This window comes from Flavobacterium sp. LK-23, from assembly GCF_058135255.1.
On the sequence record NZ_JBYUVT010000009.1, the window covers coordinates 1 to 57,671 of the forward strand.

At 32.4% G+C, this 57,671-nt stretch carries 56 protein-coding genes and 1 tRNA gene; 27 read left to right on the top strand and 30 right to left on the bottom strand.

Going from position 1 to position 57,671, the window contains the following annotated elements; translation table 11 throughout:
- Positions 1 to 477: 477 nt before the first annotated feature.
- The 3 genes from AC3Y25_RS14320 (at position 478) to AC3Y25_RS14330 (ending at position 2,514) form a co-directional block, all read left to right on the top strand.
- Positions 478 to 1,041 (top strand): Crp/Fnr family transcriptional regulator, encoded by a 564-nt coding sequence (locus AC3Y25_RS14320; protein ID WP_428238754.1) that lies wholly within the window; start codon positions 478 to 480, stop codon positions 1,039 to 1,041.
- Between the two features lie 63 nt (positions 1,042 to 1,104).
- Positions 1,105 to 1,878: an acyl-ACP--UDP-N-acetylglucosamine O-acyltransferase gene (lpxA, locus tag AC3Y25_RS14325; protein ID WP_489903193.1), complete on the top strand. Its 774-nt coding sequence runs from the start codon at positions 1,105 to 1,107 to the stop codon at positions 1,876 to 1,878.
- A gap of 42 nt (positions 1,879 to 1,920) precedes the next feature.
- Positions 1,921 to 2,514, top strand: a complete 594-nt coding sequence (locus AC3Y25_RS14330) for a YdeI/OmpD-associated family protein (protein WP_489903194.1) — start codon at positions 1,921 to 1,923, stop codon at positions 2,512 to 2,514.
- Positions 2,515 to 2,572: 58 nt separating this feature from the next.
- On the opposite strand, the gene AC3Y25_RS14335 is transcribed toward AC3Y25_RS14330, so the two are convergent.
- Entirely contained in the window at positions 2,573 to 3,463 is an 891-nt protein-coding gene (locus AC3Y25_RS14335; protein WP_489903195.1) for a DMT family transporter, read from the bottom strand.
- A 343-nt stretch (positions 3,464 to 3,806) separates the two neighbouring features.
- Between AC3Y25_RS14335 and AC3Y25_RS14340 the strand changes: the two genes are divergently transcribed.
- From AC3Y25_RS14340 to AC3Y25_RS14360, 5 genes are all read left to right on the top strand, one after another.
- Entirely contained in the window at positions 3,807 to 4,889 is a 1,083-nt protein-coding gene (locus AC3Y25_RS14340) for an acyltransferase family protein (RefSeq protein ID WP_489903196.1), read from the top strand.
- A 120-nt stretch (positions 4,890 to 5,009) separates the two neighbouring features.
- Positions 5,010 to 5,642, top strand: a complete 633-nt coding sequence (locus AC3Y25_RS14345) for an SMI1/KNR4 family protein (protein WP_427875312.1) — start codon at positions 5,010 to 5,012, stop codon at positions 5,640 to 5,642.
- 120 nt (positions 5,643 to 5,762) lie between these two features.
- Positions 5,763 to 6,302 (top strand): hypothetical protein, encoded by a 540-nt coding sequence (locus AC3Y25_RS14350; protein ID WP_489903197.1) that lies wholly within the window; start codon positions 5,763 to 5,765, stop codon positions 6,300 to 6,302.
- A 61-nt stretch (positions 6,303 to 6,363) separates the two neighbouring features.
- Positions 6,364 to 7,746: a hypothetical protein gene (locus tag AC3Y25_RS14355; protein WP_489903198.1), complete on the top strand. Its 1,383-nt coding sequence runs from the start codon at positions 6,364 to 6,366 to the stop codon at positions 7,744 to 7,746.
- Complete coding sequence (locus AC3Y25_RS14360; protein WP_489903199.1) at positions 7,730 to 9,292, top strand: serine hydrolase; 1,563 nt, start codon at positions 7,730 to 7,732, stop codon at positions 9,290 to 9,292. Before AC3Y25_RS14355 ends, AC3Y25_RS14360 begins: the two co-directional genes overlap by 17 nt.
- A gap of 92 nt (positions 9,293 to 9,384) precedes the next feature.
- On the opposite strand, the gene AC3Y25_RS14365 is transcribed toward AC3Y25_RS14360, so the two are convergent.
- Positions 9,385 to 9,948 carry an adenylate kinase family protein gene (locus tag AC3Y25_RS14365; RefSeq protein ID WP_250837520.1) on the bottom strand — a complete coding sequence of 188 codons (564 nt, stop codon included), beginning with the start codon at positions 9,946 to 9,948 and terminating at the stop codon, positions 9,385 to 9,387.
- A gap of 267 nt (positions 9,949 to 10,215) precedes the next feature.
- Between AC3Y25_RS14365 and AC3Y25_RS14370 the strand changes: the two genes are divergently transcribed.
- The gene (locus AC3Y25_RS14370) at positions 10,216 to 11,271 is read left to right on the top strand and encodes a hypothetical protein (protein WP_489903200.1); all 1,056 of its coding nucleotides are present in this window, start codon (positions 10,216 to 10,218) and stop codon (positions 11,269 to 11,271) included.
- Between the two features lie 73 nt (positions 11,272 to 11,344).
- Here the strand turns inward: AC3Y25_RS14370 and AC3Y25_RS14375 are convergent, their stop codons facing one another.
- Entirely contained in the window at positions 11,345 to 12,361 is a 1,017-nt protein-coding gene (locus AC3Y25_RS14375; RefSeq protein WP_489903201.1) for a serine hydrolase domain-containing protein, read from the bottom strand.
- 221 nt (positions 12,362 to 12,582) lie between these two features.
- On the opposite strand from AC3Y25_RS14375, the gene AC3Y25_RS14380 reads away from it, so the two are divergent.
- A complete protein-coding gene (locus AC3Y25_RS14380) occupies positions 12,583 to 12,939 on the top strand; it encodes a MerR family transcriptional regulator (RefSeq protein ID WP_250837517.1) in 357 nt (118 codons plus the stop codon).
- Positions 12,940 to 13,311: 372 nt separating this feature from the next.
- Complete coding sequence (locus AC3Y25_RS14385; RefSeq protein ID WP_489903202.1) at positions 13,312 to 14,019, top strand: DUF6090 family protein; 708 nt, start codon at positions 13,312 to 13,314, stop codon at positions 14,017 to 14,019.
- Positions 14,020 to 14,084: 65 nt separating this feature from the next.
- Here the strand turns inward: AC3Y25_RS14385 and AC3Y25_RS14390 are convergent, their stop codons facing one another.
- Entirely contained in the window at positions 14,085 to 14,501 is a 417-nt protein-coding gene (locus AC3Y25_RS14390) for a helix-turn-helix domain-containing protein (protein ID WP_489903203.1), read from the bottom strand.
- A 346-nt stretch (positions 14,502 to 14,847) separates the two neighbouring features.
- On the opposite strand from AC3Y25_RS14390, the gene AC3Y25_RS14395 reads away from it, so the two are divergent.
- Entirely contained in the window at positions 14,848 to 15,636 is a 789-nt protein-coding gene (locus AC3Y25_RS14395) for a hypothetical protein (protein ID WP_489903204.1), read from the top strand.
- A 74-nt stretch (positions 15,637 to 15,710) separates the two neighbouring features.
- Here AC3Y25_RS14395 and AC3Y25_RS14400 read toward each other — a convergent pair.
- Positions 15,711 to 15,788: transfer RNA gene (locus AC3Y25_RS14400), tRNA-Val, on the bottom strand.
- Positions 15,789 to 15,966: 178 nt separating this feature from the next.
- Positions 15,967 to 17,193, bottom strand: coding sequence for a bifunctional folylpolyglutamate synthase/dihydrofolate synthase (locus tag AC3Y25_RS14405; protein WP_489903205.1), 1,227 nt, complete (start codon positions 17,191 to 17,193; stop codon positions 15,967 to 15,969).
- 130 nt (positions 17,194 to 17,323) lie between these two features.
- Here AC3Y25_RS14405 and AC3Y25_RS14410 point away from each other — a divergent pair, with 130 nt between their 5' ends.
- Positions 17,324 to 18,019, top strand: coding sequence for a MotA/TolQ/ExbB proton channel family protein (locus AC3Y25_RS14410; protein WP_427875303.1), 696 nt, complete (start codon positions 17,324 to 17,326; stop codon positions 18,017 to 18,019).
- Between the two features lie 3 nt (positions 18,020 to 18,022).
- A complete protein-coding gene (locus AC3Y25_RS14415) occupies positions 18,023 to 18,418 on the top strand; it encodes an ExbD/TolR family protein (RefSeq protein WP_008464192.1) in 396 nt (131 codons plus the stop codon).
- Between the two features lie 392 nt (positions 18,419 to 18,810).
- On the opposite strand, the gene AC3Y25_RS14420 is transcribed toward AC3Y25_RS14415, so the two are convergent.
- The 3 genes from AC3Y25_RS14420 to AC3Y25_RS14430 form a co-directional block, all read right to left on the bottom strand.
- Entirely contained in the window at positions 18,811 to 19,716 is a 906-nt protein-coding gene (locus AC3Y25_RS14420) for an energy transducer TonB (RefSeq protein ID WP_379798898.1), read from the bottom strand.
- Positions 19,717 to 20,076: 360 nt separating this feature from the next.
- Positions 20,077 to 21,303 (bottom strand): Glu/Leu/Phe/Val dehydrogenase dimerization domain-containing protein, encoded by a 1,227-nt coding sequence (locus AC3Y25_RS14425; RefSeq protein WP_489903206.1) that lies wholly within the window; start codon positions 21,301 to 21,303, stop codon positions 20,077 to 20,079.
- Between the two features lie 142 nt (positions 21,304 to 21,445).
- Positions 21,446 to 22,021 carry a chalcone isomerase family protein gene (locus AC3Y25_RS14430; protein WP_489903207.1) on the bottom strand — a complete coding sequence of 192 codons (576 nt, stop codon included), beginning with the start codon at positions 22,019 to 22,021 and terminating at the stop codon, positions 21,446 to 21,448.
- 492 nt (positions 22,022 to 22,513) lie between these two features.
- Here AC3Y25_RS14430 and AC3Y25_RS14435 point away from each other — a divergent pair, with 492 nt between their 5' ends.
- The 4 genes from AC3Y25_RS14435 (at position 22,514) to AC3Y25_RS14450 (ending at position 26,153) form a co-directional block, all read left to right on the top strand.
- Positions 22,514 to 23,656, top strand: coding sequence for an acyl-CoA dehydrogenase (locus tag AC3Y25_RS14435; protein WP_250837507.1), 1,143 nt, complete (start codon positions 22,514 to 22,516; stop codon positions 23,654 to 23,656).
- Between the two features lie 133 nt (positions 23,657 to 23,789).
- Complete coding sequence (locus AC3Y25_RS14440) at positions 23,790 to 24,767, top strand: M20/M25/M40 family metallo-hydrolase (RefSeq protein ID WP_489903208.1); 978 nt, start codon at positions 23,790 to 23,792, stop codon at positions 24,765 to 24,767.
- A gap of 35 nt (positions 24,768 to 24,802) precedes the next feature.
- On the top strand, positions 24,803 to 25,480 hold the full coding sequence (locus AC3Y25_RS14445) for an SDR family NAD(P)-dependent oxidoreductase (protein ID WP_095931811.1): 678 nt from the start codon (positions 24,803 to 24,805) through the stop codon (positions 25,478 to 25,480).
- A gap of 76 nt (positions 25,481 to 25,556) precedes the next feature.
- Positions 25,557 to 26,153, top strand: coding sequence for a SprT-like domain-containing protein (locus AC3Y25_RS14450; protein ID WP_379798888.1), 597 nt, complete (start codon positions 25,557 to 25,559; stop codon positions 26,151 to 26,153).
- Between the two features lie 89 nt (positions 26,154 to 26,242).
- Here the strand turns inward: AC3Y25_RS14450 and AC3Y25_RS14455 are convergent, their stop codons facing one another.
- From AC3Y25_RS14455 to gcvP, 6 genes are all read right to left on the bottom strand, one after another.
- Positions 26,243 to 27,004, bottom strand: a complete 762-nt coding sequence (locus AC3Y25_RS14455; protein WP_250837502.1) for an ABC transporter ATP-binding protein — start codon at positions 27,002 to 27,004, stop codon at positions 26,243 to 26,245.
- Positions 27,004 to 27,750, bottom strand: coding sequence for an MlaE family ABC transporter permease (locus AC3Y25_RS14460; RefSeq protein WP_250837501.1), 747 nt, complete (start codon positions 27,748 to 27,750; stop codon positions 27,004 to 27,006). The genes AC3Y25_RS14455 and AC3Y25_RS14460 overlap by 1 nt, the downstream gene beginning before the upstream one ends.
- A gap of 79 nt (positions 27,751 to 27,829) precedes the next feature.
- Complete coding sequence (locus tag AC3Y25_RS14465; RefSeq protein ID WP_489903209.1) at positions 27,830 to 28,678, bottom strand: glycosyltransferase family 2 protein; 849 nt, start codon at positions 28,676 to 28,678, stop codon at positions 27,830 to 27,832.
- 128 nt (positions 28,679 to 28,806) lie between these two features.
- Positions 28,807 to 29,334, bottom strand: a complete 528-nt coding sequence (locus tag AC3Y25_RS14470) for a methyltransferase (RefSeq protein ID WP_095931815.1) — start codon at positions 29,332 to 29,334, stop codon at positions 28,807 to 28,809.
- A gap of 283 nt (positions 29,335 to 29,617) precedes the next feature.
- On the bottom strand, positions 29,618 to 30,676 hold the full coding sequence (locus AC3Y25_RS14475) for a 3-oxoacyl-ACP synthase III family protein (RefSeq protein WP_379798881.1): 1,059 nt from the start codon (positions 30,674 to 30,676) through the stop codon (positions 29,618 to 29,620).
- Positions 30,677 to 31,079: 403 nt separating this feature from the next.
- Positions 31,080 to 33,929 (bottom strand): aminomethyl-transferring glycine dehydrogenase, encoded by a 2,850-nt coding sequence (gene gcvP / locus AC3Y25_RS14480; RefSeq protein WP_489903210.1) that lies wholly within the window; start codon positions 33,927 to 33,929, stop codon positions 31,080 to 31,082.
- A gap of 198 nt (positions 33,930 to 34,127) precedes the next feature.
- Between gcvP and AC3Y25_RS14485 the strand changes: the two genes are divergently transcribed.
- Complete coding sequence (locus tag AC3Y25_RS14485) at positions 34,128 to 34,940, top strand: UbiA prenyltransferase family protein (RefSeq protein ID WP_250837498.1); 813 nt, start codon at positions 34,128 to 34,130, stop codon at positions 34,938 to 34,940.
- Positions 34,941 to 35,382: 442 nt separating this feature from the next.
- Here AC3Y25_RS14485 and AC3Y25_RS14490 read toward each other — a convergent pair whose 3' ends face one another.
- The 6 genes from AC3Y25_RS14490 to AC3Y25_RS14515 all read right to left on the bottom strand — a co-directional run bounded on the left by AC3Y25_RS14490 (position 35,383) and on the right by AC3Y25_RS14515 (position 39,573).
- Positions 35,383 to 35,778 carry a DUF1090 family protein gene (locus AC3Y25_RS14490; RefSeq protein WP_489903211.1) on the bottom strand — a complete coding sequence of 132 codons (396 nt, stop codon included), beginning with the start codon at positions 35,776 to 35,778 and terminating at the stop codon, positions 35,383 to 35,385.
- Positions 35,779 to 35,845: 67 nt separating this feature from the next.
- On the bottom strand, positions 35,846 to 36,301 hold the full coding sequence (locus tag AC3Y25_RS14495) for an SRPBCC family protein (protein ID WP_489903212.1): 456 nt from the start codon (positions 36,299 to 36,301) through the stop codon (positions 35,846 to 35,848).
- A 142-nt stretch (positions 36,302 to 36,443) separates the two neighbouring features.
- On the bottom strand, positions 36,444 to 37,352 hold the full coding sequence (locus tag AC3Y25_RS14500; protein ID WP_489903213.1) for a TIGR01777 family oxidoreductase: 909 nt from the start codon (positions 37,350 to 37,352) through the stop codon (positions 36,444 to 36,446).
- A 69-nt stretch (positions 37,353 to 37,421) separates the two neighbouring features.
- On the bottom strand, positions 37,422 to 38,240 hold the full coding sequence (locus tag AC3Y25_RS14505) for a thiol-disulfide oxidoreductase DCC family protein (protein WP_489903214.1): 819 nt from the start codon (positions 38,238 to 38,240) through the stop codon (positions 37,422 to 37,424).
- A 27-nt stretch (positions 38,241 to 38,267) separates the two neighbouring features.
- Positions 38,268 to 39,008, bottom strand: a complete 741-nt coding sequence (locus tag AC3Y25_RS14510; protein WP_489903215.1) for a YqjF family protein — start codon at positions 39,006 to 39,008, stop codon at positions 38,268 to 38,270.
- Between the two features lie 61 nt (positions 39,009 to 39,069).
- Positions 39,070 to 39,573, bottom strand: a complete 504-nt coding sequence (locus AC3Y25_RS14515) for a GbsR/MarR family transcriptional regulator (protein ID WP_427875288.1) — start codon at positions 39,571 to 39,573, stop codon at positions 39,070 to 39,072.
- Positions 39,574 to 39,710: 137 nt separating this feature from the next.
- On the opposite strand from AC3Y25_RS14515, the gene AC3Y25_RS14520 reads away from it, so the two are divergent.
- The 3 genes from AC3Y25_RS14520 (at position 39,711) to AC3Y25_RS14530 (ending at position 41,794) form a co-directional block, all read left to right on the top strand.
- Positions 39,711 to 40,973 carry a cation:proton antiporter gene (locus AC3Y25_RS14520; protein WP_427875287.1) on the top strand — a complete coding sequence of 421 codons (1,263 nt, stop codon included), beginning with the start codon at positions 39,711 to 39,713 and terminating at the stop codon, positions 40,971 to 40,973.
- A gap of 226 nt (positions 40,974 to 41,199) precedes the next feature.
- Positions 41,200 to 41,442 carry a type II toxin-antitoxin system HicA family toxin gene (locus AC3Y25_RS14525; protein ID WP_489903216.1) on the top strand — a complete coding sequence of 81 codons (243 nt, stop codon included), beginning with the start codon at positions 41,200 to 41,202 and terminating at the stop codon, positions 41,440 to 41,442.
- A gap of 1 nt (position 41,443) precedes the next feature.
- A complete protein-coding gene (locus AC3Y25_RS14530) occupies positions 41,444 to 41,794 on the top strand; it encodes a type II toxin-antitoxin system HicB family antitoxin (RefSeq protein WP_379798865.1) in 351 nt (116 codons plus the stop codon).
- Between the two features lie 31 nt (positions 41,795 to 41,825).
- Here AC3Y25_RS14530 and AC3Y25_RS14535 read toward each other — a convergent pair whose 3' ends face one another.
- Complete coding sequence (locus AC3Y25_RS14535; protein ID WP_095931521.1) at positions 41,826 to 42,485, bottom strand: SanA/YdcF family protein; 660 nt, start codon at positions 42,483 to 42,485, stop codon at positions 41,826 to 41,828.
- 144 nt (positions 42,486 to 42,629) lie between these two features.
- Positions 42,630 to 44,657, bottom strand: a complete 2,028-nt coding sequence (locus AC3Y25_RS14540) for a M3 family metallopeptidase (protein ID WP_489903217.1) — start codon at positions 44,655 to 44,657, stop codon at positions 42,630 to 42,632.
- A 222-nt stretch (positions 44,658 to 44,879) separates the two neighbouring features.
- Here AC3Y25_RS14540 and AC3Y25_RS14545 point away from each other — a divergent pair, with 222 nt between their 5' ends.
- A complete protein-coding gene (locus tag AC3Y25_RS14545; RefSeq protein ID WP_489903218.1) occupies positions 44,880 to 45,548 on the top strand; it encodes a hypothetical protein in 669 nt (222 codons plus the stop codon).
- Between the two features lie 115 nt (positions 45,549 to 45,663).
- Here AC3Y25_RS14545 and purE read toward each other — a convergent pair whose 3' ends face one another.
- The 7 genes from purE to AC3Y25_RS14580 all read right to left on the bottom strand — a co-directional run bounded on the left by purE (position 45,664) and on the right by AC3Y25_RS14580 (position 53,697).
- Entirely contained in the window at positions 45,664 to 46,149 is a 486-nt protein-coding gene (purE, locus tag AC3Y25_RS14550; RefSeq protein WP_489903219.1) for a 5-(carboxyamino)imidazole ribonucleotide mutase, read from the bottom strand.
- A 70-nt stretch (positions 46,150 to 46,219) separates the two neighbouring features.
- Positions 46,220 to 46,798, bottom strand: coding sequence for a hypothetical protein (locus tag AC3Y25_RS14555; RefSeq protein WP_489903220.1), 579 nt, complete (start codon positions 46,796 to 46,798; stop codon positions 46,220 to 46,222).
- A 2-nt stretch (positions 46,799 to 46,800) separates the two neighbouring features.
- Entirely contained in the window at positions 46,801 to 48,081 is a 1,281-nt protein-coding gene (locus AC3Y25_RS14560; RefSeq protein WP_489903221.1) for an AAA family ATPase, read from the bottom strand.
- A gap of 68 nt (positions 48,082 to 48,149) precedes the next feature.
- Positions 48,150 to 49,298: a 5-(carboxyamino)imidazole ribonucleotide synthase gene (locus tag AC3Y25_RS14565; RefSeq protein WP_489903222.1), complete on the bottom strand. Its 1,149-nt coding sequence runs from the start codon at positions 49,296 to 49,298 to the stop codon at positions 48,150 to 48,152.
- Positions 49,299 to 49,475: 177 nt separating this feature from the next.
- The gene (locus AC3Y25_RS14570; protein ID WP_427875282.1) at positions 49,476 to 50,027 is read right to left on the bottom strand and encodes a HEAT-like fold family protein; all 552 of its coding nucleotides are present in this window, start codon (positions 50,025 to 50,027) and stop codon (positions 49,476 to 49,478) included.
- 23 nt (positions 50,028 to 50,050) lie between these two features.
- Positions 50,051 to 52,153, bottom strand: a complete 2,103-nt coding sequence (locus AC3Y25_RS14575; protein ID WP_489903223.1) for a TonB-dependent receptor — start codon at positions 52,151 to 52,153, stop codon at positions 50,051 to 50,053.
- 269 nt (positions 52,154 to 52,422) lie between these two features.
- A complete protein-coding gene (locus AC3Y25_RS14580) occupies positions 52,423 to 53,697 on the bottom strand; it encodes a PQQ-dependent sugar dehydrogenase (RefSeq protein ID WP_489903224.1) in 1,275 nt (424 codons plus the stop codon).
- Between the two features lie 185 nt (positions 53,698 to 53,882).
- On the opposite strand from AC3Y25_RS14580, the gene hpt reads away from it, so the two are divergent.
- From hpt to obgE, 4 genes are all read left to right on the top strand, one after another.
- Positions 53,883 to 54,413 (top strand): hypoxanthine phosphoribosyltransferase, encoded by a 531-nt coding sequence (gene hpt, locus AC3Y25_RS14585; protein ID WP_244165420.1) that lies wholly within the window; start codon positions 53,883 to 53,885, stop codon positions 54,411 to 54,413.
- A gap of 66 nt (positions 54,414 to 54,479) precedes the next feature.
- Positions 54,480 to 55,052, top strand: a complete 573-nt coding sequence (locus tag AC3Y25_RS14590) for an adenylate kinase (RefSeq protein ID WP_427875278.1) — start codon at positions 54,480 to 54,482, stop codon at positions 55,050 to 55,052.
- Positions 55,053 to 55,253: 201 nt separating this feature from the next.
- Positions 55,254 to 56,528, top strand: coding sequence for a hemolysin family protein (locus AC3Y25_RS14595; RefSeq protein WP_489903225.1), 1,275 nt, complete (start codon positions 55,254 to 55,256; stop codon positions 56,526 to 56,528).
- Positions 56,529 to 56,630: 102 nt separating this feature from the next.
- On the top strand, positions 56,631 to 57,632 hold the full coding sequence (obgE, locus tag AC3Y25_RS14600; RefSeq protein WP_248728288.1) for a GTPase ObgE: 1,002 nt from the start codon (positions 56,631 to 56,633) through the stop codon (positions 57,630 to 57,632).
- Positions 57,633 to 57,671: the final 39 nt, after the last annotated feature.

Below are 57,671 nucleotides of genomic sequence, written 5' to 3' on the forward strand. Positions count from 1 at the left end.
ACAGAGAAGTTAAGCCCGCCTGCGCAGATGGTACTGCAGTTTTGTGGGAGAGTATGTCGTCGCCTTTCTTTTGAAAAACCCTATCCAAATCGGATGGGGTTTTCTGATTTTTGGAAGTTTTGATCTGACCGAACCTGATGGGATAATGGCTTCAGATTAACCACGTGCCGCGTTAGTGATGGGAGCGGCATCCTTTTGCGGGGAACGCAGGGCTTCTTTTTCCCATAAACATCCATCCGCAAAAGATACAGCGGACAGCACGGCCCGAAGGGAAACGCCATAAAAATATCATTGTTTGTTGTTGAAGTTATTCTTTGTGTTTTAATTCGGTTAATATTTATTCTTAAAGGCGCTACCTCAAATTATTATTGTTAGATCTTTAAAGTTCTTAAAATCTATTAAAAACAACGGTTTGTTATTAGGTTTAGCTTTTCTCTTAAATTCGCTTTAAATTTGGTTATTATGAAATAAAAATGGATGGAAAAGCTAATTGAGATTATAAATAGTTTTGAGAAATTAGATTCGGAGACAGAGTTTGCTATTAAGGAAAGTTTTTTCGAAGAAACTTTCAAAAAAGGAGAGTTTATTGTTGAAGAGGGTAAAGTTTGCAATAAAATCTATTTTATTAAATCGGGTGCGATTAGAAGATTTTGTATTGAAGACGGGATAGAAGTTACGAAGTGGATTTATACCGATAATCAATTTGTAACTTCAATGAGTAGTTTTTTTGAACAGAAACCTTCATTTGAAAATTTTCAGACCTGTGAAGAAACATTAGTATATTCATTATCTTATTCGGATGAACAGACTTTATTGGAATATCCCATATTTATAAAATTTCATATTAAGCAACTTCGATACTACCTTTCAAATATAAATGAGTTTAATCATTTATTCCGTTTAATGACTGCAGAGAAAAAATATTTGTTTCTTTTAGAGTCATTTCCGCAAATTATTAAAAAAGCCAAATTGAAACACATTGCGTCATTAATTGGCGTAAGTCAGGAAACTTTGAGCAGAATTCGTGCATCAATTATTTGATATTACATCAATAAAAAATATTTAAACTTTTTTAATTTTTGTGACTAATTAATGATATAAAAATTGAAAGATACTTTTATTAACAAAAATGCTGTTTTAGGTAATAACATTTGCATAGGAAATGGTGTAACTATTGAAGGGGATGTTGTAATTGGCGATAATACTCGAATAGGAAATCATGTAACAATTTTAAGCGGATCAAGAATTGGAGAAAATTGTGAAATTCATTCTAATGCAGTTCTAGGTGGTGTTCCTCAAGATTTGAAGTACAATGGAGAATATACTCTTTTGGAAATTGGCGATAACAATATAATCAGGGAATTTGTAACAATTAATAAAGGGACAATTTCTAAAGGAAAAACATGTATTGGTAATTCTAATTTAATTATGTCCAATGCACATATTGGTCATGATTGCATTATTGGAAATAATTGCATTATAGGTTTTAGTGTTGGAATGGCTGGTGAAGTAACTGTTGAAGATTGGGTAAATATTAGCGGCCTAACAGCTATACATCAATTTTCAGTTATTGGCGAACATGCTATGATTAGTGGTTTAAGCCGAGTTGTTAAAGATGTTCCTCCTTATGTGGTTGTTGCTCATGAACCTTTAAGATTTGCAGGATTAAATACGGTTGGTCTAAAAAGAAGAGGATTTAATTCTCGGAAAATTGATGAACTTCGGTCAATTTATAGAATTATATTTCAAGAAAAGAGAAATAAAAAATTTGCTCTGGATATAATCAATGAAGAATTTGAGCAAACAGTTGAACGAGATAAAATTCTAAATTTCGTTCGTCAATCTAAAAGAGGAATTATTAAGGGTTTTGAAATTTAAATATATAAAAATGCTAAATTTATATTTATAAATTAACTCGTCATGACCAAACATAGTACAAACTCTAAAGTTGATTTTTATTTCGAAAAAGCTGAAAAATGGAAAGCCGAAATCGAACAAATGAGGGAAATTGTTTTAGACTGTCATTTGTCTGAAGAATTGAAATGGGGATCTCCTTGTTATACTTTCAAAAAAGCAAATATTGTATTAATTCATTATTTTAAAGAATATTGTGCTTTTTTGTTTTTCAAAGGTGCTTTAATGAAAGATCCTGATAATATCTTGATCCAACAATCAGATAATGTACAGGCGGCTCGTCAAGTTCGATTTACTAATGTTGAAGATATTTTAGCTAAAAAAGAAATTCTGAAAAAGTATATTTTTGAAGCGGCCGAAATTGAGAAATCGGGACAAAAAGTAGAACTGAAAAAAGTTTCTGATTTTGAAATTGCAGAAGAGCTTCAGCATAAATTTGATTCAGATGCTGATTTTAAAAAGGCTTTTTACGCTTTAACTCCTGGAAGGCAGCGAGCCTATTTACTCCATTTTTCTCAACCTAAACAATCTAAAACTAGAGAAGCTAGAGTAGAAAAAAATATTGGGCGAATTCTAGACGGAAAAGGATTGAATGATTAAAAAAATAAATAAAAAGAAAAACTCCTTTTATGCAAAGGAGTTTTTTGTTTTTATTATTCTAAGAGATTTGCTCTGTGATGGTGTTTTTCTTTCGAATAGAAATTAAAGATTGGAAAAGAACGGAAGTCATAACTAAACTTATTCCTATGTAAAAAGAGAAATTGACCGACTGGCCTTCATTAAAAAACAAAAAGGCTAATATTATCGAATAAATTGGCTCTAAGTTGAATGTTAGATTTATGGTAAACGCAGGGATTTTTTTAAGGAATTCTGCAAACATTACATAAAGAGCAACTGTACAGCATGAAGCTAAAATTAATAAATAGAAAATGTCTTTTAAGTTTGGAATAAAAACCTGTTCTGGAAAATTGTAAAAATAAAACGGAAGAGCAAGCCCTAAAACTAAAGTTCCTCCGAGCATTTGATAAAAATTAATGAGCTTGCTGTCATAAAATTGTACTAGTCTTTCGTTGTAAATAGTGTACAAGGCAGCAAATGCAGAAGAAATTACTCCGAGTAAAATTCCAAGCTGATAAGAAGAATCAAAATGAAAAATCAAGCTTATTCCTAATAAGGTTAACATGCTTAATAAAACCTGAGTTAGATTGAATCTTTTTTTATTGAGAAAAGGTTCAAAGAAAGCTGTAAAAAAACTGGTAAGACAATAGCAAACAACTCCAATTGATATATTAGAATATTTAATGCTGGCATAAAAGAAAATCCAATGAATGGTAATCAAGACTCCAGCTTTAGAAATTTTTACTGCTTCAGAAAATGACTTTAGCATTTTAAGATTGTAAATTTTTAAAATGAAAAAGAGAATAATAGAAGCAAATAATACTCTATACCAAACTAAAGTAATTTCGTTAAGAGAAATAAGTTTTCCGAAAACGCCAGTAAAACCAGCAAGTAAAACTGCAGAATGCAGTATCAAATAAGATTTTTTCATAAGAAGTTGTCTATCCTTTTTTGGAGGATATATTTTGAATATTAATAATGTGATTGAGGTAAAGACACAACTAATCGGACTGAAGATTCAGTCAAGTGTCAATACTAAAGAAGCATTATTAATTTACTGGAGGAGGAAGACAACCTTTAAAACTCATGATAAAATTTAATTTTCGGTAAAATTAAGAAAAAAGCATTCCCAGAAAAAGTGTAAAAAGTTATTTAAATGTGAAACTTCAAAAATTTAACAACTGAATTAAATTAATCTGATTTTGATTTGAATATTTATTTGTAGAACTTGCAACGATACCAAATTACCTAAATTATAAGTTTATTACAATCTAATGAGTACAAGCCAGTCAACTACAGCAGTTCTTGAAACCAAACAGCATTTTGAAATTTTAGATGGATTAAGAGGCATTGCAGCTTTTGCTGTTGTTGTTTTTCATTTTATGGAATGGATTTTTACCGATCCAAGTCAGAATTTTATAGGACACGGATTTTTGGCTGTCGATTTTTTCTTTTGCCTTTCGGGATTTGTTATAGGATATGCTTACGATGATCGTATCGCAAAAATGGGACTTCGTAACTTTTTTATCTCAAGAATAATAAGGTTGCATCCGTTGGTTATTGCTGGGTCCATATTAGGATTGTTGGCTTTCTTGTTTGATCCGTTTGGTGGACATTTGGAATTATATAGTACTGGAAAAATTATTTTGACATTTATTTGTTCTCTGTTTCTTATTCCGTTTCCAGTTATTGAAGATCGCGGATTTAATTTATTTAGTTTTAATGCTCCCGCATGGTCTCTTTTTTGGGAATATATTGCTAATATCGTTTATGCACTTGTACTTTATAAAATTCGCAAAAACTTTTTAGTTGTTCTTACTTTAATTTCTGCATTTGCAATTTGTTATGTTGGATATAGTTCTGGAAATTTAATAGGCGGATGGAGTGGACCAACTTTTTGGGACGGCTGCGCCAGAATATCGTACTCTTTTTTGGCCGGATTGCTTATTTACCGATCCAATTGGATTATCAAAAATAAATTGGGATTTGCCGGATTGACTATCTTATTGCTTTTGGCTTTTGTAATGCCTTTTTCAGGGTGGAATTGGCTGACTGAACCTTTTGTGGTTTTATTTTACTTTCCGTTATTAATTTCTTTGGGTGCTGGCGCTCATTTAAAACCTTGTTTGAAAAAGATATGCACATTTTCGGGTAACATTTCATATCCGTTATATATGACACATTATGCTGTACTATGGATGTTCGGAAATTACTTTGTCAATTATAAACCAAACACAATGCAGCTTACATGTATCGTAACAGCGAGTGTAATACTTTTAGTTGGTTTTGCTTATTTCGTAATGAATGTTTATGATAAACCATTCAGAAAATATTTGACAGACAGGAGAAAAAAATGATTGTTAAAAGGATAATCTTTCAATATCATAAAATTTAAGATGAAAAAATATTACTTAATTTTAATACTTACATTGTTTTTTAATTATTCAAAAGCACAAATCAAAAAAAATCAATCTAAAATGAAAACAGAAGTAACAGTTAGTTTAATTAATGTTTGTAAAAGTAAGCTTGATATTTTTGATCGTTTTATGAATAAAGGAGCAACCGATGTTGAAATACAGGAACTGGAAAAATTTACAGGTCAAAAATTGCCTGCATCTTATATTCAATTATTGAAAACTTATAACGGAGAAAAAAGAAGTTTGGGTTTCTTGGGAGGATTTGGATATTTAGGTATTGAAGAAGTTAAAAGAGAATGGCTATTTTTTAAAAATGCTCCCGATACAAAACCTGAAGCTATTAATCAGGTTAAAAAAATTACCGATATTTTGTATTCCACTAAAAGAATTCCATTTGCCCATGATGGCTCGGGAAATTTTCTTTGTATAGATTTTATTCCAAATACAGACGGTATTTTAGGCCAGATTATCTATCTTCCATGCGGAGATCCTGAACCAGTTTCGGTAATCGCAGACAACTTTGAAGATTTTCTAAATTTGATAATTGAAAAAATTAAGTCTAAAAAATTGAAACTAGTTGATGAAAGAGAAGATTGGGACGCAAAAGATTGGGAGAAGGCAGATATTTATTTTGAGACTACATGGAATGATGATTGGAGTGATATTGCAGAAGAATATAATACAAAAAAATAATTTCGTTGTTCAAAATACAGAACCAATTCGGAGATGTTGGAGCCGAGAAAAAGATGTCTAAAAAAAGGATTAGTGAAATTTTAGGAACGGCATCATTTAAAAACAACAAAATAAAAGGAAATGGGCTTTAACCGATTAGAAATTCAAAAACCTGATGAATCGGGCTATTATGTTTTAGATGAAGAATATCTTCTTTCCTATATTTACTCAGATGGCTGGACAGAACGTCTCTTAAGATTTGAAATTTTCGTTGATATTTATTATGAATGCAGGGGAGAAATTGGCTTTTATACAAGAGAAAAAGATAGTAAAGAAATTGAAAGTTTATTGGGGTTTGAATTGTCTACTGAAATCAAAAAACTAATAGATCTTTTAATGAATCAGAAAGAATTGCAATTAAAAAAGTACTATTCCGATTTTTTTATGGAAGATTCCAGCAGACTTCATTTTGTTATAAATCGTGACGGAATTTCGCATAATTCAGGAATTGGAATTATGTTGAAAAAACTCGAAAATCCAAACGAATCAGAAAAGTTACTTTTTCTTTTGAAAGAAGAATTTGAAAAACTTCGCGAAGGTTTTTACAACAAAATGCTTTTAGAACGAGGTTTGATTAAAGAAGTTGTAACATCTAAAAAGAAACGAAACAGGCGCTTGTAAAATATCTTATATTTATAAAATGTTATTCGAAATCTAAACTTTTACCGCTAATAGAAATTGCATGAAAAATACACTTTTGCTGATTTTTTTATTATTAAGTTCACTTTCATTTGGGCAAAATGCCTCTTTCAAAATTAAATATTCGGAGCAGCTGGCAGTTTTTGTTTTTTTAGAAAATCTATCCGAATATTATCCAGACAATGTTTTTAAAACAGAGTTTCAAAAATCAAAATACAATATTGAGAAGTATAAAAGTTTAATCTCAAAATTTGAGCAGTTGTCTATTTCTTATAGTTTCCGATTTGAAGATTTTCCGTACGGATCAAAGAAAACAATGCAAACGCAAGATATTTTGAAAAAGAGTTTGATTGAAACCGATAATTTAAATGATTTCAAAATTCGTTCTGCAGGAATGATTCCCAATAAAACGCTGAGTGATTTAGGAGAATGTATTTCAGAATTTGCTCCTATTTATAATGAATTGATCTATAATCCGAACAAAGAAAAGTTTGAAAAACAGTTAGATGAAATTCAAAAATATTCTAATGATCACAAGATTGAAAATTATTTTAAAACTGGATTAGTATTTTATAATTCCAGTTGGGATAATTCAATCCCTTTTGTGGCGGCTTTTTATCCTTTGCCTAATTCAAAAGGATTTACTGCTTCTGCATTTTGCAACAATTTCGTTAGTGCTATTCAAACTGATTTAAAATCACATAAAGATTTATTTAGTGTGATGATGCATGAGACCTATCATATCATTTACGACGAACAATCCCTTGAAGTAAAAAAAGAAATTGACACTTATTTCAAAACGAATAAATCAACGTGCAGTAATTACGCTTATCAATTATTGAATGAAGTTCTGGCGACGGTATTGGGTAATGGTTATGTTTATGCAGAATTAGAGGGTAAAGTAGATTCGGGAGATTGGTATAGTAATAAATACATCAATTTGATGGCAAAGCAGATTTATCCGTTAGCTAAAGAATATATCGATCAAAAGAAACCTATTGATAAGAATTTTATAGATAGTTATATTCAGCTTTACGAAACCAATTTTCCAGATTGGATAAATGAATTAAATAATATCATGACATATCGTTATGTGATTACAGAAAATGAAAAAGATTTTAAGGTTATAAATAAAATGTTTCGTTATCGTTCCAGAACAGAATATGAAGATCAAATTACGGAGAGCAGTATTGAAAAAATGAAGCATACACCGCTGACTAAAATGGTGATTATTTCAAAAGACAGTAAGGAAAAAATTAAACTCCTAAAGAATAAGTTTAAAGAATTGAAGAACTGGAAAGCAAATCCTGATAAAGAATTTGTAGAGAAAATTCTTTTAGACGATAAAAGTCAATTGATAATTGTGAACCAGAAAAAAACGGAATTGGAAACATTAATTAAATCTATAAATGAAAAAAGTAAATAGTTATTTAGTATTAGTTATTTGTATCTGTTTTTCGTCAGCAACCGCCTTTAGTCAAATAACATCACAAAATATTGATGTATTGATGGAATCTGCCTTGGCGAAATTTAAAGTAGCAGGAGCATCAATTGCAGTTGTTAAAGATGGAAAAATAATTCATTTAAAAGGTTACGGAGTTAGTTCTATAGAAACCAAAAAAGCTGTAAATGAAAATACTAATTTTCAAATTGCCTCAAATAGCAAAGCATTTACAACGGCAGCGCTTTCTATTTTGGAGGATGAAGGAAAATTAAAATGGACCGATAAGGTAAAAGATTATGCTCCTGAATTTAAAATGTATAATGATTATGTGACGGAGAATTTTAATATGCAAGATTTGCTGACTCATCGTAGCGGATTAGGATTGGGAGCAGGTGACTTGATGTTTTTTCCTGACGGTACTAATTTTACCATTAAAGATGTCTTGACAAGTTTTCAGCATTTTAAGCCTGTTTCAGCTTTTCGAACGAAATGGGATTATGATAATTTGCTTTATATCGTAGCTGGCGAAATAATTGCAAGAGTAAGCGGTATGAGTTATGAGGAATTTGTGCAAAAAAGAATCATTGCTCCTTTGCAAATGAACAATACTTTTGTTGGAAGTAGTTTAATAAAAGATACATCTAATTTTGCAGTTTCACATTCGTCTGAATCTGGAACGATAAAGAAAATTGAAGGGTTTAATGATCAAATTAATGCCGCTGCGGGTGGCATGTTTTCTAATGCTCAAGATATGGCGAAATGGATGATAGTTCGTTTGAATAAAGGTCAGTACGGACCAGATTTGAAAACGACGCTTTTTTCCTTAAAGAACCACAATGAAATGTGGAGAATACATACTGTTCAAGAAACAGATCAAAATCCCAGATATAATTCTCATTTTAATGGTTATGGTTTAGGTTGGCAATTATCAGACGAAAAAGGATATTTAAAAGTATCACATACTGGAGGTTTGCCTGGAATGCTTTCTATTGTAACCATGTATCCAGATTTGAATTTGGGGATTGTAATTTTAACTAATACTGAAAATGGAGGTGGAGGACTTTTTACAGCAGTTAGCAATACCATTTCTGATAGTTATTTAGGTTTAGATGATTTTGGATGGACTGATAAATTGGTACAATGGATGGGTGAAGACAGAAATTCGGGTGATGATGTAACCAAAAAAGTATGGGAAAAAGTAAAGCTGGCAAAAAATGTAAAAATAAAAAATGAAGATTTTATTGGTGTTTATGCTGATAAATGGTTTGGTGAAATTGAAGTATTTGAAAAAAATAAAAAGTTATGGTTTAAATCGTACCGTTCGCCAAAATTAAATGGTCCAATGGCTTTTTATAATGCTAATACATTTGCCATAAAATGGGAATATCAAGCGATGAATTGTGATGCAATGGCCATGTTTTCTCTGGATGAAAATGGCAAAGCTCAATCTATTAAAATGAAAGGCATCTCTCCAAACATTGATTTTAGTTTTGATTTTCAGGACTTAGATTTAGTAAGAGTAAAATAACAATTAGTATAATAAAAAAAACTCCATTAGAAATAATGGAGTTTTTTTATTGGATTTAATAAGGTTGTAATTCAATGAGCTATTGCATTGTTTTACAAATTGTCTTTAATACGCTTTGTTATTTCTTCGATTGTACCCATTCCGTCAAAAGTCAAGACTTTAATTTTAGACTTCATATATTCGATTGCTGGTCTGGTTGAGCTTTCAAAAACCTCGATTCTTTTAGTATGAATGTTGGCATCTTTATCGTCTTTTCTGTTAGAAGTTTCGGCTCTTTTTTGTGCTCTTTTTAAAAGTTCTTCCTTTGGAACATCAATATTAATTACTTTTCCAATTTCCAGATTTTTAGATTTAACAAGTTCTAATAAATCATTTACTTGTGGTTCGGTTCTCGGGTAGCCGTCTAAGATAATTCCGTTAGCATTTCTATTTTCATCCAATATTTTACTGAAAAGATCTTTCATTATAGAATCAGGAACCAAATCTCCTTTTTCTTCATATTGAGACATTATTTTTCCAATTTCCGTTTCATTTTGTTTCTCCAAGCGGCATCTGTCTCCAGTTGAAATATGCTCAAATTTAAGTTCGTCTTTTAAAATTTCGCATTGCGTACCTTTTCCAGAATAAGGAGGGCCAGTAATTATTAATATTTCCATTTTAAGTTGTGAAGTTTTTATTTTTTTGATTCTTTAAAGGTACGAATGATTTATTCTGGCCTAACAAGGAATCTTTATTTATAAGGAAAAAACATCTTCTTTGTAAAATCAGCTAAAAATTTCACTAACAGAGATATTGATAAACAAATCGTAAAAGAATGATACAATTCATCTTCTGGAAACGACAATTCGGTCAATAAAAATTGAATCTTCTGCCGAATAAAAATATTTTTACATCAAAATCAAAAACAACCATAATCCATAACCATGAAGAAAGTTTTAAAATTTATCAAAATTACGTTTATCAGCCTTTTGAGTATTATTTTACTTTTTATTGCCTATTTGTATATCAGCAATACATTATTTTTAGAATCTAAAAATGATGATAATATAAGTTATTTGTCAAAAAATAAAGTTCAGATTGGGACTTCTATCGATGAAAAGTTGTTTGATGATGAGTTTTTTAAATCACATGTTTTCTTACTAGGAGAAATTCATGGTTATGCTGACAATCAGAAGATAGATCAGGAAATGCTTTTTTTCTTGAATAAAAAAGTGGGAATCAAATATTATATTGCTGAAATGGATAGTTTGACGGCTAAAAAATTGAATGCCTTTTTGTTTGAAAAGCAAAAGAACAAAGCGATTTTAAAAGAAGTTGTTGAATCTGTGAAGAAACGAATTCCGCAACAAGCTAGCCAAGAATTATTTGATAAATGGAATGCTATTTATGATTACAATCAAAAACTAGCAGATTCTCTAAAAATTACCGTGATCGGAATCGATAAAAACTTTGATGACGAATCAAAAGGTTCAAGAGATGAAGCAATGGTGGTGAATTTTGAAAATTCAATTAAAAAAAGGCATCTTGAAAATGAAAAATTCTATGGACTTTTTGGATATTTTCATACACTGCAAAAGAAAACAGAATCGGGCAGAGCAACTTTTGCTGCAGGATTAAAAGATTCGGGAGTAAAAGTGACAAGTTTGGTAAGCTATACAATTGACAGTGAAATGTATCTTCCTAAAAACCCGCAGTTTCCAACTCCTGAAAATGAAAAAGTAGATTGGCTAAATGCTGACGGCCCATTAATGCTCGTAAAAGGAATTAACGATCTAAAAGAATTGAGCAAACCAGAATCAATCACTCTTTTTAAACTTAACACGAAAAATTCACCTTACTTGAAGTCGCAAAATTTGATAACAGTTAAATCTAGAGTTTTTGGAGAAAATATTGTGCCTCTAGAAGATGCTTCTGCCACTGATTATTTTCAATATGTGTTTTTGCTGAGAAATTCTACAGCATTGACAAAATTGAAATAAAGACTTTAGTATGATTTTTATCAAAAAGCTCCATTAGAAATAATGGAGCTTTTTTATTATTGAGAGAGGAATGCTATTTATTTAGTATGGATTCTATTGAATTACTAATTTCCTCCAAATTATTTTGTTTATTATTGGTCGTCAGAATAATCGTCCAATTAGGATTACTGATTAATAAAGCCTGATAATTAAAAGCGGCACCATCGTGTATGTGACTCGTTACTTTTCCGTTTTCGATAGTTCCACTCCCAAGACCTGTTTGATTGTCTTTAGAAAAAGGTTCAAAAAGTTCATGTGTAGATTGCTTGTTAATAATTTTAAAAGAATTAATAGCTTCAGACCATTTGTAAAAATCCGTTAGATTTAAAGCAGTCCAACCCGAAATGTTATATTTAAGAAGATCTTGTTTGCCTTCTTTATTAAAAGATTTTGCAAAAAGAGGTTCTTTGTCGTCAGGATCTACAACTGCATTTTTAATTCCGATAGGTTTTAAGATTTTCTTCATCACAAAAGAATTAAAACTCATGTTGGTAATTTTTTCAATAATACGTCTTTGTAAAAACACATTATTGTTGTTGTAATCGTATTGAGTTCCCGGTTCAAAATCTAAATTTAAGGTCTTTTGCAGAAAAGCCATATTATCTGAATCTTGATTGACTTCATTCCACTTTATTTGAGGAAGTCCGCTGGTGTACTGAAGCAAATGGATAATCTTAATTCTATTAGCCCAAGATGGAAGTTCAGGAAGAAATTTAGAAATCGAGTCGTTTAGTTTTAATTTCCCTTGCTCTTTTAGCATCATAATTCCAACAGCGTTGAACTCTTTAGCAATTGAACCAATATGAAAACGGTAATTTTTATTTAATGGTATTGTGTTGCTCGCATCGGCTTGACCGAGAGCCTTTTCGTATATGATCTTCCCTTTTCTAGCAACTAAAACATTTCCGTTAAAAGTTTTCGATTGAAGTGCTTTTTGAAATAAAACATCTAGTTCGGTTTCCGGTTTATTTGTTTGAGCGTAAAAATAGTTGCACATTGTTAATGCGATAATAAAAGCCGCAATTCTGATTTTTTTAATGACGTTGCTCATTTTGGAAGTTTTGATAAAAGTAAACAAAAACTTCATTAGAAATAATGGATTTTTTTTATTAAAACATTTTAATTCTGTTGTGTTTTCTGTTTCGAAAATTGTTTTTCTCTCATTTTTTATGGTTTAAAATTTTAAAACTAAAAACAATTAGTATATTTGCAACCAAATAGTATAGACTATACTCTATGCTTTATTGTTTTTTCATCAAAAAAAATAAAATTATGCTTGTAAACGAATTATCAAAAAAAACCGGATTATCAATCCATACGATTAGATATTATGAGAATTTAGGAATGATAAAAGGATTGACTGATGAAAAAGTGACTTCTAATAACTATAAACATTACGATGCTAATACTATTGAGCGTTTAGAAATCATTATAGAAGCAAGAGAAGTTGGTTTTACTTTAGCAGAAATAAAAAAAATATTGATTAGCTGGTTTGAGACAACAGATTCGAAACCAGAAACATTAGAACTTTTTCAAGCCAAAATAAAAGAGATTGATGATAAAATGAGATATTTCAAACAGACTAAGAATCTTCTTGAAAAAGTATGTGAGAAAATACAAAAGCAATAGAGATAGATTGTTAAAGTCTAAAAAATCGTAGAAAAGCTCTTTAAGAAATTAAGGAGTTTTTTTTGGTTGGTGCTGAGCTATTTAAGAAATATTCTATACGATGTTTGAAGAAATTTTCAAGTGGAGAATGTTATTTTTTTGTACGGGATTTGAGAAATCAATATAAGATTTTACAAATAGTCTTATATTCGCTTTTAGATAAAATCTGGGTACTAAAGAGAAAAAGCGATTGTATTTATTTAATGATTTTAGCAATTAGTATTAATTAGGTGCCTGCTTCAAAAACAATTACGACTGTGAACTCATAGAATTAAATAGCGTACTAAAATAAACCGCAAATAACAACCAAAGTCAAAATTAGAAAACTAAATTATGCAAGAAGAAATAACCAAACATTCAAACAAAATTTACAAAGCAGTGAAAAAACCAGAACACACAGTAGGTGAGAAAGTAAAAGAAATCATAATAGAAATATTCATAATCGTTTTTGCTGTAACGCTTTCGATATGGTTGCACAGTTGGAGCGAGCATAGACACCAACAAGAAGAAGTAGCTGTGTTTCTTGCTAATTTAAACAACGATTTAAAGAATGATATAGAAAGTATCGATAGAGAAATACACGCATACCAAAAGACAAACGCAGAATATGAAAAAATTTTAGCATTAACCACTTCTCAGCTGGACAGTATTTATAGATCTAAAAGTAGAGTTAATTTCCCAATTCATTCACATGGGCAAACATTGACTATAGGTAATTATGAAAGTTTTAAATCAAGCGGTAAACTTGGTTACATTGAAGACGAAAAATTAAAACAGAAAATCTTAAACTATTATCAAATATTTGTTCCAGCTGCTAACGAAGTGGATAAAATGTACACTGAATTTTTGTTTAAGTGTTTTGATAAAGAGATAGAAAATGCAGATAAGCCAGAGAAAGAATTATATTCTGATCCAAAATATAAAAAGACACTTTCATATCTTGTTAAACTAGGTAAGAATAACATAAGGGTTTATAAAGAAAATACAAAACCGCTCGCAATTGAACTTATTAAAGAGATTGAAAAAGAGTTGGGCAAATAAAAAAAGCGAAAACATAAAAAAAACTCCATTAGAAATAATGGAGTTTTTTTTATGTTTTAAAAAGGTTACTTTCCTTTTGCTATTTTTTCGAGATATTCAACTTTGTCTTTTTCGGCTTGGATTAAGCGTTCGTAAAGTTTTTCTTTTTCTCCGTAAAGTTCTACAATTTTATCAAGTGGATTAAAAGTAGGTTGAAAATTGACTGCATTTAATGTTGAACTGTCGTGACTATTAAATGTATTGTTAATGATGCTTAGTATGTTTTCGTCGCTGTAGTTTTTAATACCTTCAGCTGTAACGCCAAGTGCTTTTGCAACTGCTGTAAGCTTTTCTTCATCAATAGTTTCGCTATTTTCCATAGCAGAAATAGCTTGTTGATTTGTTCCTAAAGCTTGTGCCAAAGCTTCCTGTTTCATATCACGAAGTTCACGAATACGGCTAATATTTCTTCCGATATGTTTTGGTCTTGATAGTGTGCTCATAATTCAAAGATAATAATTAAGTGAATAAACCAGAACTGTAAAAAACAGATTTTAAATGTATGTTACAGATTTTCTTTGGGAGCGGTAAACAAAAATACAATTTTTATGGTAAGAATTTTGAATTCTGTTCTCAGGCTTAATTATAGATAAAGATTTGTCATCCTGAGGAACGAAGGATCACACTAGAAATTACGTAAAGTATATCGCTAATCTGTGTCGATTTCCGAGTGTGATTTCTCGTTCCTCGAAATGACAATTACTTATACATTGAATATTCTGAAATATATAAAAGAAATTCAAAATATTCCTATATTCGTTTGGAAGAAGTATAATTTTAAATTAGATAATGAAGAATATAACAAAAGAGTTTAAAGATGCTAAAGTTGAGTTTTTAAAATCAAATGGCTCAGAGAAAAGTGTTGAAAAACTATATGATATCATTTATTTTTTAAAAGACTTGAAGGAGCCAACTTTTGATGAAAAATTTATTCTGGCCAAGATTTATAATATGGTAGGAAGTAATATATTTGCTTCTAAAATTGTTGAGGAAAGTTTGAAAACAAGTGGTTTGTTTCAAACTATAAAGTTAAAAGCACTGGCATCAAAAATAGAAAGTCAAGATATTTGGAATATTAAAATTTATAGCGATTTACGTGATTCTAAGATAAAAAAAGTACCGACGAAACTAAGTATTGAAGATCTTGTAGTATCTGTTGATGTTGATGGTAGCTACTGTGTTGGGATTTCTGCAGAAGTTAAAAATATAGTTCTTTTGAATAAGAACTTTACTAATAAGGATATCTGGGGAGATGGAGAAGGATATTTTATTTTTTCTGAAAAAAAGCCAGATGTTTATCTATTGGAATCAATAATAGAATACTTGATATGGTTGGGGCAAATAAGTGATGAACTTCTTGATTTTTATAATCAGGCTAATTTTAGACATAAACTTCTAAATGTAGGAGAGAATTGGTTTGATAGTTTAAGTGTTTTTGATTTTTCTGTCTACATTGATGAAAATGGTGACTTTAATACTGAAATTCTTTTACATGATTATATTCAAAATGATTTTGGATTTCATTTAGAAATTGTAAATAAAGATTTTAAACAAATAAAATACAATCCGGAATTGTAAAGATTGTTTCAATAGTTAACTGGTAAGTTTAAAAATAAGCAAAAAAAAACTCCTTAATTTCTTAAGGAGTTTCTTGGTGGGCGATGAGGGGTTCGAACCCCCGACCCCCTCGGTGTAAACGAGGTGCTCTGAACCAGCTGAGCTAATCGCCCTATTTTACTAGGTTGCTATCGTTTGTGATTGCGAGTGCAAATATACGCTTGTTTTCGAGTCCTGCAAAGAAAAAAGAATAAAAAATAAAACTTTTTTAAAAATAACTCATATCTATTTGTTTATGAATTTGTTATTAAAATGAATTTTTTAAAGTTTTTTCTAGATCAAAAGTATATTTTAGTTCAAAGGCAATTCGGCAACGACAAAAGTGCTTCCGCCAACGTAAATAAAATCATTTTCTGAAGCATTTTTCTTCGCTTCCGCGAAAGCGATGGCAACAGAATCGTATTTTTCTCCAATCAAATCATGTTTTTTTGCTTCCCTTTGTAAAGTTTCGGCTGGCAAAGCTCGTGACGAATTCGGATTGCAGAAATAATATTGCGCTTCTTTTGGGAAAAGCGGCAAAATAGAATCCAAATCTTTATCATTTACAACTCCTAAAACAATATGAAGTTTCTCGTATTTTTCATTCTTCAGCTGATTCATTACAACAGTTAATCCGTGTTTGTTGTGAGCCGTGTCGCAAATAATTTTTGGATTTTCTCCCAATTGCTGCCATCTTCCTTGCAAACCCGTATTTTTTACAACATGCAATAAACCTTCTTTCAAGTGTTCGATCGAAATTTTAAAATCGGTTTCATTATTCAAAATCGATATCGTCTGCTGAACCGTTTTTTTATTATGAAACTGATAATCTCCAATCAAATCAGACAAATAAATCTGATCAATTAAATCTGAAGCAAAAGAAATTGGCGCGTTGTTCGCTTCGGCTTTAGCCAAAAATACTGGTTTCGTTTCATCGGTATATTCGCCAATAACAACAGGAATATTCGGTTTTATAATTCCCGCTTTTTCTCCAGCAATGGCTTCCAGCGTATTTCCTAAAAACTGAGTATGATCTAAACCAATATTGGTAATTACCGAAACCAAAGGCGTAATAATATTAGTAGCATCCAATCTTCCGCCCAAACCAACTTCGATAATCGCAATATCTACTTTTTCTGCAGCAAAATAATCAAAAGCCAAACCGACTGACATTTCGAAGAAACTCATATCATTGGCTTCAAAAAAATCTTTGTGTTTTGCGATGAATTCAATCACAAAATCTTCTGAGATTTCTTTACCTTTTATTTTAATTCTTTCCCTAAAATCTTTCAAGTGCGGAGAAGTATATAATCCGACTTTATATCCTGCTTCTTGTAAAACAGACGAAAGCATATGCGAGGTAGAACCTTTTCCGTTTGTCCCCGCAACGTGAATACATTTTAGCTCATTTTGCGGATTATCAAGATGAGCCGCCAACAATTTGATATTCGTTAAATCTTCTTTATACGCCGAAGCACCTTGCAATTGGTACATTGGAAGTTGATTAAACATCCAATTGGTGGTCTCTTGATAGTTCATTTGTTTAGATAAAATGGTTGTTGATTGAAATAAATTTCGATTTTTGTAGTTTAATATTACAGCGAAAATTATCTTTATTGCAAATTTCAAATATTTTTTAGAATTAATTATTAAAAACCAGAATTAATATATGTTTAGTTTTATTCAGTTACAAACAGATACAATCGCAAATGCTTCAAATGTAGTGATCGAGAAGATTGCAGCGCCGCAAAATGAAATTTCAATGTTTGGTTTCATCATGAAAGGGGGAGTGTTCTTAATTCCGATTGCGATTTTATTGTTTTACACTATTTACTTGATTTTTGAACGTTATATGTACATAAGCCGAGCATCTAAAATTGATAGCAGATTGATGCAAGATGTTGGTGAAAAATTGCATTCTGGAAATATTGAATTAGCAAGAACAATTGTAGAAAGAAATAATACTGCGGCCGGAAATATTTTAAAAGAAGGTGTTTTGATAATCGGAAGACCAATTTCAGAAATTGAAGCCAACATGGACCGCGCTGCCGATATCGAAATTGGCGAAATGGAAAGACATTTAGGTCATCTTGGACTTATTGCTGGTATTGCGCCAACGTTAGGTTTTATCGGAACGATTTCTGGGGTTATTAAAATTTTCTATAGCATTTCGGTTACAGAAAACATTAGCATCGGAAACATTTCTGGAGGTTTATACGAAAAAATGATTAGTTCTGGTTCTGGATTAATTGTGGGTATTATTGCGTATAGCGCTTACCACTTGTTAAACGGAAAGATTGATAATTTTGCTTTAAAAATTCAGAAACAGATTTTAGAATTTGTCAATATAATTCAAAGAGCATAAGTCATGTCTATTAAAAGAAAAAGAAGATTTCACGCCGAAGTTGCAACTTCATCTTTGAGCGATATCATGTTTTTCCTGCTGTTGTTTTTCTTAATTATTTCAACACTGGCAAATCCGAATGTGATTAAGATGACATTGCCAAAAGCTAAAGCGAATGAAAAGACCAATAAACAATTAATTAGTTTATCGGTTACCGAAGATAAAAAGTTCTACATTGACAAACAGGAAGTAGATTTTGAAAATCTAGAAACGAGTTTAATGTCAAAAATAGGAACAGATAAAGAACAAACCGTTGTAGTTCGAATTCCGTTTAACCTACAAGTTCAAGACTTAGTAGATGTTTTACAGATAGGAGTAAAGAACAACTTAAAATTTGTAATTGCAACAAGTCCGAAATAAATTTAATATCAGGGCGTGACCATACCGAGATAAAAAGACAAATATACTTTGCGTATATACGCCTTTTTATCTCGGTACGGTCGGGCTATACGCGCTACTTCGGTAGCTTGCTTCTATCCCTCACGCGAACAAATTGGTAATCTTGACCTGACAGGTTTTAAAAACCTTTTAGGTCTAATAGGAGAAGCAAAAAACGCAATTTTGTCATTTCGACGAAGGAGAAATCTCCACAAGTAACTCCGCAACGAGAACCCAATCTTTGTAGAGCTTCTCGCGAAGATTTCTCCTTCGTCGAAATGACAAACTGGGCGGAAATAAAAAAGGCTTTCAGATTTCTGAAAGCCTTTTTCTATGAAAACAGATTTAGTGTAAATCTGTGTAATTCGTGTTTTTTAATCCAAACTAAAATTATAAATAATTTTCCCAACCTGTTTTGCAGGAGCATCACTATCAGATTCCCATTTGGTATTCATTGCTGCGATTCTTGCTTGATCTAGTAAACATTTTGCAGTATTGGTTGTTCCTTTAATTCCTGCAGTCGCACTTATTGTTTTACCGTTTTGGTCAACGCTTACTTCAACAACGACTTTTCCTTCTTCGTTGCAAGTATATTTTGGTGCAGGTTTAGAAAGGGCTTTTCTGTTTCCTAGAGAATATCCAGATCCTCCGCCAGATCCTCCGCCACTTCCGGCTCCGTAACCGCTTCCTGTGCCAATGCCATTTCCGGTTCCGTTACCGCCTCCAGTTCCTCCGCCAGAGCCACCAGATCCGTAATATCCGTTTGAGTTTAAACTTCCGTTTGCTTTTCCTTTATTTCCTGCTGCTTTATCATCTCCGTCTCCGCCTTTGTTCGAACCTTTCATGATGCTGGCTAAAGCATCATTTGTTGAGTTAGAAACTTTTGGTTTTTCGGGTACAGGTTTTTGTATCGGTTTTTCAACAGGAACAGGTTTTTTCGGCTTCTCTTTGGTCGGAATAACAACATCATTATCGGCAGTTGTATTTTCTTGGCTAATTATAGCTTCTTCTTCGGGAGTTGCTTTTGCGGGAGCTTGTTTTACATTGTTTTTTACATCCAGAACTTCGCTTTTATAATTGGCACCAGAGCCTAAATCGCTGTCTCCGAAATTTACAGTCACGCCTCCGCCACCTCCACCGCCATCTGCAAGGGCAACATTATTTTCAGGATTATATGGAGGCCAAAAACGTATAAAAAACAGCAACGCAATAACAACCGCATAAATAGCGATTGTGAATAGTAATGATTTCTTTTGATCTGAAGAAATTGAGGAACTCATTTAAATTCTGAATTTTGAAATGTATTATTTTAAAAACGTTTAAAAGTAGTAAAAATTGTTTAGAATGAAAGAGAGAATTTAACCTCTAAGTTCGCAAAGGTTTTTTTTAAATTATAACGCAAAGCACGCTAAGATTTACGCAAAGAAACGCAAAGTTTTAATTGACTTAAATTTGAGTGATTCTTAAGATTAAAAGTTCACAAAGCTTTGTCAAAATAAAGCTTTGCGAACTTAATATTTATATATTGTTTGCGTTCCAAATTAAAATAACTTAGCGTGCTTTGCGTTAAAAAATCTGCAGTACAAAAAAACGAGCCAAATAGAAATCTGGCTCGTTTTTATATTAAAGTATAGAATATATTACACCAACTGTTTCAATGCAATCTCAAAAGCAGTTGCGCTGATATTTGTTTTTGATTGACTTAAAGTATGAGCTTTTACAATCGCATTTTTAATTGTGTCTGAAGTATCGTTAAAAATAGCCTCATCTGTCATTTGGACTTTTTTCTCCATGAAATAAGCAAAAACTCGTGCCATTCCGCAGTTTGAAATAAAGTCGGGAATTAAACTTACTTTTTGATCTACTTGCTCCATAATAGAACCAAAGAAAATTTCTTTATCAGCAAAAGGAACATTCGCACCACAAGAAATAACTTCCAATCCGTTTGCGATTAAGCTGTCAATTTGTGCTTGAGTTACCAATCTAGATGCAGCACATGGAGTGAAAATCTCTGCGCCGATTGTCCAGATTTTAGAATTGATTTCTTCAAACGGAATCATATTATCAGCAACCAATTTATTTCCGTCCTTATTTAAAAACAAGGTTCTGATTTCTTCAAAAGAAAAACCCTCTTCTTTTATTAATCCACCGTCGCGATCAATAATTCCGATAACTTTCGCACCCATTTCAGCTAAATAAAAAGCAGCTGCAGAACCTACGTTTCCAAAACCTTGTACGATTGCTTTTTTACCTTTTATGTCTCCGCCGTAAGTTGCGTAAAAATGACGAACCGCTTCGGCAACGCCATAACCCGTAATCATATCGGCAACTGTATATTTTCTAGTTACGTCTGGAGAGAATTTAGGGTTTTCGATAACCTTAATTACACCCTGACGCAATTGACCAATTCTATTAATTTTATCAGCTTCTGTTGGTTTAAAGTGTCCATTGAAAACACCTTCCTGCGGATGCCAAACACCACATTCTTCTGTCATTGGAATAACTTCATGAATCTCATCAACATTCAAATCTCCTCCAGTTCCATAATAGCTTTTCAATAACGGAGAAACGGCTTTGTACCAACGTTGCAAAACACCTTTTTTGCGAGGATCGTTTGGGTCAAAGTTAATTCCAGATTTAGCTCCTCCAATTGCAGGACCAGAAACTGAGAATTTAACTTCCATAGTTTTTGCCAATGACAAAACTTCGTTCATGTCTAAGCCTTTTCTCATTCTTGTTCCTCCACCCGCAGCTCCTCCACGAAGTGAATTAATAACAGTCCACCCTTCGGCTTCTGTTTCAGAATCTTTCCAATTGAAAACAATTTCAGGTGCTTTGTTTTCAAATTGTTGTAATAAATCTTTCATTTTGTTGTGATATGTTTATTTTGCGTAAATGTATAAAATAGAATAATGCGAATAATGTATTTTGCAGCAAATTTAGCAAACAAAAAAGAAAAGCCGAAAACTATTAGGTTTTCGGCTTTTTGAATATTTAGAAAATTAAGAACTATTGTCCTAATAAGTGTTTTTTCAAAGTTTCGTCAACTGGTTTATCAGAAAGCCAGATTCCGAATAATGCTTTTTTGAAATCAAATCCAGGAATTTTTCCTTTCAAAACTTCATTTTTAGAAACGTAAACATTTTGGTCAAAAGGGTTGTAAGCTAAAACAAATACATCTTTTTCTGTAATTGCGTCACTTAAAAAGCTTTTCAGCTGTTCGATTCTAGGGCGTAATTGTTCAAGATTTGCTCCTGCAGATTTTTCAAAACCTGCGTTCATTGCTTTTGTCAGTTTGCTTGAAGAAACCATAGAAGAAGTAATTTCGATTCTAACAGCCATTTCAGTATCACTATCGATAATGAATTGCGGATCCTGTGCTAATTGAGATAAATACAATGCCTGAACATATACTTCCAGCCACATTTTTGATCTTCCGCCTGCTCCGTTTAACTGTAATGACTTGCCTTGAAATTCTATTTTTCTAGGAACTGTCACACCGTTAACTTCGATTTGAGTTTGTGCCGAAACAGTAGAAAATGGTAAGCTTAAAAGGATTATCAGTAAAAGTAAAATCTTTTTCATATTCTATCAATTTATTATTTTTAAGGCAAAAATAATAGTAATTTATTAATATTTGGTTCATTTTCAGAATGTTTTTTTTATGTAAAAAATACATTTAATTTTTCTATTGCATTAAAAATCAAATTAGTAAGACTAGTTTTACGTGGATTTACGTGCTTTAAGAATTGTTTAAGCATTGCTCGCTAAAAATCTGTCAAAAATGTTCGTTTTTTTATGCTTTAAAAAGAAAAATTGACTTTTAAATTTTAAAAGAATTGTTGCGAGATTAATGCTGATTTGAAGAAAAAGCTAAATAATCACGAAAACGTTATCGTAATCTTTGCTGATCTATTAATTTTATATGCGCGCATTGTAAATTACACTTTTAAAAAGTATCTTTGGAAGCCTTTGAACTGAAAAGTTTTAGGAGCTCAAAAAAAACAAAAACATAAAAAACCATCAACTAAAATTTCTTTTTGAAATTGAGTTGAAAAAACTTTAAAGAATACTACTATGGATTTTAATCTTACCGAAGAACATTTAATGATTCAGCAGGCTGCAAGAGATTTTGCTCAAAATGAATTATTGCCGGGAGTTATTGAACGTGACGAAAACCAGACTTTTCCAACTGAGCAAATCAAAAAAATGGGTGAGCTTGGATTTATGGGAATGATGGTTGATCCTAAATATGGAGGAAGCGGCTTAGACGCTATTTCTTATGTTATTGCAATGGAAGAAATTTCTAAAGTAGATGCTTCTGCATCTGTTGTAATGTCTGTAAACAATTCATTAGTTTGTTGGGGATTGCAAGAATATGGTACTGAAGAGCAAAAACAAAAATACCTTCCAGGTTTGGCTTCTGGAGAAATTCACGGTGCTTTTTGCTTAAGTGAACCTGAAGCAGGAAGTGACGCAACTTCTCAAAAAACAACTGCGGTTGATATGGGAGATCATTATTTGGTTAACGGAACTAAAAATTGGATCACAAACGGAAATACAGCATCTGTATATTTAGTAATTGCACAAACACATCCAGAATTAAAGCACAAAGGAATCAATGCTTTGATTATGACGAAAGATATGCCAGGTTTTTCAGTTGGTCCGAAAGAACAGAAAATGGGAATCCGTGGTTCTGATACACATTCATTAATGTTTTCTGATGTTAAAGTTCCAAAAGAAAACAGAATTGGTGAAGATGGTTTCGGGTTTAAATTTGCAATGAAAACTCTTGCAGGCGGTAGAATTGGAATCGCTTCGCAAGCATTAGGAATTGCTTCAGGAGCTTATGAATTGGCTTTAAAATATTCTAAAGAGCGTAAAGCTTTTGGAACTGAAATTTGCAACCATCAGGCAATTGCTTTCAAATTGGCAGATATGGCAGTAAATATCGAAGCAGCGCGCCATTTGTGTATGAAAGCTGCTTGGGATAAAGACAATAATAAAAATTACGACGTGAGCGGTGCAATGGCAAAATTATTTGCTTCGCAAGTTGCAATGGATACTTCAGTTGAAGCTGTTCAAATTCACGGAGGAAACGGGTATGTAAAAGAATATCACGTAGAGCGTTTTATGCGTGATGCTAAAATTACTCAGATTTACGAAGGAACTTCTGAAATTCAGAAAATCGTAATTTCGAGAGCAGTTATTGCTGGATAAATAATCGTAAAAACATATTTTAAACCCTTTCGGCTTTTAGTTGAAAGGGTTTTTTTTATGAATATTCTATTACTTTTCATAAGTTTATAGTCCAATAAAATTTATTATCAATCATCAATAAAAACAGAAAACCATGAGAAAGCTATACTTTTTGCTTCCATTTATTTTTTTAGCATGTAAATCGGGAACTTCAACTTCAAATGATAATGAAGCAAAAACAAATTCAAAACCAATAGAAATTAGTTATAAAGTAAAAGAAGCTGAAATTTCAGATTTTCTAAAATATCTTTCTTCTGATGAATTGGAAGGTCGCGAGACAGGAACAAAAGGAATTGAAAAAGCTGCTGTTTTCTTGGAAGACTTTTTAAAGAAAAATAAAATCAAACCCTATTTTAAAACCTATCGCGATACTTTGACCAATTTTGATTTGCCAGCTTTCAACATTGTTGGTGTTATTGAAGGAACAGATCCTGAACTTAAAAAAGAATTTGTGGTCCTGAGCGCACATTACGATCATATTGGTTTAGAGAAAAAAGAACAAGCCGATAAAATAAATAATGGCGCAAACGATGATGCTTCGGGCGTAACTTCTGTAGCGGCAATGGCAAAATATTTTAGCGAAACTAAAGCCAATAAACGAAGCATCTTAATTGTATTTTTTGCTGGAGAAGAAAAAGGATTACTAGGTTCAAAAAGTTTAGTAGAGAAATTGAAAAAACAAAATTTCAATCTTTATACACAATTAAACATAGAAATGATTGGTGTGCCAATGAAACGAGATTATTTGGCTTACATAACTGGTTTTGATAAATCGAATATGGCGCAAAAAATAAACGAATACACAGGAAAAAACACCATCGGATTTTTACCGAAAGAAGCAGAATATCAATTATTCTACCGTTCTGATAATTATTCGTTTTTTCAAGCTTTTGGAAAACCATGCCAATCCCTAAGTACTTTCGACTTCGAAAATTTTGATTACTATCACCATGTTTCAGACGAATTTAAATTAATGGATATTCCTCATATCACGGCATTCATACAAGAATTATTGCCTGCAGTAACCAAAATTACGGTTTCGCCAACGCAAGAAATAACGATGAACAAATAAGAGGCTGTTTTACAGCATTTGATTATTTTTGCTACATGAAAAATATTATCGTTACAGGAACAAGCAGAGGAATTGGTTACGAATTAGCCTTGAAATTTGCCGAAGCAGGTCATCAGGTTTTGGCCATTTCCAGAAAAATACCGCAAGCACTTTTAGAACATCAAAATGTAACTTGTCTGTCTGTTGATTTGGCAGATGAAACGGCTTTGGATCAGGTTGACAATTTTCTTTCTTCAACGTGGAAAAAAGTAGATGCAGTGGTTCATAATGCGGGCGCTTTGCTTTTAAAACCTTTTGAGCAAACTACGCAGGCAGATTTTGAAAATATTTATAAAGTGAATGTTTTTGCTGTTGCCAATTTAACTCGTATCTGTATTCCTTATTTAGAAAAAGGAAGTCATGTTGTAACAATTAGTTCAATTGGCGGGGTTCGCGGAAGTTTGAAATTTGCTGGATTAGCGGCTTACAGTTCGAGTAAAGGAGCCGTAATTACTTTAACTGAATTATTGGCTGAAGAATATAAAGAAAAAGGAATTTCATTTAATGTTTTGGCTTTGGGTTCTGTTCAAACTGAAATGCTTAATGAAGCTTTCCCTGGTTATCAAGCTCCAATTTCTGCTGAAGGAATGGCAACTTATATTTATGATTTTACATTAAATGGGAATAAATATTTTAACGGAAAAGTTTTAGAAGTTTCTTCAACAAATCCGTAAATTAAATTCCAAAATAAAAAATCCAAATTCCAATTTTAAAACGTCTAACATCTAACAAATAACATTTAACTTTAAATTGAGCGAAACTTTAGCTAAATATATTCCTGAACACGCGGTAAAACCTGTTTTCGATTTGATAGTGGCCAATCAGGTTCACTTGAAAATTGTAAATGAGCGTCAGACGCGTCACGGAGATTATAGGAGAGGACCAAGTGGAAAGCATGAAATTACGGTTAACGCAAGTTTGAATAAGTATCGTTTTTTGATTACGCTGATTCATGAAATTGCACATTTAGTTGCTTTTGAGAAATTCGGACGAAATATAAAACCGCATGGAAATGAATGGAAATATACTTTTCAGCGTTTAATGGTTCCGTTTATTCGGCCAGAAATATTTCCAGGACAAATATTGCCGCTTTTGGCAAGACATTTCAAAAATCCTTCAGCAAGTAGTGATACCGATACCACTTTGTCTTTGGCTTTAAAACAATATGACAAGGAAAATGATAAAAATTACGTTTTTGAAATTCCGTACGGAAGTGTTTTTAGAATTAAAAATGGTAAGGTTTTTAAAAAAATAGCCGTTAGGACAAAGCGTTTTGAGTGTTTAGAAATCAGCTCAGGAAAGACTTATCTTTTTAACCCAAATGCGGAAGTGGAATTGATCAATTAAATTCCAAAGTAAGAATGAATAGAAAATCCCAAATTCCAAAGTTTACTACAATTGGAATTTGGGATTTTTGATATTGGAATTTTAAAGGACTAGCCTTTCAAATAGGCTTCTCTTACTTTTTTGAAAAGGTTTGAAGAATAAACAAATTTAACTACCGCCTCATTGTCGGTCGTAAAGATTTCTTCTTTTGTTCCTTGCCAAGCTTTCAGACCTTTCTTTAAGAAAACAATATTCTCACCGATTTCCATTACAGAGTTCATATCGTGTGTATTGATTACCGTTGTAATGTTATATTCTCGGGTAATTTCCTGAATCAAATTATCAATCAAAGTCGAAGTATTTGGATCTAAACCAGAGTTAGGTTCATCACAAAACAAATATTTTGGATTGTTTACAATTGCGCGAGCAATAGCCACACGTTTCTGCATTCCTCCAGAAATTTCAGAAGGCAGTTTCTTGTGTGCATCGATTAGATTTACTCTTTCTAAAACAAAATCAACTCGTTCTTTAATTTGCGCTTTGTTATTATTAGTAAACATTTTTAGCGGGAAAGCTACATTTTCTTCAACAGTCATCGAATCAAATAAGGCACTTCCCTGAAATACCATTCCGATTTCGGTTCTCAAGTCACGTTTTTCATCTTTGTCTAAATCAGAATAAACCCTTCCGTCAAATTCAATTGTTCCTGAGTCGGGTGTATGAATTCCTAATAACGTTTTTAATAAAACTGTTTTTCCAGATCCACTTTGTCCAATAATCAAGTTGGTTTTTCCAGTTTCAAATACCGTCGAAACGCCTTTTAAAACTTTGCTGTCCCCAAATGATTTTTCTATATTTTTTACTTCTATCATTATCCTAATAATAATTGAGTTAATATATAATTAAAAAGAATGATACAAACAGAAGTCCATACGAATGATGTTGTACTTGCTTTACCAACTTCTAATGCACCACCTTTCATATAATATCCGTGAAAAGATGGGATTGTTGCCAATAGCATGGCAAAGATTAAAGTTTTAATAAAGGCATAAGTAATATGGAACGGTATGAAATCTTTTTGAGCTCCCATAATAAAATCTGCACCAGTTGAAAATCCTCCGTAAGCACAAGCTATCCATCCACCAAAAATTCCTAAAAACATACTAATCCCGATTACGAAAGGATACATTAATAAAGCGATTATTTTTGGAAAAACAAGATAGTTTACAGAGTTAACTCCCATAACTTCTAACGCATCAATCTGTTCTGTAACTCGCATTGTTCCTATACTTGAAGTAATGTAAGACCCCATTTTTCCGGCCATAATTACCGAAATAAAAGTAGGGGCAAACTCTAAAACTACAGATTGACGCGTAGCAAAACCAATTAAATATTTTGGAATTAAAGGATTGGTTAAGTTTAATGCTGTTTGAATGGCAACAACTCCTCCGATGAAAAAAGAGATAAAGCAAACAATTCCTAGTGAGTCAATAATAAGATCATCAATTTCTTTTAGGATTAGATTTTTCATAACAGGCCATTTAGTCTGTTTGTTGAAAATTTCTTTCAGCATTAAAAAATATTTCCCTACTTGGGATAAATAACGGATTAGCATCATAATTTTTAAATATTGGCTAAGGTAAAAAGAAGTTATGAGTTATGAGTTATGAGTTCAGTTTTTTCGAGTGTTTTACCAATTAAATTAACTTTTCTTTCATTTTTTTCAAACGATAATTTCTAATAAATTTAGCTTGTTCAGGTGTAACCAATAAAGGTGTTTTTGCTTTTTTAGCTTTCCAAAAACCTTTTATATAGTCTAAAAACAGAAATGGTTTTTTCTTCATCATCGCCAATTTTGCCGAAGCAATTGCGGTAATCCAAAATCCATAACCAAGAGTGTAAAAAGCTTCGCCTTGTTTGTAACGAGCCGTTTTATTGTAATTTGCTCCCGTTGGTTTTAAATGTTTTACATGTAAAGATTGGTCGGTTACAATTTTCCAATCGTAATATTTGCAAAGCAATTCATCAACAGTGTCCCAACCCATTGCAGGACGTAAACCACCAATTTGCTGATAGGTTTCTTTTCTATACGCTTTTAAGGCTCCGCGAATATGATCTTTATCGGTAAGATTTTCTAAAACCCATTCACCATTTTTATCAATATAACAGAATCCTCCGGCCATTCCAACTCTTTCATCTGATTCGAAATGTTTAATAATAGTCTCAAAATAGTTTGGAGGAAAAATTAAATCGCCGTCTATTTTTACAATGATATCATAATTAGAATCTAAAGTTTCAAAACCTTTTTGAAAAGCTTGAATCACTTTACTTCCCGGCATATGAATCGCATCTGAAGTTTTATTTACAACAGAAATATACGGATTATCTTTTGCAAAACCCAACACGACTTCTTCAGTTTTATCTGTAGAATTGTCATTTACAACCACAACTTTTGATGGCAAAATAGTTTGAGAAACCAAAGATTCTAAAGTCAAGCCTATTAAATCTTGTTCGTTGTGTGCGGGAATGACGATGTAGTATTTCATTTTAAATTCCAAATTTTTAAAAATTCCAAATTCCAATTTTTGAGAATTAATCCCAATCTTCTAAAATTCCAAATTCCAATCAAAGTTGGTTCAATTGGAATTTGGGATTTTTTTATTGGAATTTGCCTTTAGGCTTTTATTTTTTCAGCCACAACAATATAATATCTTGGAGTGAAATATCTTAATAAGGGTCTGAATCCGAATTTTTTTACTGGATGTGTAAATTGTAATCGATCGGTAATTTTCCAACCCGTTTTTTCTAAAAGCCAATCCAATTGCCAATCTTCAAATTCATGGTAATGTCTGTCCCACATATCGGTTTTAGAACGGTATGCAGGTGAAAACCATAAACGTAAAGGAATAGAAATTAATAGTTTGTCACATTTTACGTTTTGTAAAACTGTGTATGGATTTAGTAAATGTTCGAAAATCTCAAATGCAGTAAAAACAGTATATTCTTCCGTTTGTAGCGCCGTATGGTCGTTGTCTAAATCTTCGCCTTTTGTGTTTTTTACGGTATAACCATTTTCTTCCATTATCTTAGAAAACGGATTGGGTACACCAAAATCAAAAATGGTTTCAGATGTGCTAACGTGCTTTTTTAAAAACTCTAAGGTAAGTTTGAATCTTTTATTCGGAAACGTTTTTTCGTACATAGTTATTGCGAACGAATTAATCTCTCGTTCTTGATTTTAATTAGGTCGCAAATATACTAAAAAAGTAATCAGTGTTCAGTTTTTAGTATTCAGTTGCGGTGCTAAGTTTTAAAATGAATTTCTCGCAAAGATGCGAAGTTGCAAAGTTTTGATTAAAAAAAATAAACCATATAAGTAATATAAGTTCAATTAAGTTTTCTTTTAATTGAACTTATATTACTTATATGGTTAAAAACTTCGCGACTTCGCGTCTTTGCGAGATTATTTCACTCGACTTTAAATTTTAATATCTATAAACAAAAGCATTAATATTCATTCCAGCTCCTACTGAAGCAAAAATAAGAACATCGCCTTTGTTGATTTCGTGGTTCTCTATTTTTCCTTGTAAAATTAAATCGAATAAAGTTGGAACAGTTGCAACACTGCTATTTCCTAGATCGTGAATGCTCATTGGCATAATATCTTTTGGAGCTGTTTTATCGTAGAGTTTGTAGAAACGTTCGATAATTGCTTCGTCCATTTTTTCGTTTGCTTGGTGAATCAGGATTTTTTTTACTTCATCAATTCCAATTCCGCTTTTATCTAAACAGCTTTTCATAGCGCACGGAACATTGCTTAAAGCAAATTCGTAGATTTTACGCCCATACATTTTAATGTATTTAATGTCTGGATCTAAATCTGGATTATACGATTTTCCGAAGAAAAGATAATTCGCTTCATCATTGGCATAAGTAGCACTTTCGTAAGACAACAATCCAGCATCATCTGTGGATGCTTCTAAAATTGAAACCCCAGCTCCATCAGAATAAATCATAGAATCACGGTCGTGATCATCTACAACTCTCGATAAAGTCTCGGCACCAATTACCATTACTCTTTTTGCCATTCCAGATTTGATAAAAGCATTTGCTTGTAAAACGCCTTCAATCCATCCAGGACATCCAAAAAGAATATCGTAAGCCACACATTTAGGATTCTTAATTCCTAATTTGTTTTTAACTCTTGTTGCTAAACTTGGTAAAACATCAGTTTGATGCGTTCCTGTTTTTACGTCACCGAAATTATGCGCAAAAATAATGTAGTCTAAAGTTTCTGGATCGATTCCCGCATTTGCAATTGCTTTTTCAGCCGCAAAGAAAGCTAAATCAGAAGAATTATATTGTGGTTCGGCATAACGGCGATTCTCGATTCCCGTAATACCTTTAAATTTTTTAATTACAACTTCATTAGGATAACCAAAAGGAGTTCCGTCCTCATTTAAAAAAACATGTTTATCAAAATCTGTGTTTTTTACTTCTAAATTAGGAATATAACTCCCAATACCAATAATTTTTATTTTCATTTCCCTTTAATTATCCGATAAATTTAGTGCTAATGTATAAATAATATTATGATAACTATCATAAAAAATAGTATGCATGCATATAATTATGAAATAACTATTTTTCTGTAAATATATTGTCTTTTTTCTAATGATTTTTTAATATTTCCTAGATTTCAAACGATTGAAGGAGATTTGCAGACTAATCTTTTTTTGCTATTACCTTGATTTTATTGAAATAATTTCACAAAAGATTAGCAGAAAGTTATGTTTCTTTAAATGAGATTTCTTCTTTGTTGTTTGAGTTAGAAAGTTTCAAGTTTCAAGTTTCAAGTTATGCTGGAGCTTGAAACTTGACACAAAAAAATAAACCCGACAAGTTTTTAAAACCTGTCGGGTTTGGACATTATAAGAAAACTAAATTTTAGCTTTCCATGTAAGCTTCAATAGGAGCACAGCTACAAACTAAATTTCTGTCACCATAAGCATCGTCAACGCGACGAACAGATGGCCAGAATTTATTGTCAGCAATATACTCTAATGGGTAAGCCGCTTTTTCTCTAGTATAAGGGAAATCCCAATTGTCTGTAGTTAACATTGCCAATGTGTGAGGTGCATTTTTCAATACATTGTTTTTATCATCAGCTGTTGCAACTTCAATTTCTTTTCTAATTGAGATAAGAGCATCACAAAAACGATCTAGTTCTGCTAAATCTTCAGATTCTGTAGGTTCGATCATTAAAGTTCCTGCTACTGGGAAAGAAACCGTAGGAGCGTGGAAACCGTAATCCATTAAACGTTTAGCGATATCACCAACCTCGATTCCGTTTTCTTTAAATGCACGGCAATCTAAAATCATTTCGTGAGCAGCTCTTCCGCATTCTCCAGTGTAAAGAATTGGGTAGTGACCTTCGAAACGAGATTTCATATAGTTTGCATTCAAGATTGCGTGTTCTGTAGCACTTTTTAATCCGTCAGCACCCATCATTGTGATGTAGCCGTAAGAGATTAAACATACTAAAGCAGATCCGTAAGGCGCAGATGAAATTGCTGTAATAGCTTGTTCACCACCTACTTTTAAGATTGGGTTGGTTGGCAAGAAAGGAACTAATTTCTCGTTCACACAGATTGGTCCAACACCAGGTCCGCCACCACCGTGAGGAATAGCAAATGTTTTGTGTAAGTTTAAGTGACAAACGTCAGCACCAATTGTAGCAGGATTTGTTAATCCAACTTGCGCGTTCATGTTTGCACCATCCATATATACTAATCCGCCATTGTCGTGGATTAATTTTGTGATTTCAATAATTGAAGATTCGAAAACTCCGTGAGTAGAAGGATACGTAACCATTAAGCAAGATAAATCATCTTTGTGCTCAATTGCTTTTTCTCTTAAATCTTCTACATCAATATTTCCTTCTGGAGTAGTTTTCGTAACAATGATTTTCATTCCAGCCATCGCTGCAGAAGCAGGATTGGTTCCGTGAGCCGATGAAGGAATCAAACATACATTACGGTGGCCTTCGTTTCTTGACATGTGGTAAGCACGAATTGCCATTAAACCTGCATATTCTCCTTGCGCTCCAGAATTTGGCTGTAAAGTTGTTCCAGCAAATCCAGTAATTACATTTAATTGCTGCTCTAATTTTTTAAGCATTGTGATGTAACCTTCTGCTTGTTCAACTGGTGCAAACGGGTGAATGCTGTTCCAGTTTGGCATTGAAAGAGGTAACATTTCAGAAGCTGCGTTTAACTTCATTGTACAAGAACCTAATGAAATCATGGAGTGATTCAATGATAAATCTTTACGCTCTAATTTTTTGATGTAACGCATCAATTGACTTTCTGAATGATGATTGTTGAATACATCATGTGTTAAGAAAGACGACGTTCTTTCTAATGAAGCAGGTAATTGACTAGCTTGAGTTAATTCAGAAACAGAAACAGTTTCTTTTCCTAAAGCTTCAGCAAAAATTGCAACGATTTGGTTGATGTCAGAAACTGAAGTCGTTTCGTTTAACGAAATAGAAACTGATTCAGCATCAGGGTAGAAGAAGTTTACTTCGTTTTTCTCTGCTACAGCTTTTACTTTTTGAGCGTCTGCTTTTACTAAAATAGTATCAAAAAAAGCTGTGTTAGTTTGGAAAACTCCTAATTTATTTAAAGCCTCAGCAGTAGTAACCGCCGATGCGTGAACTTTGTTTGCAATGTATTTTAATCCTTCTGGACCGTGGTAAACAGCATACATTCCAGCCATAACTGCTAATAAAACCTGAGCAGTACAAATGTTTGAAGTCGCTTTTTCACGTTTAATGTGCTGTTCACGAGTTCCTAAAGCCATACGTAAAGCACGGTTTCCATTTACGTCAATAGAAACTCCAATGATACGACCTGGCATAGATCTTTTGTATTCTTCTTTAGTAGCAAAGTAAGCAGCGTGAGGACCACCGTAACCCATTGGTACACCAAAACGTTGAGTAGTTCCAACTACTACAGCAGCTCCCATTTCTCCTGGAGAAGTTAAAGTTGCTAATGATAAAATATCAGCAGCAAAAGCAACTTTGATTTCGTTTTCTTTTGCTTTAGCAACAAAAGCACTATAATCGTTTACCTGACCGTATTTTCCTGGGTATTGTAAAATAGCTCCAAAAAACTCAGTTGAAAAATCAAAATTTTCGTGGTTTCCAACAACTAATTCAATTCCAATTGGAGTTGAACGTGTTTGAAGTACTGATAAAGTTTGAGGTAAAATTTCTTCAGAAACGAAGAATTTGTGTGTATTGTTTTTCTTTTGATCACGAGTACGAACATCAAAAAGTAAAGCCATCGCTTCAGCAGCAGCTGTACCTTCGTCCAATAAAGAAGCGTTTGCAATTTCCATTCCTGTTAATTCGATAACAGTAGTCTGAAAATTTAAAATTGCTTCCAAACGACCTTGAGCAATTTCTGCTTGGTAAGGCGTGTAAGCAGTATACCATCCTGGGTTTTCGAAGATATTTCTCTGAATTGGCGCAGGAACGATAGTTGGATGATAACCCAAACCAATATACGATTTGAATACTTTATTTTTCTTCCCTAATTCTTGAATGTGATTTGCGAATTCATATTCTGTCATCGCAGGATCTAAGTTCAAAGGTGCTTTTAAACGAATATCGTCCGGAAGGGTTTCATAAACAAGTTGCTCAATTGAGTCAACTCCAATAGTTTTCAGCATATGCTGAAGATCAGTTTCTCTTGGACCAATGTGTCTTAAAGCAAAAGCATCTGTTTTCATTTGTAGCTATCTATTTTTTTTAAATTGATGTGTTCGTAAACCATTTTGACATACGAATCACATTTAAAAGTAAATGTGTTGTTTTTTTGTGGCGCAAAATTAAGTATTATTAATAATTTAATAGGTATTTTTAACTTCAATTTTTATCAAATTTATAACTAAAGAGTTGATTTGTTACCAATTGATTAGATTTGAGCTATGAAACTTCTAAAACAGATTTTTGATTTTTATTTAAACAGCAGTATTCACGTGGCTTTATCGTGTTATGCTTTGGTCCGAATTACATTTCATGTATTTCATATTCAGTACGATGAGCCAATGGCATTGTTTGTTTTTTTCGGAACAATTGTAGGATATAATTTCGTAAAATATGATGCGCTGGTTCGCGTAAAGAAAAACCCGATAGGAACACAACTAAAAATTATTGCTGTTTTAAGTTTTATTTCGGTGATTTTAGTTGGCTACTATTTTTTTAATTTAAAAAGAATAACACAAATAGTCTCCGTTGGAATTTTTGCCATAACCGCACTTTACACTTTACCTTTTTTTCCAAATCGAAGAAATGCCAGAAATTGGGCAGGAGTAAAAATCTACATTGTAGCGCTTTGTTGGGTTGGCGCTACTTTGGTTTTACCTTTAATAAATGCAGAGATTCCAGTTACTATAGATTTCTTTATTAAATGCATTCAAAGATTCGTTTTGGTTTTTGTACTGATTTTAGTTTTCGAAATTTTAGATTTAGCCAATGACGATCCGCATTTACAAACCGTTCCGCAGACAATCGGAGTAAAGAAAACCAAACTTTTAGGATTTTTGCTATTGATTCCGTTTTGGTTTTTAGAAGTTTTTATTTCGACATTCAATATTCATGACGCGATTATAAATCTTATTATGGTCATCATGCTGATGTTGTTTATTGCTTTTGCCAATCCGAATCGTTCCAAATATTACACTTCCTTTTGGGTCGAAAGTGTGCCCATTTTTTGGTGGTTGATGATCGTTTTTCTATAAAAAATATTTAGGGCGTGCCAACATCCCGATAAAAGGGCTTACTTACTTTAAGCTTATAGGCCCTTTTATCAGGATGCTGTCGGGCTATCCGCGCTACTTCGGTAGCCAGCTTCTATCCCTCACGCAAAACGTAAAACGAGAAAATTCGTTTTCAAAAGACATTTAGAATATTGCAAATGATTTCAAAATTTGGGATGTTTTTTTGCACAACGTTTCCCTCCGGTTTCAACCGCGGACTATGTTTAAAAAATAAATTTTGATTTAATTGTTTTTCAATTGCCTCTAGCTTTAGCTGGAGAATAAATATGATTGAATACTCTAGGCTTTAGCCAAACTTTACAATTTGGCCAAAGCCCAGATTGGAGACTTATTTTTACCTCCAGATAAAGCTGGAGGCAATTAAAATTATCTTTTTAATCTGCCAAATCTGCGGGAGAAAAAATTATTTCGCTTTCTGTTCCGCCAAAGCTTTACTCAATTCAGCTTTTGCTTCATTTAGTTTTTTTCTTTTCTTGTCGATTTTTTCTTTGCTTTCCTTGTCTTTAATCGCTTCGTTCAAATCGGCAGTTCTTTCGTTTACTTTTTGCTGTTTTTCTTTTACCTTTTTGTCAAGATCTTTGTTGACTGTTTTGGTAGTGCAGTTTTTCTTAGTTTGTGCAATCGCTTCTTCAACACCTTTAATCTGATTTTGATTTCCAGCTTTTTTCGCAGCAGCTAATTTTGTGTTTAATTCACAAAGCTTTCTTTCACATCCTTTTAGAGTTGTACAATTGCTTTGAGAAAATCCGATAAAAGAAATGGTAAAGAAAACTACAGTTAATATCGTTTTTAATTTCATAAGTATACTTTTTTGATTTCTAATTATTCATTTTAAGGATAATACTTATAAAAGTAAGCAATTTATATTAAACGACTTTTTCAGAAACGGCTTTCAAAACCTTATTTCTTTCTAAAAGAAAATTAGTAAGATGCTTTTCCAAAAACAAAACATTAAAAAGTTCACCAAATATTCCAAACGGAGTTTCATATTGTAATTTGTCTTTCATGATTGTAATTCCATTTTCTTCTTCAAAAAAATGTTCATGTTTAAACGATTTGAATTTACCGCGTTCCATTTCATCCACAAAATAATCATAGAAAATCATTGCAGTGATACGGCTTTTGTGGGTGAGGTAAAGCCCAAAATGTTTGCCTCGCCAAGTTACCGTTTCGTTTAAATTTATTAAACCAGATGTTACACCCGCAATTGCTTTTTCTTTTGACGGACTTGCCGATTGTTGGTGAATATCGATATTTCTTGAGGCATCAAAAACGATTTGTTTTGAGGCTTTTATTTTGGTTGTGAGGTTTATTGTTGTCATGATTTAAGTTTAGTTTTCCGCATTTTTGTCATCCCGAGGAACGAGGGATCACACTAGAGACTCCACAATACATATCGACAATTCTTTGTCGAGCTTCGTGTGTGATCCTTCCTCCGTCAGGATGACAAAAAATGCGTAGTTTTTAACGCAATAAATTTTTAAAAGCCTCATCAATATCCCCAAACTTAAACCCAAACCCATTATCCAAAAGTCGTTTCGGAACTACGTTTCTACTTTTCAAAACCAATTCTGTTTCAGTTCGAATAAAGAAAGATCCAATTTCAAGAAAAAAATTATTCATTGAAATTCCAAAAGGAAAACCAACTGCTTTTCGAAGTTTCTGCATAAAGTCAACATTTCGAATTGGTTCCGGAGAAACTACATTTATAATTCCAGTAATTTCTTTTTGAATAATAAAATCAACCGCATTCGCAAAATCTTCTTCATGAATCCAGCTTATAAACTGATTTCCTTTTCCTTGTTTTCCGCCAAAACCAATTTTTGCTAAAGTCTTTAACGGAACAAAAGCGCCTCCATTTTTTCCTAAAACAATAGAAGTTCGCAAAGCTGTTTTTAAAGTCTTTGGGGTTTCAGTTTTAAAGAATGCTTTTTCCCAAGACAAAGCGACATTTATAGAAAAGTCATTTCCGATTTCGCCATCAACTTCATCCATTTGTTTATCTAATGAAAATCGATAAATGGTTGAGGTAGATGAATTCAGCCAATGTTTCGGCGGATTTTGACAATTTAAAACGGCTTTATTTAGAATTTTGGTGCTTTCAATTCGAGATAATAGAATCTCTTTTTTGTTCTCTTTCGTGTAACGGCAATCAACAGATTTTCCTGCGAGATTAATTAAAACTGTTGCGTTTTCTAATTCTTTTTCCCAGCCCGAAAAAGTTCTGGCGTTCCAATTTACATATTTGATTCCGTCAATTGTTTGAGATTTTCCTCTTGTTAGAATGACAATCTCTTCAAATTTATCTTTGAAATGATGGACTAATACTTGTCCTAAAAATCCTGTTCCAGCTGCAATTATGAGTTTTTTCATTGGTGTAATTTTATAGCCACGTATTCACGAATTATTATTTTTTAATTAGTGAATTCGTGGCGAATCTTTTTAATTAAGAATTAAAAGCAAAGCAAGAATTCGGTAAAGAATCCAAGTGAAAGATAAGTAAAAAGGGAGTTTTAAAATTTTCACCCTTCTAAAATGTTCCAAAAACATAATCAAAACCGTCATTCCAAACCAACCTAAAATGATCGTTTGAGGAAGCTGGAAAAACTGACTTAAAACTAAAATCGGCATCAAAATTAAACTTCCCATTAAAGAAACCGTCATTAAATTTCCTGCGTAATTGAGAATCGTTTGTTTGTGAAATTTCAGCAGCAGTAAACTTTGAAAAACAATTTGTCCAAAAGCCAAAATAATTTCTCTGGTAATATTAGATTTTGGTAAATTCGGAATCAAATTAGAATATCTAAATAAAACAAAACTCGTTATTGTCAATGCAAATGCAATAAATAGAACTCTGTATTTATAATTAAAATCTGGTGTGCATTGCAATTTATTTTCTTCTTTTACATTTCCAGGAATAATTACTTTTCTATTGTAAGAAACAAAAGAATACATTTTTTTCAGGATGAAATGAATGGGTTTTATAGTCGCAATTTTTTCAATTAAAGGAAAAGAAAATCCAATAACTTTTATCAAACTGTCAATTCCGTAAGTGACTGTTTTTGTTTTATTGTTGATTAAAGCAATTTCGTTTGGAGCACGTTTTAAGTCCACAAAATTTTGTTCTTCTGCAGATAATTGGCAATACGATTTTCTTCCGTTTTCATCAAGCATTCTACTTTTTACAAATCCAGTTGTATACAAACTGCAAAGCGGACAATCTTCATCATAAAGTAAAGTTTGGTTTTCTAACGTTTTCATGATTTTTGGTTTTAAAGATGAATAGTTTTATGCGTATAACTCTTCTTTGACAGGAGTCAGCTCAATTTTTCTTTTGTTCTTCACTGTAATTTTTGAACCTTCAGCCAAGAAAATTGAGATTGGTTTTTGAGTTTGAAGAAATCCAAAATCGGTTCCGTAAATTTTTTCGAAATCAATATCAATTCGGTAATTTAAAACTTCAAATTGTTCCCATCTTGGATGTGTCACTTCATATTCAAAAGTCGTTTCTTTGTCGATTTTAGTATATCCGAAATAATGTTCTGTAATAAATTCTGCTTCAGAATCGATTTCGATTTTACTCAAATCTTTTTTGGTTTCAATTTCAATTGTGTTCCATTCTTTTTCATTTTTCCATTGATAAATGAAAGTATTGCTATTTTTATTTTCAATGATTTCATGTTTCATTTTCTGAGTTTCATAATGTTCTTGATACAAAGTATTCGCAATAAAAGTGATCGCTTTTTTAGGAACAATTTCTTTGATGAAAACGACACCGCGTTTCCATTCACCATTTTCAAAACGCTTTACATAAAAACGTAGATTCACTTCTTCAAAATTGGTATGAAACGGAACTTTCAATCCTAAAACTTTGGTATTTTTAAACATAAATCCAACCAAGCTTACGTAACATTTGTTGTTCCAAATGTCAATTTGAGTTCCTGCAGGAAGATATTTTTCTAGAATTGTAGCATCAATTTCATAATTGAAAAGTGCTAAATTTTTCCATTCTGCTTTTAAGAAGTTCATGATAAGTTGTTTTTAAGTTTTTAAAGTTTCAGAAAAAAATGAAAGTTTGTGTTAAATTTTTTTATTTCATCATTTTTATAACCAGTTTTCCTAGCCAGTTATCATTAAATTCAGTCATTTTGTCCAACATATTGTCTGCTTTTAAAACGAAATCATACAATTTGGTAGTTTGATCTACAAAGTGTTTTTCTTCTGCCGAATCTTTTGCTTCAATAGTCGAAACTTCTTTTAAGATTTTCAGCGTTGGCTTGATTTCTCTTTTGCTTCTTTCTCTGGAAATTTTAACTGCTAATTCGTCTAAATCTTTTTCTGCCGTAAAGAATTCTTTTCTTTCTCCAGCTTTGTATTCTTTATAAACAATTCCCCAATCCATTAAACCTCTTAAGTTCATGCTGGCATTTCCACGGGAAATTTGCAATTCTTCCATAATGTCTTCCATAGAAACAGGTTCATTCGAAACCATTAATAAAGCGTGGATCTGTGCCATCGTTTTATTAATACCCCATTGAGTACCTAATGCTCCCCAGGTTTGTACAAACTTATTTTTTGCTTCTTTGAATTCCATGAATCAAATGTAAGTAAAAGTTTTTAAACTTTCAAAAATAATTGAAACATATTTAACGAATTATAAAGTTATGTTAATTCAAACCTTGAAATTTTTGATTAAATAATGATACAGCTATTTTTGTAAAAATCACATTTATGGAATTATACTACACATTTTCGGTACTTATTGTACTGGCTTCTTTCTTCGCCTATTTAAATTTAAGATTTTTAAAACTTCCAGGGACGATCGGAATTATGATTATTGCGATGCTGGTTTCCGTTGGAATTCGTCTTTTGGGAGATTCTTATTTTCCTGCAACCACCAAACATTTTTTTGATTTAATAAAAGAATTCGATTTCAACGAAATCCTAATGGGAGCAATGTTGAACTTTCTTTTGTTCGCCGGCGCACTTCACGTAAATATGGCAGATCTTAAAGAGCAAAAAGTTCCCATTATGATTTATTCTACAGTAAGTGTAGTATTGTCAGCTCTAATAATTTCTGGTTTACTTTTTTACATCGCACCACTTTTAGGAATAAATATCCCTTATATATTTTGTTTAGTTTTTGGAACCTTAATTTCACCAACCGATCCAATTGTAGTTTTAGGCGTTCTAAAAGAAGCGAAAGTTCCTAAGAGAATCGAAACCAAAATTGTTGGTGAATCTCTATTTAATGATGGAGTAGCCGTAGTGATGTTTGCTGTTGTTTTGAAAATGGCAACCGACCCAACATTTGATATGACTTTTGGTTCTATTGCTTGGTTATTTGCAAAAGAAGGTATTGGCGGACTTTTATTAGGTGCTGTTCTTGGGATTTCGGCATCAAACGTTATGAAGAAAATAGACGATTATAAAGTCTCAGTTTTAATCACGCTTTCTATTGTAATGGGGGGATTTTTGATTGCTCAAAGCTTACACGTTTCTAGTCCGCTGGCAATGGTTGTTGCCGGATTGATTATTGGTAATTATGGTAAAAAAGTAGCAATGAGCGAAGTTACCCAAGATTATCTAGGGAAATTTTGGGAACTTATCGACGAAATATTAAATGCTATTTTATTCTTATTTATTGGTTTTGAATTGTTGTTACTGCCAGATTTAAATAAACAATTGATAACAGGTTTTGTAGCCATTTTTATTGTTCTTTTTTCAAGATTAACTTCTATCGTTTTACCTTGGAAATTCTTTGATATCTTCAAATTCTTCGGAATCAGGTCTGCTTATAACAAAGGATCTCTGATGGTTTTAGTTTGGGGTGGAATTCGTGGTGGGGTTTCTATTGCTTTGGTACTTTCTATGCCTGAAGGAGAATACAAAAACCTTTTACTTGAAGTAACTTATATAGTAGTTTTATTTTCAATTGTAGTGCAAGGACTTACTGTTGGGAAATTGGCTAAAAGAGTTTTGGAGAAAGAATAGAGAGTAAAGAAAATAGACGCTAGAATAAAGATTTTATTTTTAAGCCATTTAAAATAATAGACTTGCAAAAATATTTGCAGGTCTTTTTTTTTGATTTGTTTTTCGATTAGATATTTCTGGTTTTAAAAATACGGATACAAATTGAAGGATTTTTCTTAATTTTGCTTTCTGGTTTAATTTGTAACTAAATTGTAGTTGCAGCTTAAAGATTTAATTATAAATTTGTATGAGTAAGATTGATAAACTTATTGAAAGATTAAAATCAAAACCAAAAGATTTTTCTTGGGATGAAATGGTGAAAGTTCTAAATCACTTTGGTTATAAACAAATCTCTCAAGGAAAAACTGGTGGTTCAAGAAGAAAATTTGTGAATGAAAATAAACAGATTATAAGTTTACACGAACCACATCCGCAAAAAGTTTTGAAAGGATATCAGATTGATATTATTATTGAATATTTGGAATTGTAATATGAAAAACTATCTAGAATATAACGGCTACATTGGTACATTAGAATTTTCTGCGGATGATAAAATATTCTTTGGAAAAATTCAAGGTATAAATGATTTAGTAACGTTTGAAGGATCTTCGGTTGCCGAATTGGAAGCATCTTTTAAAGAAGCTATTGAAGATTATTTAGAGACATGTAAATTGTTAAATAAAGCCCCGGATAAAACTTATAAAGGTTCTTTTAATGTGAGGGTGTCTCAAGAGTTACATCAAAAAATAGCACTTTTAGCTTCCAGAAAGGGATTGAATTTAAATGAAGTTGTAAAAGAAGCATTGTCTTACGTTGTCAAACATGAAGAAATTTTAAATTAGAAACCCGAAACAAAAATGTTTCGGGTTTTGTTTATCGTTTATCTTCTTTAGAATAATTAGATTCTCCATTAATATTAATTTCTCCGCCTAAAAAACGAGGTTCCCGATTTCTCAAAACATCAAAAAAGGATTTAAAAACAGAACCATATTCTCTAAAGCGAACATAATTATATCCAAGATATTCTCCATGGTTTGCAGAATATCCAGCTGATTTAATTCCGAGTTTTTGCCCGATATAAATGGCGCGATTTAAATGATATTCCTGAGAAATTAAAGTTGCTTTTTTAATCTTGAAAATGTGTTTCGCGCGATACATGGTTGAATACGTATCGAAACCTGCATAATCAATAAATATCTTTGTAGTGTCAACGCCATGATTGTAGCAATAATTTTTCATTACTGTCAATTCATCATATTCATCACGGCCGTTATCTCCAGAAAGCAGAATTTTATTGATGCGTTTAGCTTTCCAAAGCATAATTCCAGCATCCAAACGATCTTTTAGATATTTGCTTGGCTGATTTCCGTTGATTCCCGCGCCAAAAATAATTCCGACATCATTTTTAGGGAATTTTTTAATTGAGTAGTGAATGTATCTCTTAGTAGAAGATTTTACATAGTAATTTACTGAAACGACAGCAATCAATCCGATAATTGCAAGATAAAGCACTATTTTAAAATATTTTTTCACGGCTGGTATTTGTAAGATTAAGATTTAAAACACGAAGATAGTTAAAGTAAAACCAAATAAAAAAACCGAAGCATTTATACTTCGGTTTCAAAATTTAATTCTCTAGGAAACTTAGCAACTTAGGAGCTTAGTATCTTACAAACTCTATAATAATCCCGCTCTTTTCAATAAAGCTTCAGGCTTTGGTTCTTGTCCCCTAAAACGTTTGTACAAAGTCATAGGATGTTCTGTTCCTCCTTTAGAAAGAACATTGTCTTTGAATTTCTTTGCAATTTCTTCGTTGAAGATTCCATTTTCTTGGAAATATTCAAAAGCATCTGCATCCAAAACTTCTGCCCATTTGTAGCTGTAATATCCAGAAGAATATCCACCTTGAAAAATATGAGAAAACGCTGTACTCATAGCATTTTCTTTTACATCAGGATACAATTGTGTATTAGCAAATTGTTCCGTTTCGAAAGCTTTTAGATCTGTAATATTGGTTGGATCTTGTCCGTGCCAAGCCATATCTAATAATCCGAAACTTAATTGACGTAATGTTGCCAAACCTTCTTGAAAACTCGCACTTTCTTTAATTTTCTGAACGTATTCAATCGGAATGATTTCTCCCGTTTCATAATGATTTGCAAACAAAGCTAACGCTTCTGGTTCGTAACACCAGTTTTCCATAATCTGACTTGGTAATTCTACAAAATCCCAATAAACAGAAGTTCCAGACAAACTTGGGTAAACCGTATTTGCTAACATTCCATGTAAACCGTGACCAAATTCGTGGAATAAAGTGGTCACTTCATTAAAAGTCAATAACGAGGGTTTTGTTTCTGTCGGTTTTGTAAAATTACAAACATTAGAAATATGAGGTCTTTCGTTTACGCCGTCTTTTACATATTGTGATTTGAATGAAGTCATCCAAGCCCCGTTTCTTTTTCCTTTTCTTGGGAAGAAATCAGCATAGAAAATCGAAACCAAATTGTTATCAGCATCTCTTACTTCATAAGTGGTAACTTCTTCGTGGTATTTATCAATATCAAAAACTTCCGTAAAAGTTAAACCGTATAATTTTTTGGCAACCGTAAAAGCGCCGTCTAATACTTTTTCTAATTGAAAATAAGGCTTCAGTTTTTCATCGTCTAAATTAAAAAGCTGCTGTTTTAATTTTTCAGAATAATAAGCGCCGTCCCATTTCTCTAATTGTTCGATTCCATCTAGTTCTTTTGCGAAAGCAGTTAATTCTGCAAATTCTTTTTGAGCTGCTGGTTTTGCTTTTGCTAATAAATCATTCAGGAAAGAGAAAACTTTCTCTGGACTTTCGGCCATTCTTTCTTCGAGAACAAAATGTGCGTGCGTTTTGTAGCCTAATAAATTAGCTCTTTCATGACGAAGTTTAGCAATTTTTAAAACGTTTTCCTCGTTGTTGAATTCGTTATTTTGAAATGCTTTTGCACCAAATGCAATTGCCATTTTTTTACGCAATTCACGATTATCTGCATAAGTCAAAAACGGAACATAACTTGGATGGTCTAAAGTGAAAATCCAGCCTTCTTTTTCTTGGTTTTTAGCTAATAATCTTGCAGCTTCGATTGTTCCTTCTGGTAAACCTGATAAATCCTTTTCATCCGTTAAATGCAATTCGAAATTGTTGGTTTCTGCCAAAACATTTTCACCAAATTGTAAACTCAGTTTAGATAATTCTTTGTCAATTTCTCTTAATTGATTTTTCTTGTCTTCTGGCAGATTGGCACCGTTTCTCGAAAAGCTTTTGTATTTTTTATCTAATAAAGTTGTTTGTTCTGCATTTAGATTTAAATTTTCTTTTTGATCGTAAACGGCTTTTACTTTCGCAAATAATTCAGCGTTTAAGCGAATGTCATTTCCAAATTCTGAAAGTAAAGGCGAAACTTCCTGCGCAATTTTCTGCATTTCGTCATTCGTTTCTGCCGAATTTAAATTGAAGAAAATACTAGAAAGACGATCTAAAATATCGCCCGAAAAATCCATCGCCACAATTGTATTTTCAAAAGTTGGCACATCTGGATTATTTACGATTGCATCAATTTCGGCTTTAGCCAAAGCAATTCCTTCTTGAAAAGCCGGAACGTAATCTTCTATTTTAATTTGAGAAAAAGGGGCTGTATTATGTTTAGTTATAAATTTTGAAAGTAAGACGCTCATTTTGATATAAAATTTTTTATTAATTGAACTCGAAATTTTTGAATTCCAAAGATAACAATTTATAAAAATCTAATTGGATATAAAGAATTCATTCTGGGCATAAAACTCTCTTAAATTGTGTTAGAGATATGTTATTTATTGTTGAAGGTGGTTTGAAAAGGCGTAAATTGAGAAAAAGCTTAGAATACAAAATTCTAATCATAAATTATAAAAACTGAAATGATGAATTATCAAGTAGTAATTAAGAATATTGATACGGTGAATGAAGTAGAAGGATATTGGTCTGATGAAGATTTTATTCAGTTATTAGGAAAATTTAATTATCCAGATGGCTCGACGGCTGAGAAAAGCAGTTTGCCAGAATTATTAGAAATGGCTATTTCTGATTACGAAGCTAATGAAGCCGCTGCAATAGTTTTAGAATATAAATTGGGAGAGGAATTAACCGAGGGACAAGTGGAGCAAATATCGAACAATATGTTAATTGATAAAGTTTGTGAAGAATACCCAGAAATTCACATGCAAGGGACTTTATTTCATATTAATCAATTACTTTTTAAAGCATATAACGGAAAATTTCCAAATGCAAAAGCTTCTATAGTTCATTTTTCTATGACGCCAACTGATGGAGAACCGCAAAAGTTGACATCTGAAAACGTTTTGAAATTATTGAATAATGGTTTGTCTGACAGAAATCTTATCAAGAGATTGTTTGAAAATCAAATTTCTCAAAATATTCCATTTCCAGAAGCTGAAAGTATTGTTTGGGATTTGAAAACAGATGATGATATCAACTATGATCTTGTTACTTCAGAAAATTGGATAAATAAAGAAGATATAAAAGAATCTGAATTTGAATCTGTTTTGGAAGAAGTTGAAGATGCGGCTTAATTCAAAAAAGAGATAAAATTGTAGATTTAGTTTCACAAAGAAGCTCAAAGAAAAAACACAAAGATTCACAAAAATTTTGTGCGCCTCTGTGTTTTTTTTGTGTATCTCTGTGGAATTACTTTTTTAAACCTTCAGCTGCTTTATTAACTGCTGCTTTCAATTCTTCTTTGTAAGAAATAATAGCATCTAAAACTTTTTTATCGTGGCTTCCGATGATTTGTGCTGCTAAGATTCCTGCGTTTTTTGCTCCGTTTAAAGCAACAGTTGCAACAGGAACTCCACCTGGCATTTGCAGAATAGATAAAACAGAATCCCAACCATCAATAGAATTGCTTGATTTTACAGGAACTCCAATTACAGGAAGCGGAGACATTGAAGCTACCATTCCAGGTAAATGCGCCGCACCGCCCGCACCGGCAATAATTACGGAGATTCCGCGAGTGTGTGCATTTTTGCTGAAATCGAATAATTTCTCTGGCGTTCTGTGTGCCGAAACGATATCTACTTCAACTTCTACATTAAATTGTTTTAATATGTCGATTGCATCCTGCATAACTGGCATGTCTGAGATGCTTCCCATTATAATAGCTACTTTGCTCATGTTTTTTGTTTGTTGTATTTGTTTCAGGTTTAAAGTTTCAAGTTGTTGGAAACTGCAGACACTATTTATTTTATTCTATTTTTGGAATCATGTTCCAAATATCTATAACAAATTCTTCTTGAATTGCTCTTAAATATTTTAAAGATTCAATTTCGTTTTCAATTTTTTCTGTGAAATAATCAAATGCTGAGATTTCTTTTTCGGCAATTCTTTCTTTTCTTCTTTGGATAAATCTTTTTCTATTTTTTACAAAAATTTCATCATTCAAATTCAAAAGATCAATTAAGTTTTTTGCTTCAATGTCTTCGGGATTATATAAAAAATAACCATCAGAATAAATTAACCTTGTTTCAAAATTTTCATCAAATGGATAAAGTATAGGTTCAATCCAAGTGGTTCTTTTAAGATTATTTGGTTTGTGCTTTACTATAAACCAGTTTTGATAAGAATCAGTTTCTAAATATTTTAAATTAGGATTAAAATGTTCTATATCAACGGCATCATTACATCCAATATATTCTTCGGTGTAGGCGCAAAAGTTTTTCTGTTCTTTTAAAAGGATAGAAGATAACTTTTTATTATTACCTTTTTTATAAATTATTTTTTGGATAATGATTTCAGAAGTTGGGTTCTTAAAAACTCTTTTCATGTTTAGAAATTATATTCTTCACCTAATTTTTCTAACTGTTCTGAAATTTCTTCCTTCTTTTTAGGATCAGTTTCGAAGTGTATTTTTTGTTTTAAGTCTAAATATTCCTGATGTTTTTGTTGCCCATATTTATTGATATAGTTAATTCCAAAATCATTATAAAGCATATCGTTTGGATCATCTCCAATTGGAGAACTTCCTCTACGGACTGCTACTTTTCCTTCATTATCAAAATATAAAATGAAACGTTCATCAGGCTCAAAAGAAGCGGCTACAAAAGGAGAATGAGTTGCAACAACAAATTGAGCTTCTGGAGCAAGATTTTTGTAGTTATCCATTAAATCCATTTGCATATCTGGATATAATGATCTTTCTGGTTCATCAATTAAAATTATTGAGTCTTTGGTTTCTAGTTTGAATAATGGTAAAAATGATAATAATAATCCTTTTGTTCCTGTACTAGTGTTTTGTATGGGTATTATTTCATCATTTTTTTTGTTTTTAATAGGTATGGAATATTCAGTATTAATTAAATCTACTTCTAAATTTAATTTTTCTAAAATCGGATTAAATTTCTCAGCAAAATCCTCCAGTTTGTTTGGATTATTTTGTTGCCATTTTTGAAATTCTAAACCTAATTTTTTTGCATCAGCAATTAAACCTTTGTGTATTAGCTCAGACATTTTCTGAGTAAAATTTTTACGGTAATTTAAAATTTCGTTTAATAAAATTAACCACAAATCAGAGTCAACATTATCATCAAAAATGATTGGATTTTCTTTTGAGTACATATTAGTCAAAATAAACCTTTCATCTATTCCCGGATATTTTTCGACTAAATCAGTGGGGTTCTTTGTAAAAAGTTCAATATTTTTTTCCGAAATTAAATTTGCTTTAAAATAATAAATGTAATTGCTAGTTGCATCACTTAATAAATTAGAAAAGTTTCCAGTATGTGCATATTTGAGTGATTGTCCATTAAAATTCAGTGTTTTGTTATTGATTTCAATTAAATCATCATTATGCTCAAAAATTACGCTGCCAAAATTAATAGGAATTCCAATTTTGTATGAAAAAACGCTATCTGAAACAATGCAATTATTTATAGAAATATGTCTCTCTTTAATTAACTCTAATAAACCAGTCTTCCCAGTAGCACTTTGTCCAATAAAACATATTTTATCTAAAGGTTCACCTTTTCGTTCACCACTTTGATAAGTAAAATCAAAATCTAGATTTTCTAAATGTCTAAACTGATCGATATGTAATTTTGAAATTTTCATTTATTGAATTTTTACAAAGCTAATTAAAAAAGGATTGATATTATAAACTGAAAAGCGGAGACTAATCACTAAGCGCTAATCACTTTAATAGTATTTTTAACTTCCTGTGCAATTCTTCTTGCTTCAGCCATATTTTCGTTTACAATTGTAACGTGACCCATTTTTCTGAAAGGGCGAGTTTGTTTTTTGCCGTAAATATGTGGCGTAACACCATCCCATCCTAAAATGGTTTCGATGTTTTCATAAATTACATTTCCAGAATGACCTTCGGCACCCACTAAATTTACCATAATTCCAGCAACTTTACTGTCAGTGTTTCCTAAAGGAAGATCTAAAATAGCGCGCAAATGATTTTCGAATTGTGAAGTATAACTTGCTTCAATTGAATAATGTCCAGAATTGTGTGGGCGAGGAGCAACTTCATTGACTAAAATTTCATCATCCTGAGTTTGGAACATTTCTACAGCTAAAAGACCAACATGATTAAATTTTTCTGAAACTTTTAAGGCAACTGCTCTCGCTTTTTCGGCTACTTTATCATCGATTCTTGCTGGGCAGATTACATATTCAACTTGGTTTGCTTCTGGGTGAAATTCCATTTCTACAACCGGATAGGTTTTCATTTCGCCCGATGGATTTCTGACCACAATTACCGCCAATTCATTTTTGAACGGAACCATAGTTTCTGCAATACATTCTACATTTGGAAGCGTATCTAAATCTGAAGCTTGACGAACTATTTTTACGCCATTTCCATCATAACCAAATTCAGTGCATTTCCATACAAATGGCAATTGTAAATCGTTAATTTTAGATTTTAGTTGATCTAAATTTTGGAATCTTTCAAATGGTGCAGTTGGGATATTATTTTTAGCGTAAAAATCTTTTTGAATGCCTTTATTCTGAATTCCTTTTAAAGTTTTTGGAGATGGATATATTTTTAGTCCTTCGTTTTCTAATTGCGTTAAAGCTTCAAGGTTTACCAATTCGATTTCGAAGGTCAAAACATCGACTTGTTTCCCGAAGTTGTAAACGGTTTCATAATCCATTAGATCGCCTTGAAAAAACTTGTTGCAGGCGATTTTGCTAGGCGCTTCGTCGCTCGGATCTAGAACGTAAGTTTGTATATCAAATTTTCTGGTGTCGAACAAAAGCATTTTACCTAATTGTCCGCCACCTAATATTCCCAATTTAAAATCAGAAGAAAAATAATTCATTTTGTGTTGTGTTTTTGCAAAGATACTTTTTAATCTTTTTTTAGCCAAAATTTCGTTGAGTACAAGTTTTTTCCGCCACGAATTCACGAATTTTTTTTTCCTTGCATTATGTATAAAAAAATAATTCGTGAATTGCTTCGCCTGTTCGCTATCGCTCGGGTCGTGGCTATTAAAAACTTATTTTATTTTCTTTAATACTTCTTTGGCAACGGCTTTATAGGCTGCAGAATGATCTCCGAAATCTTTATCAATTATTACTTTTAATTCGGGATGAATCCAGTCGTAATAATTTCCTAGAATATATAAAGTGCGAATCGAGTAGGCTTTTGTTGCGACTTTGGTGTCATTAATTAACCAATCAAAAGAAGCTTCAATACAGTCTTGGAGATTTTCTTCAGAAAGTTTTATGCAGTTTTCGTTTTTCTTATAATGCGATTTAACTAAAAGTTGTGTCACCTTTGCAATGGGGCGCATGGAACTTTCATCTTTTAAAACTTTCAAATTCGAACAGAAAAAATCAAGATGAGGCTGGAGCCAAAGCAATTCTTCATACGAAACAAATTCTAAAATCCAGCAGGCTTTATGATTGTTTTTATCTTCGGGCGAAAAGCAAATTGAAACCAATTCACTAAAAAGCGTGGGGTTTTCTAGAACATCTTGCGCAGCTTTGAGACGGTTTTCTCTATATGCATTTACGTAATCCAGTTTTTTTTGCAATTCGGATAGCATTGTTTTTGGTATTTAATACAACGCTAAAATAAGTAATTTAATGAGATAATTCCGTAATAATTTATGGGTAATCCAGGATAATAAAATCTCGGTTGCGCATTTCCAACTCCTGTTGCGTTGGTTAAAATCATAGAAGCATATTTTTCATTTGTTACATTATTGATTCCAGCGTCTAAACGTGCTTTTAAACCCGATAGAATTTCGAATTGGTAACCCGTTTTTAAATTCAAAAGAGAATAAGAATCTGAAAAATTGGCATTTGAATCGTTCATCGGGATTTTATCTGTGAACTGAAAATCGGCTGAAACATAAAACCCTGAATTGGTGTTTAGGATAAAACCAGCACTTGCCGTATTGGCGGGAACTCCAGTTAATTTGTTTCCAGAATAATCATTTCCGTTGTCGACAAATTCTTTGAATTCATAATTTCCGATAGATGTTCCGACATAAGAATTTAAATTAAAAGTTTGATTGATTGGCCAATTGTGGTTTAATGAGATTTCAATTCCTTCATGAAAGGTTTTTCCTGCATTTACGCCTTCGTATTGATCGTCGCCAATTCTTTTGGCAACTAATAAATCTTTAATTTCCATTCGATAAACGGCAATTTGTGTATACAGTTTTTTATTGAAGAAATGTAGTTTTCCTCCCAATTCAAAATTATAGCCTGTTTCCGGTTTGATGTTCTGATTGATATTTCCTGTTGAGGTTAAAGTTTCTTCGGTTGCGGGAAGAGAAAATCCTCGGCTTACAGAAAAGTAAAAAGTTTGAATTTCGTTTGGCTTAAATAAAAAAGAAAGTTGTGGCGAAAAAATGCCATCATAACTATATTCTTCCTTCGGGTTATCCGCGGAAGCGGCAAAATCATTCTGCAATTCGAATTTGGTTTTGTTGTAATTTAATCCTGCCTGAATTTCAAATCGATCAGAAAGTAAAGTTCTAATTTGCGAAAAAACATTATAAAAATGTCTTTTCTGGTCAGTTGCTGTAAGTTGATCGCCTTGCAAACTTCCGTTTCCATTATTTTGCTGATAAAGATTTTCAAAAGTATTACTGCTGTAATTATCTCTGAAATATTCCAATCCGGCAATAAATTGATTTTTGATTTTTCCGATTGTAAAATCACCAGAAAATTGTGTTCTTACGCCTGAGGCAAAAGTATATTGACGTAAAATATCAAAAGGTCGCGGTTCGTTGCTGTCTTTATAATTGATGAAAACCGAAGTCGAATTGTTGAGGTGATCGTTTATATGGAAATCATAAGCCAATCCGCCCAAAGTCGATTTGTATTCTTTAAAACCCTGTGAAGCAACCCAAGTTGGCGCGCCCGCCTGCGGATTATTTTCGAAAGTAGTTTTATTGATGGAACTCGGAATAAAAGCTTTTAAATAAGTATAATTAGAGAAGTATGTCAGTTTACTGTTTTTCTTTCGGAATAATTCTCCCGAAAGTGTAATTCCTTCCCGATTGTAAGCGCTATTTTGGCGCCATCCGTCTGTTTTTAAATTATGATAACTGAGACTTAAAGAAGAACTTTTTTCGTTCAAATCAAAACTTACTCTGTTTTTGAGCAAGCCAAAAGAACCAAAAACAGAACTTATTTCGGTTTGATAATTGCCTTTTTTTAATGTTTGAGGCGAAATGAGAATCGCTCCGCCCAAACCTGCTCCATAAATACTCGAAAGTGGCCCTTTTATGACTTCAAGTTGATTGATGTTTTGAAGATCGATATCGTCAATTACCGTTTCGCTGTTTCCAGATGTCAGCGGAATACTTCCGTAAAAAGCTCTAATTTTATTGGTTCCGTATGGAGTTCTCGCGCCAATTCCGCGAATCGAAATTCGGGTTGTGGTGATATTTGACGATTGCATAAAAACGCCAGGAATTGTATTAATGACATTGCTAATGTCTGTAGTGTTATTTCGAAGTAATTCTTTTTCGGATAAAATGCCAATCGATGAAGGACTATTCTGTAAATCACGATTGATATGAAGCGGACTTATTAAAACTTCATTCAGTTTTTGAGTTTTGACAGAATCAATATTTTGGACTTCTTTTTCTTGTGCAATTAGATTTTGTAAAATCGAAAAAACAATAATTAGAAAATAGTATTTTTTTAAAAACATATATTTTATGTAGCAATTCTAGGAATTTGGAATTTTATCTGAACAGATTACTATTGAGATTTATTTTTAACACATAGAAACATAGCATTGATTGAGGCAAAAAAGGCGTTTCACTTATCAAAAGCCACATAACAAAACTATGTGCGAAAACGAGTTTTCTTAATAACATCTTTTAAACAAAAATCTATGTCTCTATGTGTTTAAAATTTTCTTTTTATAATTATTCCAATAATTTTCGGAATTGGAATTTGAGATTTAAGTATTGTGATTTATTTATTGGCTGTAACCTTCCAAATCGTATTACTGCTATCATCATTTACTAAAAGCGATCCGTCATTCATCGCGGTTACGGCAACAGGACGTCCGTAAACTTCTGCTTTGTTTGCATCAGAAATAAAACCTGTTAAAAAATCTTCTGGTTTTCCTGACGGTTTTCCATCTTTAAAGGGAACAAAAAGTACTTTATAGCCCGAAATTTTAGAACGGTTCCAAGAACCATGCTGACCTACAAAAGCGCCGTTTTTATATTTTGCAGGAAAAGCATCTTTAGTATAAAAAGCCAATCCCAATGAAGCAGTATGCGAACCAACGGGAACATCTGGAACAATTGCTTTTTCGACTAAATCTTTTCTTTCGCCTTTCATTCTCGGATCAGGAATACTTCCAAAATAAGAATAAGGCCATCCGTAGAAACCATCTCTTTTTACACTTGTAATATAATCTGGAACTAGGTCGTCGCCCAATTCGTCTCGTTCATTTACTGCAGTCCACAGTTCTTTGTTGGCAGGATTCCAGTCCATTCCAACTGGATTTCTAAGACCCGAGGCGAAGATTTTTTCTCCAGTTCCGTCTGGATTAATTTCTAAAATTGCTGCGCGACGCACTTCTTTGTCCATTCCGTTTTCGCCAACATTACTTCCGGAACCCACAGAAACGTAAATTTTGTTTCCGTCTGGACTTGCCAATAAATTTCTTGTCCAGTGATTGTTGTAACCTCCCGCAGGAAGTTCAAGAATTTTTTCTCCTTTAGTTTCCAATTTAAGCGGATTGTTTTTATAAGGATAACGGTATAATCCGTCGGTATTGGCAATGTAGAAAAAGTCTTTTAGGACTAGCATTCCGAAAGGTTTGTTTAGTCCAGAAATAAAAACTTCTCTAGTTTCAAATTTTCCGTCCTTATCTTTATCTCGTAAAACTGTAATCTGATTTTTGCTATTGCGAGTTCCGCTTTCCACCACAAAAATATCTTGGTTCGGCGCAATGTAAGTCCAACGCGGATTCTCAAATCCGTCAGCAAATTTAGTTACGGTAAAACCTTCAGGGGCCTTTGGAGTTTTGCCAGCAGGCCAGCCAATCACTTTACTATTGTTGCTTTTTGATTCGGTTGCATAGGGTGGAGGAAGCGTAATATCTCCAATGGCAGTTTTTACAACATTGTTTGGCTGTTTCGCCAAAGCTTCTTTTTCTTCTTTTTTTACTTGCCCATTGCAGGCAGTCATTAAGGCTAATAATGGAATTGAAAATAAGGTTAAGGATTTTTTCATTGGTTTTTGGAGTTAAATAATTATAGTACAACAATTTACTTAAAATTCGGGTAGTCTCAAAAAATAATTTGTAAACATTAACTGATATTTAACATTCTTAAAAAATATCGCGATACACTCCATTTTGATAGAAGCAGTTAAGTTCTAATTCTTTATCTTTGTCCATTATTTTAAAATGAAAAATAATGATACAACTTCACGATAAACAATTTGTTCCGTTTATTTCGGCTAAAGAAATTGATTTTGCTTTAACTAAAATAGTGGCTCAGGTCGAAGATGATTTTGGAGATGATACGCCAATTTTTATTGGAGTTTTGAATGGCGCTTTTATGGTAGTGTCAGATTTTTTGAAAAAGTATAAAAAACCGTGCGAGGTTTCGTTTATCAAAATGGCATCGTATGAAGGAACTGAAACAACAAATTCGGTTAAAGAACTAATTGGAATTAACCAAGATTTGTCTGGAAGAACGGTAATTATTATTGAAGATATTATTGATACTGGAAACACAATTGAAGAATTAAAGCATTTGTTTAAAGCGCAGAATGTTAAGCATTTTAAAATTGCAACATTGTTTTTTAAACCAGAAGCTTATAAAAAAGATATAAAAATAGATTATATCGGAATTAGAATTCCGAACAAATTTATTGTAGGTTACGGTTTAGACTACGATGGTTTAGGAAGAAACCTAACTGAAGTTTACAAATTAGCAGAATAACAAAACACAACTATATATTCATTTAAAGACTTCTGAAAGACAGAAGTAACAACACTCATTTCAATTATGATTAACATCGTTTTATTTGGAAAGCCTGGTGCAGGAAAAGGAACTCAGGCAGAATTTTTAAAAGAAAAATACAATTTAACACACCTTTCAACTGGAGATATTTTTCGTTTTAATTTAAAAAATGATACTGAACTAGGAAAAAAAGCAAGAGTTTTTATGGACAATGGAGAATTGGTTCCTTGCGAAGTAACAACTGCAATGTTAATTGATGAGGTTAAAAAACATCCAGATACTGCAGGATTTTTGTTTGACGGTTATCCAAGAACAATCAATCAGGCAGAAGCTTTAGATAAATTTTTACCAACAATTGGGTCAAGCGTAACAGCAACAATCGCTTTAGAAGCTGATGACGAAATTTTGGTAAAACGTTTACTTGAAAGAGGAAAAACAAGCGGAAGAGCTGATGATCAAGACGAAGAAAAAATTCGTGTAAGATATCAAGAATATAATGAGAAAACAGCTCCTCTTATTGGATATTACAAAGAACAAAATAAGTTTCATGCCGTAGATGGTATCGGAACTGTGGAACAAATTACAGAGCGCTTAACGTCAGTTATAGATAATTTGTAGAAAGCTTTTTTAAGCTGTACGTTACTCCCGATAATTATCGGGCTCAAAAAAACTATTTTTCTAACTCTAAAACGGGCTTTTCAAATGTTTTTGACAATCAAAGTTTTTGGGTTAGAAAAATTAGTTTTTTAATTGACAGCCTTAATAAATTGAATACAAATTACATTTAACGAGACCATTTTATAACGAATCCCCTATCAATTGGAAATACTAATTATATTTTTTCTAATTCTATTAAACGGAGTTTTCTCCATGTCTGAAATCGCCTTGATTTCGGCCCGTAAAAACAGGCTGGAAACTGCTGCGAAAAAAGGCAACAAAAGCGCTAAAACGGCACTCGATTTAGCCAATTCCCCAAATAAGTTTTTATCTACTGTACAAATCGGAATTACCTTAATCGGAATTTTGACGGGTATTTATTCTGGTGACAAAATCACTGCCGATGTAGAGCTTTTTGTGGCAGGTTTTGCCTCTCTTAAACCCTATGCACATTCAATTGCAGTTGGAATTGTAGTGGTTGTATTAACTTTTTTCTCATTGGTTTTGGGAGAATTACTTCCAAAACGAATCGGATTAAATTATCCAGAAGCTATTGCTAAAATGGTTGCAATGCCAATGAAAGTGATTTCGATTATTACGGCACCATTTATTTGGCTTTTAACTTCATCAACAGATTTTTTGCTGAATGTTTTTCAGATAAAACCAACTGCTGACGGAAAAGTTACAGAAGAAGAAATTAAAGCCATTATTAAAGAAGGTACAGAAGTAGGAGAGGTTCAAGAAATAGAGCAAGATATCGTGGAACGTGTTTTTCATATCGGAGATAGAAAAGTAAGTTCGTTAATGACACACAGAAAATCTGTTGATATGCTTCCACTAAAAGCAGACAGAGAAAAGATTAAAGAATTGGTAGTTCAGGATCTGCATACTGTTTATCCAGTTTATAATGATAATTACGATGATATTGTTGGAGTTGTAACACTTAAAAATATTTTTGCTAACATCGAAAATGATAATTTTGATTTGTCAGCAATAGTTTCTGATGCACCTTATTTAATGGAGCAAACTACAGCATACAAAGCTTTAGAAAATTTCAAAAAAACAGGTGTTCATTACGCTTTAGTTTCAGATGAATATGGGGTTTTTCAAGGTTTAATTACTTTGAATGATATTCTGGAAGCTTTAGTTGGAGATGCATCTGAATTTTATAAAGATGAATTCCAGCTTATAGAAAGAGAAGACGGTTCATGGCTGGTTGACGGACATTATTCATTACACGATTTCTTAACTTATTTTGAGTTGGACGAATTAACAAACGATTACGAAGTAAATACCGTAAGCGGAATGATTATGACGGAGCTTTCACATATTCCAAAAGAAGGCGAAAAATTAGTTTGGCAGAAATTCGTCCTAGAGGTAATCGATATGGACGGTGTTAAGATTGATAAAGTGCTTGTGAGAGCATTGAAAGAGTAGAGAGAAAATTTGTTTCAAGTTTCATGTTTCAAGTTTCAGATTATGCATTACGCAACTTGAAACTTGAAACATGAAACTTGAAACTTTACATAAACAAAGAAAATGACAGAAGGAAATTTTGTAGACTACGTTAAGATATATGTTTCTTCCGGAAAAGGAGGAAAAGGATCTACGCATTTACATAGAGAGAAATTTATTGAAAAAGGAGGTCCCGACGGAGGAGATGGAGGCCGTGGAGGACATGTGTATTTAGTTGGAAATAAAGGACTCTGGACATTATTTCATTTAAAGTTTGCACGTCACATTAAAGCTGGTCACGGTGGAGATGGAGGTGGCGATCGTAGTACAGGTGCAGATGGAGAAGATAAAATCATTGAAGTGCCACTAGGAACTGTTGTAAAAGACAAAGAAACTGGAGAGACACTTTTTGAAATTACGGAACACGGAGAAAAACAGATTCTTGCAAGAGGAGGAAAGGGAGGTTTAGGGAACTGGCATTTTAGAAGTTCTACAAACCAAACACCTCGTTATGCACAGCCAGGTTTGCTTGGAATAGAAATGGATGTTATTCTAGAACTTAAAGTTTTGGCCGATGTTGGTTTAGTTGGTTTTCCAAATGCTGGAAAATCTACATTATTGTCTGTATTAACTTCAGCAAAACCCAAAATTGCAGATTATCCGTTTACGACTTTAAAACCTAATTTAGGAATCGTAGCTTACAGAGATTTTCAATCTTTTGTAATTGCCGATATTCCTGGAATTATTGAAGGTGCTGCCGAAGGAAAAGGTCTTGGTCATTATTTCTTGCGTCATATTGAGCGTAACTCAACATTATTATTTTTAATTCCAGTTGATACCGCTGATATCAAGGCAGAATATGATATTTTGGTGAATGAATTGACTAAATACAATCCCGAAATGTTAGATAAAGAACGTCTTGTTGTTATTTCAAAATGCGATATGTTGGATGACGAATTGAAAGCAGAGTTGAAAGCAGAATTAGATGTTTCGTTCAACGGAGTTCCTTATATGTTTATTTCGTCTGTTGCCCAGCAAGGTTTAACAGATTTGAAAGACAGACTTTGGAAAATGCTTAACGAGTAAAAGTATTTTACTAAAAATATAAAACCCGACAATATTATT

What these genes read in the sequence shown, in the direction of transcription:
- AC3Y25_RS14320 (WP_428238754.1), top strand. Translation starts at nt 478, where the DNA reads ATGGAAAAGCTAATTGAGATTATAAATAGTTTTGAGAAATTAGATTCG.
- AC3Y25_RS14330 (WP_489903194.1), top strand. Translation starts at nt 1,921, where the DNA reads ATGACCAAACATAGTACAAACTCTAAAGTTGATTTTTATTTCGAAAAA.
- AC3Y25_RS14335 (WP_489903195.1), bottom strand. Translation starts at nt 3,463, where the DNA reads ATGAAAAAATCTTATTTGATACTGCATTCTGCAGTTTTACTTGCTGGT.
- AC3Y25_RS14340 (WP_489903196.1), top strand. Translation starts at nt 3,807, where the DNA reads ATGAGTACAAGCCAGTCAACTACAGCAGTTCTTGAAACCAAACAGCAT.
- AC3Y25_RS14345 (WP_427875312.1), top strand. Translation starts at nt 5,010, where the DNA reads ATGAAAACAGAAGTAACAGTTAGTTTAATTAATGTTTGTAAAAGTAAG.
- AC3Y25_RS14350 (WP_489903197.1), top strand. Translation starts at nt 5,763, where the DNA reads ATGGGCTTTAACCGATTAGAAATTCAAAAACCTGATGAATCGGGCTAT.
- AC3Y25_RS14355 (WP_489903198.1), top strand. Translation starts at nt 6,364, where the DNA reads ATGAAAAATACACTTTTGCTGATTTTTTTATTATTAAGTTCACTTTCA.
- AC3Y25_RS14360 (WP_489903199.1), top strand. Translation starts at nt 7,730, where the DNA reads ATGAAAAAAGTAAATAGTTATTTAGTATTAGTTATTTGTATCTGTTTT.
- AC3Y25_RS14365 (WP_250837520.1), bottom strand. Translation starts at nt 9,948, where the DNA reads ATGGAAATATTAATAATTACTGGCCCTCCTTATTCTGGAAAAGGTACG.
- AC3Y25_RS14370 (WP_489903200.1), top strand. Translation starts at nt 10,216, where the DNA reads ATGAAGAAAGTTTTAAAATTTATCAAAATTACGTTTATCAGCCTTTTG.
- AC3Y25_RS14375 (WP_489903201.1), bottom strand. Translation starts at nt 12,361, where the DNA reads ATGAGCAACGTCATTAAAAAAATCAGAATTGCGGCTTTTATTATCGCA.
- AC3Y25_RS14380 (WP_250837517.1), top strand. Translation starts at nt 12,583, where the DNA reads ATGCTTGTAAACGAATTATCAAAAAAAACCGGATTATCAATCCATACG.
- AC3Y25_RS14385 (WP_489903202.1), top strand. Translation starts at nt 13,312, where the DNA reads ATGCAAGAAGAAATAACCAAACATTCAAACAAAATTTACAAAGCAGTG.
- AC3Y25_RS14390 (WP_489903203.1), bottom strand. Translation starts at nt 14,501, where the DNA reads ATGAGCACACTATCAAGACCAAAACATATCGGAAGAAATATTAGCCGT.
- AC3Y25_RS14395 (WP_489903204.1), top strand. Translation starts at nt 14,848, where the DNA reads ATGAAGAATATAACAAAAGAGTTTAAAGATGCTAAAGTTGAGTTTTTA.
- AC3Y25_RS14405 (WP_489903205.1), bottom strand. Translation starts at nt 17,193, where the DNA reads ATGAACTATCAAGAGACCACCAATTGGATGTTTAATCAACTTCCAATG.
- AC3Y25_RS14410 (WP_427875303.1), top strand. Translation starts at nt 17,324, where the DNA reads ATGTTTAGTTTTATTCAGTTACAAACAGATACAATCGCAAATGCTTCA.
- AC3Y25_RS14415 (WP_008464192.1), top strand. Translation starts at nt 18,023, where the DNA reads ATGTCTATTAAAAGAAAAAGAAGATTTCACGCCGAAGTTGCAACTTCA.
- AC3Y25_RS14420 (WP_379798898.1), bottom strand. Translation starts at nt 19,716, where the DNA reads ATGAGTTCCTCAATTTCTTCAGATCAAAAGAAATCATTACTATTCACA.
- AC3Y25_RS14425 (WP_489903206.1), bottom strand. Translation starts at nt 21,303, where the DNA reads ATGAAAGATTTATTACAACAATTTGAAAACAAAGCACCTGAAATTGTT.
- AC3Y25_RS14430 (WP_489903207.1), bottom strand. Translation starts at nt 22,021, where the DNA reads ATGAAAAAGATTTTACTTTTACTGATAATCCTTTTAAGCTTACCATTT.
- AC3Y25_RS14435 (WP_250837507.1), top strand. Translation starts at nt 22,514, where the DNA reads ATGGATTTTAATCTTACCGAAGAACATTTAATGATTCAGCAGGCTGCA.
- AC3Y25_RS14440 (WP_489903208.1), top strand. Translation starts at nt 23,790, where the DNA reads ATGAGAAAGCTATACTTTTTGCTTCCATTTATTTTTTTAGCATGTAAA.
- AC3Y25_RS14445 (WP_095931811.1), top strand. Translation starts at nt 24,803, where the DNA reads ATGAAAAATATTATCGTTACAGGAACAAGCAGAGGAATTGGTTACGAA.
- AC3Y25_RS14455 (WP_250837502.1), bottom strand. Translation starts at nt 27,004, where the DNA reads ATGATAGAAGTAAAAAATATAGAAAAATCATTTGGGGACAGCAAAGTT.
- AC3Y25_RS14460 (WP_250837501.1), bottom strand. Translation starts at nt 27,750, where the DNA reads ATGATGCTAATCCGTTATTTATCCCAAGTAGGGAAATATTTTTTAATG.
- AC3Y25_RS14465 (WP_489903209.1), bottom strand. Translation starts at nt 28,678, where the DNA reads ATGAAATACTACATCGTCATTCCCGCACACAACGAACAAGATTTAATA.
- AC3Y25_RS14470 (WP_095931815.1), bottom strand. Translation starts at nt 29,334, where the DNA reads ATGTACGAAAAAACGTTTCCGAATAAAAGATTCAAACTTACCTTAGAG.
- AC3Y25_RS14475 (WP_379798881.1), bottom strand. Translation starts at nt 30,676, where the DNA reads ATGAAAATAAAAATTATTGGTATTGGGAGTTATATTCCTAATTTAGAA.
- gcvP (WP_489903210.1), bottom strand. Translation starts at nt 33,929, where the DNA reads ATGAAAACAGATGCTTTTGCTTTAAGACACATTGGTCCAAGAGAAACT.
- AC3Y25_RS14485 (WP_250837498.1), top strand. Translation starts at nt 34,128, where the DNA reads ATGAAACTTCTAAAACAGATTTTTGATTTTTATTTAAACAGCAGTATT.
- AC3Y25_RS14490 (WP_489903211.1), bottom strand. Translation starts at nt 35,778, where the DNA reads ATGAAATTAAAAACGATATTAACTGTAGTTTTCTTTACCATTTCTTTT.
- AC3Y25_RS14495 (WP_489903212.1), bottom strand. Translation starts at nt 36,301, where the DNA reads ATGACAACAATAAACCTCACAACCAAAATAAAAGCCTCAAAACAAATC.
- AC3Y25_RS14500 (WP_489903213.1), bottom strand. Translation starts at nt 37,352, where the DNA reads ATGAAAAAACTCATAATTGCAGCTGGAACAGGATTTTTAGGACAAGTA.
- AC3Y25_RS14505 (WP_489903214.1), bottom strand. Translation starts at nt 38,240, where the DNA reads ATGAAAACGTTAGAAAACCAAACTTTACTTTATGATGAAGATTGTCCG.
- AC3Y25_RS14510 (WP_489903215.1), bottom strand. Translation starts at nt 39,008, where the DNA reads ATGAACTTCTTAAAAGCAGAATGGAAAAATTTAGCACTTTTCAATTAT.
- AC3Y25_RS14515 (WP_427875288.1), bottom strand. Translation starts at nt 39,573, where the DNA reads ATGGAATTCAAAGAAGCAAAAAATAAGTTTGTACAAACCTGGGGAGCA.
- AC3Y25_RS14520 (WP_427875287.1), top strand. Translation starts at nt 39,711, where the DNA reads ATGGAATTATACTACACATTTTCGGTACTTATTGTACTGGCTTCTTTC.
- AC3Y25_RS14525 (WP_489903216.1), top strand. Translation starts at nt 41,200, where the DNA reads ATGAGTAAGATTGATAAACTTATTGAAAGATTAAAATCAAAACCAAAA.
- AC3Y25_RS14530 (WP_379798865.1), top strand. Translation starts at nt 41,444, where the DNA reads ATGAAAAACTATCTAGAATATAACGGCTACATTGGTACATTAGAATTT.
- AC3Y25_RS14540 (WP_489903217.1), bottom strand. Translation starts at nt 44,657, where the DNA reads ATGAGCGTCTTACTTTCAAAATTTATAACTAAACATAATACAGCCCCT.
- AC3Y25_RS14545 (WP_489903218.1), top strand. Translation starts at nt 44,880, where the DNA reads ATGAATTATCAAGTAGTAATTAAGAATATTGATACGGTGAATGAAGTA.
- purE (WP_489903219.1), bottom strand. Translation starts at nt 46,149, where the DNA reads ATGAGCAAAGTAGCTATTATAATGGGAAGCATCTCAGACATGCCAGTT.
- AC3Y25_RS14555 (WP_489903220.1), bottom strand. Translation starts at nt 46,798, where the DNA reads ATGAAAAGAGTTTTTAAGAACCCAACTTCTGAAATCATTATCCAAAAA.
- AC3Y25_RS14560 (WP_489903221.1), bottom strand. Translation starts at nt 48,081, where the DNA reads ATGAAAATTTCAAAATTACATATCGATCAGTTTAGACATTTAGAAAAT.
- AC3Y25_RS14565 (WP_489903222.1), bottom strand. Translation starts at nt 49,298, where the DNA reads ATGAATTATTTTTCTTCTGATTTTAAATTGGGAATATTAGGTGGCGGA.
- AC3Y25_RS14570 (WP_427875282.1), bottom strand. Translation starts at nt 50,027, where the DNA reads ATGCTATCCGAATTGCAAAAAAAACTGGATTACGTAAATGCATATAGA.
- AC3Y25_RS14575 (WP_489903223.1), bottom strand. Translation starts at nt 52,153, where the DNA reads ATGTTTTTAAAAAAATACTATTTTCTAATTATTGTTTTTTCGATTTTA.
- AC3Y25_RS14580 (WP_489903224.1), bottom strand. Translation starts at nt 53,697, where the DNA reads ATGAAAAAATCCTTAACCTTATTTTCAATTCCATTATTAGCCTTAATG.
- hpt (WP_244165420.1), top strand. Translation starts at nt 53,883, where the DNA reads ATGATACAACTTCACGATAAACAATTTGTTCCGTTTATTTCGGCTAAA.
- AC3Y25_RS14590 (WP_427875278.1), top strand. Translation starts at nt 54,480, where the DNA reads ATGATTAACATCGTTTTATTTGGAAAGCCTGGTGCAGGAAAAGGAACT.
- obgE (WP_248728288.1), top strand. Translation starts at nt 56,631, where the DNA reads ATGACAGAAGGAAATTTTGTAGACTACGTTAAGATATATGTTTCTTCC.